The sequence below is a fragment of the Streptomyces coryli genome (genome assembly GCF_011044975.1).
GTDB classification, from domain to species: domain Bacteria; phylum Actinomycetota; class Actinomycetes; order Streptomycetales; family Streptomycetaceae; genus Streptomyces; species Streptomyces coryli.
The window spans coordinates 1-41,298 of record NZ_JAAKZV010000043.1 but is presented as its reverse complement, the minus strand read 5'-3'; the positions used below and the strand labels follow the sequence as shown (position 1 = coordinate 41,298).

The window sequence follows — 41,298 nt, the reverse complement described above, 5'->3', positions numbered from 1 at the left end:
GGCGGGCGACAGCAGCCGGCGCCGACGCGGCAAGCAGCGAACCGCAACGGCGAACAGCGAACAGCGAACAGCGAGCAGGCGAGGGGCGAACGGTGAGGGGGCGTAGAGGGCGGCGCTCCACGCCCGGGGTCGTGGCTTCCCCACCAGCCAAGTGTCCGATATGTATGGTTTGCGGCGGGTCGTTCGCGGGCCCGCCGTCCCGTCCTGCTGCGCAAGGGTCCGGACAAGGGGGGCGGGTCCGCGGCGGCTGCCATGATGGCCGCGTGAAGGATCATCCGGTGACCGTGGTCGGGCTGCTCAGCGGCACCTCCTACGACGCGGTGGACGCCTGCGCCGCCGAACTGTGGCGCGACGGCGCCGAACTGGTGCTGCGCCCGCTCGGGCTGCACAGCGCCGGCTTTCCTACCGCGCTGCGGCGGCGGATCGCCGCCTGCCTGCCGCCCGCGGCGACCACCATGGAAGAGGTGTGCCGGCTCGACACCGAACTGGGGCAGTTCTTCGGCCGCGTCGCCGCCCAGGCCTGCGCGACCGTGGCCGGAGGCGCGGCGGACCTGGTGGTCTCGCACGGACAGACCGTCTACCACTGGGTGGAAGGAAGCCGGGCCAAAGGAACCCTGCAGCTGGGCGCGGCCGCCTGGATCGCCGAGGCGACCGGACTGCCGGTCATCTCCGATCTGCGCACCCGGGACATCGCCAAAGGCGGGCAAGGCGCACCGCTGGCCTCGACCATGGACGCACTGCTGCTGCCGGCCGGACCACAACGGCGCGGGGCACTGAACCTGGGCGGGATCGCCAACATCACCGTACGGACCGGCCACAACGCCGGCGACGGCACCGCCGGTGACCGGGACCGCGACGGCAGCGGTGGTGGGGGTGGGGGTGTGGTTGCCTATGACCTGGGGCCGGCGAACGCGCTCATCGACGCCGCCGCGGTCGCCGCCAGCGGCGGGACCCAGACCATGGACGCCGGCGGAGCACGGGCCGCACGCGGGAAAGTCGACACCGGGCTGCTGCAGCGGCTGCTGGACGAGCCGTACTACCGGCTGCCGGCACCGAAATCGACCGGCAAGGAAATCTTCAACGCCCGGTACCTGCACCAGCATCTGGACGGACAGCAGACCGCGGCCGACGACGTCGTGGCCACGGTCACCGAGCTGACCGCCGCCCTGGTCGCCCAGGCATGCACCACCCACCAGCTCAGCGAACTGGTGGTCTCCGGCGGCGGCGTGCGCAACCCGGTACTGATGGCCCGCATCGCCGCCCGCTGCGGGCCGCACCTGCGCCTGGCCGACAGCGCGGAACTCGGGCTCGATGCGCAGGGCAAGGAAGCCTACCTGTTCGCACTGCTGGGCTACCTGTCCTACTGCCAGCTGGCCGGCAACATCCCCTCCGCCACCGGCGCCAGCGGACCCGCCGTACTCGGCTCCCTCACCCCCGGCAACGAGCCGCTACGCCTGCCGGAACCAGCCACCACCCCGCCCGAACGGCTCCGGGTGCAGAACTGAACCCGGACGGGCCGGGAGCAGCAACACTCCCAGGGGCACGGCGCCGCCGACGGGCGGCCACAACCTGGGAACCGGCAGCAACAGCCGGCCACACCGCGCCACGGACAGCGAGCGGGTCGCGGACTGCGGGCTACGGGCTACGGGCTATGGGCTACGGGCTACGGGCTACGGGCTACGGGCTACGGATTGGGGCCTACGGACTGGGGCTGCGGGACGCGGTCTGCGGACTTCCCGCACCGCACGGGTCTATGAGATGGCGGCGCACCTGGCAGGTGACAAGTGATCTCGGTGCAGCGGCCTGCGGGCCGCAGGTCGCGGACTGCGGACCGCAGGCTGAGGACTGGGGCCTACGAACTGGGCCTGCGGGGCTGCGGGGCGCAGGTCGCGGACTGCAGACTGCGGACTGCGGACTGCGGACTGCGGACTGCGGGGCTGCGGGGCTGCGGCTGCGGGGCTGCGGCTGCGGGGCTGCGGCTGCGGGGCTGCGGCGGATCTGAGCAGCCCTCTCCCCCCTTCTCCCCCACGGCGTGCCGCTGCTGTTGCCGGCGTCCGCGCGGCCGGCCTGCCCCATCTTCCCGATCGGCGTACCCCTGTTGGCAGGGCCGTACGGGAGGCGGGACCCGGAGGGCAGGCCGGGTCGGCGGCGCGGGTCAGGCCGGCAGGTCGATCAGGTCTGCCAGCCGGGCGCGGTGGCGGCCGGGGCTGCCGAGGGCGAGCTGGTCGCTCTTGGCCCGCTTGAGGTACAGGTGGGCGGGGTGTTCCCAGGTCATGCCGATGCCGCCGTGCAACTGCACCGCCTCCTCCGCCGCGTGCACCGCCACCTGGGCGCAGTAGGCCTGCGCGACCGCCACCGCGATCGCCGCGTCCTCGGCGCCATCGGCCAGCGCGCCGGCGGCATCGCGGGCGGCGGCGCGGGCCGCAACCAGTTCCAGCCACAGCGTGGCCATCCGGTGCTTGAGCGCCTGGAAGCCGCCGACCCGGCGGGCGAACTGCCGGCGCTCCTTGAGATAGCCGACCGTCTCGGCCAGGCACCACTCCGCGATGCCCAGCTGCTCCGAGGCCAGCAGCCCGGCGCCGGCCAGCAGCGCCCGCTCCACCGCCGCACGGGCCGTGGCCGCGTCGGCCAGGCGGGTGCCCGGCGTGCTGTCGCAGAACACATCGGCCAGAGGCCGGGTCAGGTCGAGGGGCGTGCGGGCTTCGATCCGGGCGGCCTCGACCGCGTACAGGCCGTCCTCGGCCGGGACGAGGAGGACGTCGGCCGCGGCGGCGTCGGCGACCGAGGTGATCCGGCCGGTGAGCCGGCCGCCGGCCGCCCCCACCGTCACCGCCGGTTCGTGCGCCGACCACGACAGCGCCAGGACGGCCACCCGGCTGCCGGCGGCGATGTCTTCGAGCAGATCCTCCGCCGGTCCGGTGCCGCAGCCCAGCAGCGCCTCGACCGCGATCACCGCACCGGTCAGATACGGCGCCGGCGTCACCGCCCGGCCCAGCTCCTCCAGGACCACCGCGGCCTCCCGGTGCGAGGCACCGGCACCGCCCAGGCTTTCCGGGACCAGCAGCCCCGCAGCCCCGATCTCCCGGGCCAGGGCCTTCCACAGCGCCGCATCGTAGGGGCCGCCGTCCGCCTCACTGCGGGCGATGACCTCCCCCGCCGCGCTGCGGTCGGCGAGCAGCCCGGCCACCGCCGCACGCAGATCGTCCTCGGTCTCGGAATACAGCAGCGAACGGACATCAGCCGCCCCAGCCGACACAGATACCGCAGATGTCGCGGAGGTTGCGGGGGTTGCAGATGTTGCGGGGGTGGTGGTCATCGCGGCAGGTCCTTCCAGGCGGTGTCCTTGTCGGTGCGGGGCTCGGCGGGCAGGCCCAGGACCCGCTCGGCGATGATGTTCAACAAAATCTCCGAGGTGCCGCCCTCGATCGAGTTGCCCTTGGCCCGCAGATAGCGGTAGCCGGCCCGGCGTCCCAGGAAATCCACGCTCTGCGGGCGCCGCTGGGTCCAGTCGTCGTAGGCCAGGCCCTCCTCGGCCATCAACTCCACCTCCAGACCGGACAGTTCCTGATGCATCCGGGCCATGCCGAGCTTCATCGCCGACCCCTCCGGGCCCGGCTGGCCGACCGCCAGCTGCTGACGCAGCCGCACCCCGGACAGCCGCAGCGCCTCGGCCTCGACCCACAGCGCCAGCAGCCGCTGGTGCAGATCCGGGGTGCGCTGGTCCGGATGGGCGCGCCAGGCGTTGGCGACGATGCCCAGCATGCCGCCCTCCCGCGGGATGCGGGCACCGCCGATCGCGACGCGCTCGTTGTTCAAGGTCGTCTGGGCCACCCTCCAGCCGTCCCCGATGGCGCCCAGCCGGTGGATGTCGGGGATCCGTACCCCGGTGAGGAAGACCTCGTTGAACTCGGCCTCACCGGTGATCTGCCGCAGCGGCCGCACCTCCACCCCCGGATCGTGCATGTCGCACAGGAAGTAGGTGATCCCCTGATGCTTGGGCACCTCCGGGTCGGTACGGGCGATCAGGATCGCGAAATCCGCCTGGTGCGCCGAGGACGTCCACACCTTCTGGCCGTCGACGATCCAGGTATCACCGTCACGTACCGCGCGGGTGGCAAGCCCGGCCAGATCCGAGCCCGCGCCGGGCTCGGAGAACAGCTGGCACCAGATCTCCTCCCCCGTCCACAACGGCTTCAAAAAACGCTTCTTCTGCTCCTCGGTGCCGTAAGCCAGGATCGTCGGCGCGGCCATCCCCAGCCCGATGCCGTTGACATTCGGACCATTACCTGCAGGGGCGTCCGCCGCCTCCAGCTCGGCATCGACGACGGCCTGCAAAGAGCGGGGCGCGCCCAGGCCGCCGAGGCCGGCGGGATAGTGCACCCAGGCCAGCCCGGCATCGAAACGGGCCCGCAGAAACGCCAGGCGTTCGGTGACGGCCGGCGGATACAACTCGAGGAAGGCGCGGGTGCGGCGGCGCAGCTCGGCCGCGTCGGGTGGAGTGGTGGCCATGGTGTTCTCCTCACGCTCCCGGACTAAAAGGGTTCGACGACGATGCGGCCGGTGGTGGTCCCGGCCGCCACCCGCTGGACGGCATCAGCAGCCTGGATAAGGGGGACCCGCTCGCTGACCAGCGGCCGGATGGCGCCCCGGGCGGCGAGTTCGCCCAGGTGCTCGTGACAGGCGGCCACCGCGCCCGGATCCTTCGTGTTGTACAGGCCCCAATGCAGGCCCAAAACCGTGTAATTCTTCACCAGCACATGACCGAGCGGCGGCGCCGGAATGTCGCCCGAGGCGAAACCCACCACAACGATGCGGCCCTCGAAAGCCACACACTTGGTGGAACGGTGAAAGGTGTCGCCGCCGACCGGGTCGTAGACGACATCGGCACCCCGGCCGCCGGTGACCTCCTTCACCGCCGCGGCGAAATCTTCCTTCCGGCGGTCGATGACCACCTCGCAGCCCAGAGCCCGGGCGACCGCTGCCTTGTCCGGGCCGCCGACCACACCGATGACCCGGGCGCCGGCCGCCTTGCCGAGCTGCACCGCAGCGGAGCCGACACCACCGGCCGCCGCATGCACCAGCAGGGTCTCCCCCGGCTGCAGACGGGCCCGGCGGTGCAGACCGAACCAGCCCGTCTGATAACCGACATGCAACGCCGCCGCCTCGGCATCATCCAAAGCCACAGGGGCAGGCCGCACCGACACCACATCAGCAACGCTGTACTCGGCAAACGCACCCGCCGGCAACACCGGACCCGCCAACACCCGCCCACCCACCACAGCCACACCCTCGACACCCTCGGCACCCTCGGTGCTCTCGGTGCTCTCGGTGCTCTCGGTGCTCTCGGTGCTCCCGGTGCCCTCCCCCGCGCCGACCACCTCGCCGCACATCTCCACACCCGGGGTGAACGGCAGCGGCGGGCGGACCTGGTACTGGCCGCGGCACAGCAGCGCATCCGGGAAATTCACACTCGCCGCACGAACCCGGACCAGCACCTGCCCAGGCCCCGGCTCGGGGACGGGAACCTCCTCCAGACGCATCACCGCATGTGGCTCACCGTTCACGTGCACCCGCCACGCCCTCACACCACCACACCTCCCTCCACACCAACCCCCGGCCGACACCGGACCCCAGACCAACACCAGGCCGACACCAGGCCGACACCAGGCCGGAACCAGGCCGACCACGGGCCGACACCAGGCCGGCTCCGGGCCGGCTCCGGGCCGGAACGGCCACCCCCGCGGCCACATACTAAGCGGTTGCTTTCCTCCTGGGGAAGAGCCGCGACACCGTTCCCGCCGCCGAGTGGTCCCACCGGACACGCCGCACAAAACCCACCAATACGGGCCTGCAGGTTCTAGCCTCGCCGGGGCATCACCCCACCGCCGCCACGCGCCACCCGGAGGCCGCCGCCATGCCGCTACGCACCAGGACCCGACTCCTCGCCGCCGGCCTGGCCGCCACCGCGCTCAGCGGGGGTGGCTTCGAGTGGGCCGCCGGCCAGGAAACAACCCGCGACACGAACGGCACCAACGTGCTGCTGCTCGGACGCGACACCCGCGCAGGCCTGACCCCAGCAGACAAGGAACGCCTGTATGCGGGCGGACAAGGCTGCGACTGCTCGGATGTGATCATGCTGATGCACCTGTCCGGCAACGGACAGTGGGCCAGCGTGATCAGCATCCCCCGCGACGTCTACGCCCCCAGCCTCGGCAGCAAAATCAACGCCGCCCACTCACGAGGCGGCACCAAGCTGGCCGAGCGGACCGTCGAACGCTTCACCGGCGTCGACATCGACAAAGTCATGACCGTGAAATTCACCGGCTTCGAAAAGGCCATCAACCAGCTCGGCGGCGTAAAAATCTGCACCCGCCAGCCGCTGCACGACACCCGCTACACCGGACTCAACCTCACCCCCGGCACCCACCACCTCAACGGCGCACACGCACTCGGCTACGCACGCTCCCGCCACAACACCACCAACGGAGACATCACCCGCATCCGCCGACAACAACGCATCCTCGCCAACACAGCAGGACAAGTACTCACCTCCGGCGACCTGCAACACCCCGAACGACTGCGGAAACTCGCCGCCACCATGGCACGATCACTGAAATCCGCCAACGGCAACAGCACACCAGACCTCGTCGAACTCGGCTGGAAAGCACGCCACCTACAGCTGGAAAACATCGAGTTCGCCACCCCGAAAATCGCCAACCTCGGACACAACATCCCCGGCACCGGCTCCACCGTCACCCTCAACCAACAAGCAGCACGACAACTCTTCACCACCATGCGCAACGACAAACCACTCCACACCACAGAAACCCGCGACACCACATCGGCGCTCGATCGGGATACGCGTACCGTGCCCGGAAACGCTCTCGGCTGCGATGGTGACCAGCGGCCCACCACCACACCCGCCACCCGAACACACACCAGAACACGCTAAAGAACCCGACACCCGGGGCGGAGCCAGAGTCGGATCGAGGCGAGGGTGACGGTGCCGTGGAAGACGTAGGCGCGTTTGTCGAACCTCGTGGCCACGGCACGGAAGTTATTGAGGGCGTTAATCGTCCGCTCAACTTCGTTCCTGCGCTTATAGATCGTCTTGTCGAAACCGGCGGGCCGACCGCCCTTGCTGCCGCGGGCCTGTCGGTTGGTCCGCTGGTTCTTCGCTTCGGGGATGGTGTGCTTGATCTCGCGTGGCCGCAGGTGGCGGCGGTTGCGACGGGACGAGTAGGCCTTGTCGCCGCCGAGATGATCGGGGCGGGTGCGGGGATGTCCGCCGCCGAGGCGGCCGACGCGGATGCGTTCCATGACCGGGATGAACTGCGGGGTATCGCCCCACTGGCCCGGCATGACCGGCAGAGCCAGAGGGCGGCGGTGGCCTCGCCGGCCGGTGGATCTTGCAGGTCAGACCGCCCCGGGAGCGTCCGAGTCCCTCGTCGGGGCGGTGCTGCCGGGACATGCGTCTTTTCCCGGCACCCGCGGTGGTCTTTTGCCGGCTCCGGCGGCGTGCTGGTGGGCCCGGCAGGAAGTCGAATCGACGCTCACCATCGACCAGTCGATGCGGACGTCCGTATCGGCGTCGGCCAGGACGGTCGCGAAGATCCTGTCCCACGTGCCGCCGGCCGACCAGCGTCTATGCCGCTCGTATACGGTCTTCCACGGACCGAAACGCGCAGGCAGATCCCGCCATGGAATACCGGTGCGCTGCCGGTACAGGATCCCGCTGACGATCACGCGACGGCTGGCCCAACGACCGCCGCGCTGCCCGGACTTCGGCAGATGCGGCGTCATCCGGACCCACTCCGCGCTCGTCAGATCTCCCCGCCCCATGCCCATGCCCATGCCCATGCCCATGCCAACGACCCAACGTCCCGGCAGCCACGAGATCCGCCGGACAGGCCCTGGACCACCGCCGACGTCGGCCCTCAGGCCCGGACGGCGGCGAACTCCCTGCCGGAGACGGCACCTGGATCGCTGATCATCATGCGGGCCTCGCGAGCGGCGAGCGTGACGCCGTTCGACGATTCGAACCCGGCCTCCCGGTGGGCGCGCTGATAGCGACCGATCGATGCCCGCATGATGACGCCCGTGCTGAGCCCGAGGAGAACGACGACCGCGAGCGACCCCAACGTCAAGAACCCGGTATCGATGCCGGCCCAGGTCGACACGATCCCGGCCACGAGCCCTGCGAGAGCCACGTAGGCCAGGCACAGGAGGACCCTGGACCGTCGCTCGCCGGAGGCGCTGGCACGCTGCAGCCCCGCCTCCATGGCATCGAGCTGCTCGATCCTCGGCGTCCGCGTCGTCGCAAACTGCTGGAACAGCTGTTCATGCTCCGCCCTGCCCCGGGACCGCTGCTTGATCACCGTTCCATCTACGGCAATATGCCACTGAATCGTCCAGGGCTTCTTCTGCTCCACGCTTCACACCGCCTTGTCAGCAAGCGACGGCCTTCACCTCGCCATGTCGGCGACGATGCTACTTCTTCCCGGCACGCCCCGATCCGCTCCCCGGTCAGGGCCTCCGGCCGCCCCCACCCAGCCGTTCCTGCACCTCCTCGATGATCCGCCGGGCGAGCTCGGTACCTTCACCCAATCAATCCTAGATCCGCCGGACAGGCCCTAAAGAACCTGACGCCTACGGCCCAATCAGGTCTGAGCGATGACGACAACAACCAGGAAGGCCCCGGAAACCACCTGCTGGTTCGTCGCCCGGCAAATCACGTAAGCGCCCGGATCGTCTCGCGGACCAGGTTGACGGTCGCCTCTGCGTCGGCGCTGTCGGGGTCTTGTTCCGGGTCATAGATCGCCACACTCAGCCCCGCGCAGCCGCCTGTACCCACCGCTTCGGTAGTGACGGCGGTGAGCTGGCCGAAGTCCAGACCGTCGGGCTCGTCCGGGTAGTCGGGCAGTCCTTGCGCACCGAAGACTTCGGGGTCCAGGACGTCCAGGTCGATGTGCAGCCACCACCGGTTCGTGTTCGCTTGCAGGTGGGTCGCCGCGGCACGCGCGGCCTCGCCAGGGTCATCACGCATCAGGTTCAGGGGGCGTGACCAGACACCGAGGTCGGACACCGAGCCGACGTTGAACCGGCGCCGCCATTCGTCATCACGCTGGCCGAGCATGGCAAGCCCGTTGATCTCCAAAGCGGGCAGTCGTTGCGCGAGAGGGCCGGTGAGCAGCCGGCCGGTCACGCCGAGCAGCAGTCCGATCTCGCAGTTCGCGGCCTCGCCGTCCTCGACGACGTCCAAGGGCATCGTGTCCTCGTGGCCATCGAGGAACAGCAGGCCGGGCCGCTCAATCACATCACGCAGCGCAGGGACCACCCCCAGCAACAGCGCGCAGTCCCCACCGACGACGACCGGGAACACCTCGTCGGTGATCGCGGTGGCGACACGCTCATTCAGCTGCTCGGCCATCGCCAACAGCGCGCGCTCGTTGAGGAGTCCCGTCTGCGGGCCGCGGCCGGTCTCGAAGACCGGCAGGCTCAGATCGCCGCTGTCCCGGACCGAGTGCGGTGCCAATGCGTCGACCAGCCCGGCTTCGCGCAGCGCCGAGGCAGCCCGGGCTTGGTGACCGTCACGGCCGTAGCCGTCGAAGGGCACACCGATCAACTCGATCGTCATCAGATGCACCCCAACCCGGTAGCTGCTGGACCCACTGGAGCTCGCGGGCCCGAGGCATCCGACGGTGACCGGTCGATCTCGAGGCTCGCTGATCCCATACACATCAGCCTCCCACGCTCACCGACGGCTCCCGCGACTCGGCACCACACCGGAAAGCACCCCCGAGCGGCAAGGTCACACGATCGGGGCAAGGGTTTTCGCAAGTCAGGTCCCCATGTCGCAATGCGCCGGCGCGCAGGCCTCGTGCGTACCCAAAAGCACGCTGGCAATCTGTCACCGACCTGCAGGTAGCCACAGACTTCGACCCGCGATCGGGCACGACGAAGCGGCGGGAGGTGTACGAGCGTCGCCTTCGCGCCCTGCACTCGCCCGGGCAACTCCTTCAACGCGCAGACATCGGAATCGGGCGAAGACTGAGCCGGATCGTCGACGGCGGCCGCGCCCCACACCCTCGACCGCGACCGCGAGTCACCCGCCCGGGGTCGGCACTCCCGCGGGCAGCAATCCGGCCGTCCGCGCGGCGGCCCAGAACTCTCCCGGTACGGGGTGGGCGAGCATTCGAGCGGTCTCGTCCACCTCATCCGGTGCCCGGGCTCCAACCACCACGCAGGCCACCGCGCGGTGACCGAACGGGAACTGAACGGCGGCAGCCGTCACAGGTACCTCGAACCTCCGGCAGAGCGCGTGCCATGCGGCGACCCGCCGGGCCAGTTCAGCCGGCACCGTGGGATAGCCGTGCGGGGCTCCGGGGCGGGGGTCGGCGAGCAGCCCTGACTGGTAGACACCTGCGGCCATGACGGCGATGCCCCGTGACGCGCACAGCGGCAGCAGTTCGTCGAGACCGGAGTGGTCGAGAAGGTTGTAGCGGCCCGCGAGCATCACGCAGTCGGGGCCTGGCGGGTCCACCTCCCTGAGGTAGCGAACCGCCACCGGGGCATGGTTGACGCCGATCGACACCGCGCCGATCGTGCCCCGGGCGCGCAGCTCGGCCAGCGCCCGGTAGGCCTCCGATACCGCCACGGGGAAGTCCTCATCCGGGTCGTGCACATGGAGGATGTCGATCCGGTCCAGGCCCAGACGTCCCAGGCTCTCCTCGACCGATTGCATGACCCCGGCGTACGAGTAGTCGCGCCGAGGTCCGACGCCCGGCGGCGGATCGGCCCAGATGGGCTGCGTGTCATCGCCCCCGGGCACGATCAGGCGGCCGACCTTGGTGCACAGGACGTACTGCTCACGGGGACGGCTGCCGAGGGCAGCCCCGGCGCGGCGCTCCGACCGTCCGTAGCCGTAGACGGGCGCCGTGTCGAAGAGCCGGACGCCCATGTCCCAGGCGCGGTCGACGGTGCGCACCGCGTCGTCTTCTGAGACGGGAGCGAACAGTCCTCCGAGGGAGGCGAGCCCGAGCCCGAGACGGGTGGCCTGCAAGGCGGTGCGCCCCAGCACCACCGGCTCGTCCGCTCTCATCCCCACTCAGGGCCTTACCACGCTCGAAGTACGTGCAGGCATCTATCTCCTTGATTAGCCTCGTCAGGATCACGTCGGCAATCTCAAGGTAGTTGCCGCGTCTCCGCTGCCTACCCGTTGCCGCATCCCAGGGCCGCGAGCGCGGTCATGAACATCCGGATGTCAGCCAGGGTCGCCGTGGTGTGGCCGACGATGGTCCCTACGACCTCCCGGTGGTCGACGTTGGTGCCGTTCTGGTCGGTAGCGGCGCCCCACAAGTAGAGGGCGAAGCAGATCAGTTCGCGAAGCGGCGGCCACCGTCCGCGCCCGCACTGTGGATGAGCCAGCCCGAGACTGCTACGCCACGCGCCACGGCTACTCGTGGAACGCCGGCTTCCCCAGCTCGCCATGAACAACGACTACACGGCGTTCCTCAACAAGCCGCTGATGTCTTGGGCCACTCCTCCAGCAACCGGCGGTTCTAGTCGTCGTTCTCGTCGATGAGGAAGCCCCGCATCAACGACGGCGCACCGAATTCGGCAGCGCCGCCCGCGACAGACCGCAGAGTTGGCGGCACCGCGGGTGCAAGGGCGCGGTAAGCGGCCAGATCGCGCACGATCGCCACATAGTGGGTGGCCACCGGCTGGGGGGCCGTCTTCGCGACAAGGCCGCGCATGTAGTCGGCGGCCTCGTCCATCGCCGCCTTGTCGGTGCCGTGCATCTCGGCCGCGACTGTGCCGGCCGCAGGCACTTGACCGCGCCCCCGGATCCTCACGCACGCGCTGAAGACACGCCGTCGATGCGGCGCGGTGAACATCGAGGCGTCCAACACCGTGGCGGCCAGCGCGCGCACGTCCGCGTGCCGGAGCATCGCGCCGAGCACCTGCATCTCGGCGTAGACGTCCTGCAGCCCGTCGGCGGGCGCCGGCCCGCGGCGGGACTCCTCGGGTTCCTCCGGATCGGGGGTAGCAACGAGGGTCTTCACCATCGCGGCAGACTACTCCGCGGCCGCCCTAGACCTCTTCGGGTTCCTCAACGTCCGGGAGATCCGGGCCGTCGGGGTCGTCGCCCTCAGGGAAGGTCAGCAGCGGCTCCGGCCGGCCGTGGTGCTCGGCGCGAGCGGAGTCGAGTTCGTCCATGGCAGGGCCGGGGCTCGTGTTGGGCGCAGGCATGGCTATCAGCTTGCCGGATAGGTCTGACACCGTCCGCTGATCGGTCGGCGTGTCACTCAGGGTGATCACGCGGAGGGTGTCGACGTCGTACGTCTCGACGCGGCTCCAGCCGGTCTGCAGCACGGCGAGGTCGTCGGCGGTCAGGCCGATGTCCTGGCGCTCGGCGGGGAGCCGTTCGGCAAGCGGGGTGGTGACGACCAGTTGCCCGGTGGGGGCGAGGAGCCGTCGGGCGGTGCCCAGGAAACGGGGTTGGTCGAGGAAGGCGAGCACGAGCCGCACGGTGATCACGTCGAAGGTGTCGTCCGGCAGCGTCGCCGGGTCGTCTTGTTCGATGTCGAAGACCTGGAAGCCGAGCTCGACGCCGGCGGAGGGGCGGGCGCGGGCGGCCTCGATGGCGGAGGCGGCGTAGTCGACGCCGAGCACGGTGAAGCCGAGCCCGGCGAGCGAGGCCGCGTAGCCGCCGTCGCCGCAGCCGACATCGAGCAGCCGCCGGCCGGCTCCGGGGCCGAGCCGGGCGGCGAGCGGGTCGAGCTCTTCGGGTCGTACCGGGCGCCAGCCGCCGCCCTCGGCGTAGTGCTCGTGCCACTGGTCTCGTGTTGTGTACGCCATCACCGCTCCTCGCTGTCGCCAGGAGGGAGCGTAGGCCCCAGCTCCGACAGCGCCGCATCAGTGGGACTTTCAGCGGTGGGTGGCCGACCCTCGTCGTGTCTGCCCTCGTGGGGGCGTCGCATCCGACGGGTAGGTAGCCATCCTGGTCCGTGTTGGATGGCCGATGCGGCTTCGGCCGCAGCGCGGAGGGGAGTATCGTCCCTCACTTCATGTCGTCACGGTCGTCCTCGTCCGAGAGGAACTGCCGGACCCCTTCCCGCATCTCATCGTCCATCTTTTCTTCCGGAACCTTCCGCAGCGGCCACAGCCCCAGCCGGTAGCCGCTCCATACGCCGAGACATACTGCGATCCCGCCCACGAGTACGCCGATCCAGGGCGACACGGCGTTACGTAGCACCGCACCGATGATGAAGCCGACTCCGGCAAGCGCCAGGACTGGCCCAAAGACGATCACGAGGACGCAGCCGCCACCTGGCATTGGCCCAGTTGGCCTTGGCGGTCCCATGCCGTCCACGATTCACCTCCGGTTCGGCGCTCCTCTCTGTGCTATATCTGCGCCTCTGCCTGGTGGTAGGGACGAAGGTCCCGACTGCTAACAACACCACCTTCGCGGTTAATGGTGGATGCGATCCGAGACGTGGTGCCAGCTCCGGTGAGGCGTGACAGCGGCCGCTCGGCGGAGCGACTCGACGGTCCGGCCGCGAGCCACCCGCAGCCCCACGACTGCGGTCCGATGCTAAGGAGCCGACGAAATGCGCTGGTCAGGGCATACGGGCCCCTGCCTGTTGTGGTGGGGGTCACGCCCTGCAGGCGGCCAGCTGCGCCACTTAGCGGTGCCTGAACATAGCGATGCCGACGCCGTAGCCGAAGAACTCGTCACCGGGCCGGCGGCGGCCGGGAGGGGAGGGGAATGATTTCGGCGGCGGTGTGGTTGTACGAAGCGGTCGCAGTTTTGTTTGTGTGTTTGTGCCAGTCGCATGCTCGCAGAGAACGATGTTGCGGGCGCGATGCTTGCCTTCCAGGTTGCTGGAGCAGCCGCGTCGTGAACCGGCCGGGAACTCGCAGAGTGCGAGTCCCACCCCAGCCCCTGTAAGGAGCTTCCAATGACTCAGGGAACCGTGAAGTGGTTCAACGCCGAGAAGGGCTTCGGCTTCATCGCCCAGGCGGAGGGCGGCCCGGACGTCTTCGTGCACTACTCGGAGATCGACAGCTCGGGCTTTCGCAGCCTGGAGGAGAACCAGGTCGTGGAGTTCGAGGTTGTGCAGGGCCCCAAGGGCCCGCAGGCCTCGCGCGTCCGCGCACTGTAAGCCCCCGGCAGGCCAAGCCTGCCGCGGCGTGACGTAACAGAAGAAGGGCCGACACCCTCCCGGTGTCGGCCCTTCTTCGCGTCCAGCGGGTCTGGGGCCCGAGCAGGTCACCTGACCGGGCGCGTGCCCACCCCGGGATGTTGACCGGCGGCAATGCCGCACCAGGGCACCACTCTGCCCCGGCATGACCGCCGCCATGGATCACATGCGCCACGGCGACACCCTCGTCGTACTCAACCTGGCCAAAGCTTGACCGCAGCGGACATCCGGCAACCGCCAACGGTGTCCGCCGCTAGCCGGACCTGGCCTTAAGCGGCCGCCCGAACGCGTCCCGGACCGTATCGGCCCGCCTCAGCCGGTGCCGTCCTGCACCGGATAGTGGATGATCACCACACCGCCGGTCGCGTAGTTGGCGACATCGGCGGCCAGCCGCCGGCCGTGCGGCGAGGCCTGCGCTGCGGCCATGGCGGCGGCGTCAGCGAAGTCGGCTTCGAAGACCGCGAAATACGGCGCTTCCCCTTCGAGCGCCGCCACGTCGAAGCTGTAGCGCCACGCGAGCGGGCCGGGCCAACTCGCCACCAGCGGAAGGTGCTTGGTCACGTAGTAATCGCGGAAGTGGTCAGGGTCGGCGGGCTCGCGATACAGGACCAGCAACCTATGCATGACGACCTCCGTCCAGAGGTGTCAGCCGGCTGCCCAACTCGTAGCGACCCCGCCCGTGCATGGGCATCGTGCGCGCTTGCAGTGTGCCGGCCTGGTCGGTGCACGGCGGTACCAGCAGGGCTATCCGTGACATCAGCTCTCCCGTCGAGTCCGTTTCGGAATCAGAAACACCGGGCGGATGCTAGTGTTTCGAATAACGAAACGCAAGGAGAAGGCCATGCCGACACCGCGCCCAGGAACACCGGTTCGCGGATCGACGACCGGCCGTCCCCTCATGGCCGCGCTGGATCTGTTCGGCCGTCGGTGGGCGCTGCGCATTCTCTGGGAACTGCGTGCGGGTCCGCTCGGTGCCCGCGCGCTGCTGGCACGGTGCGAAGGGCTGTCATCCAGCGTCCTCTACCAGCGGATCCGCGAACTCACATCCAGCGGGATCATCGCCCCCTCGGCCGATGGCTACGAGCTCACCCAGCTGGGGACAGCACTCCGTGATGCCCTCCGTCCGCTCGACGAATGGGCGTCCACCTGGGCGCAGGAGCAAGAACACAACGATCAGGAGCCCACGGAGACGTGAAGATCACGCCCGGCCAGGTGGAGCGGTGATCCGACGGACGCCGACTCGGGAGACGGGCTCACGCGGCCTACGAGAATGACCGACGGGCGGGATATGAACGCGGAAGGATGGCCAGCATGACATTGCCAGCCCTTCCCGAGGAGTCCTTCCAGCGCGTGCTCTGCGTTGTCGCGCACCCCGACGACATGGAGTACGGCACGTCCGCGGCCGTCGCGCGCTGGACCGTGCGCGGCATCGAAGTCGGTTATCTCCTGCTCACCCGGGGCGAGGCCGGCATGCCGAACCCTCCCGAGGAGACGGCGCGCCTGCGCGTCGCCGAGCAGCGGGCCGCCTGCGCCGTCGTCGGCGTCAAGCACCTGACCGTCCTCAAGCATCCGGACGGCGTGCTCGTTTACGGCCTCGACCTGCGCCGGGACATCTGCCGCGAGATCCGCCGGTTCAAGCCCGACGTCGTACTCGGCGCCGGCTACGAGATCGAGACGCCCTACGGCTTCGACCAGGCCGACCACCGGGCGGCCGGGCTCGCCACGCTCGACGCGGTGCGCGACGCGGGCAACCGGTGGGTCTTCCCGGAACAGGTCGACGACGAAGGTCTCCAACCGCACTCGGTGCGCTGGTACATCGTCCCCGGTCTCGCCGGCTCCGGCGCGACCCACGGTGTCGACGTCAGCGGTGAGCCGCTGCGCTGCGGCGTCGCCTCGCTCGAGGCGCACGCCGCGTACCTGGCAGCGCTCCCGGGTGGCTATGTTCGTCTGATGCGGAGGCGTTTGTCGCCGATTTCGGGAGGCGCCGGGGCGCGACGGGCGTGATCGATGTCGAAGAAATTGGACGTCGCTCAGGTGTGCGAGCGCGTGGTGTCTGGGTCGGCTTGCCAAGATCTGCCGCAACTCCGCCGGATGGCCAATTGGCATGTGCAGTGTGCCCGAGCTGCCACCGCGACGGGTTACGGGTTGACCTTGGGCTCGGGTGAGCTGACGCAAGGTCCTGCCATTAGACGGGCCACGCCTATTCGGATGTCATGGACGAGTGTCGCAGCGTCCGACCGTACTCGGATTCAGCTACGCTCAAAACAATATCTTCCCGCTACTAATCTTCTGCATTTTACCTGGATGGCGGATAGACGAATGCGCTTCGCGGTTACCTCGTTCATCTCTGCCTTCGCGGCACCGGTACTGCTGGCGTGCGGATGCCTCGGTGCCACCGAGGCATCCGCCCGGGACGGGCGTCCGCCCGGTAGCGAGCCGCGCAACTATGCGTTCAACACCCCGGCGTCCCAAAGCAGCACCGCCTTTGGCGGCGCTGCGACCCGGGCCACCGACGCCAACCGCAACGGGACCTGGAGCGAGGCATCGGTCACCCACACCGACCGCGAAGCTGAGCCCTACTGGCAGACCGACCTGGGGGCTTCGAAGAAGCTCAGCAGGGTGGTCATCCATAACCGTACGGACTCCAACGCCGAGCGGTTGTCGAACTTCTGGGTGCTCGCCTCCGATTCGCCGATCACGGCCCGCAGCCTGGCTCAAGCCCGTAACCGGCCGGGCGTCACCGCCACCCGCGTTGCCTCCCTCTCCGGCCCCTTCGTCGAGCTCCCACTCGACCGCTCGGCCCGCTATCTGCGAATCCAGTTGGAAGGCACCGACTACCTCTCGCTGGCGGAGGTGCAGACCTTCGGCGACGAGTCCATCAGCCCGTCCCCGGCCGCGCGACGCTGGGTGCAGGGCAACCCGTTCGGCATGTTCGTGCACTTCAATATGTCGACCTACCAGAACGAACAGTGGGCGGAACCGACTGCCTCTCCCGCCCATTTCAACCCGTCACACCGCGCCCCGCGGGAATGGGCACAGGCCATGAAGGACGCGGGGATGACCTTCGGTGTCCTCACTGTCAAGCACCACGACGGCTTCGCGCTATGGAACAGCAAGCACTCCGACTACGACATCGCGGCAAGCCCGTACCGAGACGGAAAGGGCGACATTGTCCGGGAGTATGTGGACGCCATGCACGAGGCCGGCCTCAAGGTGGGCTTCTACTTCTCCATCTGGGATCGGCACCATGGCGACTCCCAGAAACTCGTCCAAAGCCAGCTGCGCGAGCTGCTCACGCAGTACGGCCCCGTCGACTACCTGTGGTTCGACGGCTGGGGCTGGCGGGTCCCGTACGCGCAGATCCCCTACCGGCCGGTCCGCGACATGATCCGCAAGCTCTCGCCCCGCACCGTGGTGGCCAACAACGATCACCTCCGCACCCAGCAGACCACGGACGTCATCGTCTACGAGGTCCCGCACGAGGGCCGGCCCCCGGCGGATGAGGAGCGACCGGTCGACGTCGCTGACACGATGGACGTCAACGACACCTGGTTCAACACCACATCCACTGGCTCGCCGCGCTCGGTCGAGGACATCACCACCTCACTGGCCAAAGCCAAGGCGGGCAACGGCCTCTACCTTCTGAACGTGGGCCCGGACAAGACCGGCCGTCTCCCACAGAACTATCGCGACCGTCTCAAAGAGGTCGGCGCGACCCGCTGAGCATCACACCGGCTGCGGCGCCGCCATGGTCAGTACTCAGCCGGGCGCATTTGTCGAGGGCCTGCTGCCTTTGTCACCACCCGACCGAATCGAAGAGTGCGAGTCTTCGAGCGGAAAATTTCGCTCCAACGCCAGGGTTTGAGCTGGCACGCGTTCCATGCCTAGGCAACGGACAGTTGCGCGCCAGATGTTGGTGGGTGCCCGGCGCACAACGAGGAGCGGAGTGGGCGTACGTCCTTGAAGGTCGAAGAATGAGGGAATAGTAGGCGCCGAAGGTGCGAATGGTGGACGCGAACGTTTCACGAAGCGTGGATTGGCGGGGCGCGATGACCCAAGCAGCCAACATCCCCACCCCCAGTGGAGCCACCCAGGAAGACCCGTACGCGTGGCACGACCTCGAACTTGCGGAGGGCTGGGAAAGCCCAGACAACGCCGATAGGGCCCAGTACCGCATCTACGATTGGAACGACACTAAATACCTGGAAACAAGGGGCCAGGTAACAGCAACTCAGGAATTCCCCTACTGGTTCACCATCTCGACGCTTCCGGTGGAATGGGGGGCGAGCAGAAGGAAGCCTGCGGTGTACACCAACCAGGTACAGACCAACACGTGGCTTACCGACACCTGGTGCCTCTTCCTCAGAGGAGGACATTCAGAAATTCACGGGCAGTACAACATGGGCATCAGGGTTGGCGGGATGCTGAACCTGGACGGAGTATTGCTTGTCGTGAGCGGCGCACGCTAAGGAGCGCGGAGGCGTGCTAGCCGGACGCCGAGTACTCGCCATGGTAGAGCCAGGACGTGGTGAGCGCTGGACCTCACTCTGTTGCGCTGACAGCGCGGAACAGGCAAACAGAGCGGCCAGTATCGGCGTCCGGCGAGCCTCCGGCTCTGAGCACTCGGGTGGTGCGCTGAGGATCAGTCGGCCGTCGTGGCGGCGGTCTTAGATTTATTCTTGGTGTGGGCCAGCCGGTAGGACTGGGTGCCTGTCTGAATGATGGTTCCGTTGAACGTCAATCGGTCGACGATCGCGGCGCAAAGTCGGGGATCGGTGAACGTCTTGGTCCACGCCCCGAATGATTCGTTGGATGCGATTGCGACGCTGTTCTTTTCCTCGCGCTCGGTGAGAACTTGGAACAGTAACTCGGCTCCTCGACGATCGAGTTCCATGTACCCTAACTCGTCGATACATAGCAGATCGACACGACCGAAGCGCGCTATCGTCTTGGTGAGCTGCTTTTCGTCCGCGGCCTCGACTAGTTCGTTGACGAGTTTGGTCGCGAGTGTGTAGCGAACTCGAAATCCGAGCATGGCGGCTTCGGTTCCCAGGGCTATCAACAGGTGCGACTTTCCGGTCCCGGAATCGCCTATGAGGCACAGTGGTTCGCCCTTCTTTACCCATTCGCAGGTGGCGAGCGTGTGAATGACGGGGGCGTCGATGCTGTCGTTGGCGTCGAAGTCGAAGGCGCGGATAGACTTGTCTCGGGGGAATGCAGCTGCTTTGATCCGACGTTCGGAACGGCGTCGGGCTCGGTCGTCGCACTCGGCCATTAACAGTTCGGCGAGGAATCCCTTGTAGGACATTTGCTCGCGGGCGGCGCCAGCTGCGAGTTCGGGGAACTGGGCGCGAATTGTGGGTAGTCGCAGCAGGCGGCAGGACTGGTCGATGGCAGTGGTCGCGGCTTCTTCGGTGAGGCCGCGCTTGCGAGCATTCATGATTCTTCTTTCCGGTTGGGGGGACGTGTCGGTCTCTTCAGCAGTTGGTCATAGGCGGCCATCGAGGGCGGGGGGCGGGTGTCTGCCGGCAGGTGGGCCAGCCGCCAGTCGTCCAGGAAGGTGATGCTCGCGTGCTCCTCCGGCGGCCTAGTGCGGCCCGGCGGCTTGGGGGCGACGGTGCGCGGTCCTTGTCGGTCTCAGCGGCTTTGCGGGCCTCGAGTGCCACCGCGTCCGCGGTCAAGGCGCCCGAGCGGAAGGCGGCCGCGAGCCCGTTCACGACGTGGTCGTGGGGTAAGTGCCGGCTCAGTAGCAGGACCTCGATCAGCGCGCGGGTGCCCTCGGCTTCGCCGTGGGCAGCCCGCGCGGCTGCCCACCAGTTCTCGTGCATGGGGGTGAAGCGGCCGGCCGCTTTGGCCTGCTCCAGCGCGGTCGAGCCAGGGAAAGCGCCGGGCTTACGTAACAGCACTTCGAGATAGTGGTCCAACACCAGGCAGGATCCACCCTTGGTGCTCAGCCGCTCATGGCAGGCGACCTCACGGCGGCCCTCGTAGACGATCAGATCGTTGGCGTGCAGCAGGACTCGTACTTTGAGACCGATAAGGCGCACGGGAACTGAATAGTGGTTGGTGCGGACCGTGATCTGGCTGTAGCGGTCGACACGCGGTGTGAACCACCGACCCGTCTCGAACGGCTCGGTCGGCAACGGCCGCAGCCGCTCTTGCTCCATACGGAAGTATTCGCCCACGGAATGGGTGCGGGAGCCGATGCGCCGCAGCTCGTCGGTGGCATCCCATTCATCGACCAGAGTGTTCAGCTCAGCGAGCGATGCGACGCGCGGTATCGGCACGAAATGGTTACGGCGGAAGCGGCCGATATCGCCCTCCACCCCGCCCTTCTCGTGGGCGCCCTTGACGCCAGGCAAGCAATAGAAGGGTTCGAGACCCCAATGCGATCGGAATGCCGTCCAACGTTCCGCCTCCACCCGCATGCGGCCCAACCCCGTCACGCTGGCGACGGCGGCCTTTAGGTTGTCATAGCGAACCCGAGAGCGCGGAACACCGCCGATGGCGGTGAGGGCATGGACATGCCCCTCGAAGAACGCCTCCTGACCGCAGGAGGCGAACACACGGTGCACGGCCTTACCTGAATATGACAAGCGGAAAGAGAACAGATAGCAGCGTGCCGCCTTTCCGTCCAGCAATACCTGAACCTCGCCGAAGTCCACCTCTGCCTCGGCACCCGGAATATGGGCCTGCGGAATGAACGCTACCTCCGCCCCGCGGTCGTATAACAGGCGGATCTGCCGACGCCGTACCGCCACGTAGCCACGAACCATCTGATACGAGATCTCCGCAGCGTCGTGCTCGTCCACCAGCCGCTCGAAGATCCGCTTCACGGTGTGGCGCTGCTTGGGCGGGGCATCAAGATCTGCCTGCAGGATGACGTCGATCACCGGCTTGTACGGATCCAGCCGGGTCGTGCGAGGGCGATGTTCCTTCCGCGGCTCCGGCCACCGTGAATCAAGAGCCTTCCGGACAGTCCTCCAGGTCACCCCATACCTGTGCTCCAGGGCCCGCATTGAGACGTCACCGGTCTGGTAGTCCCGGCGGATCGCGGCATAGAGCTCGATCTTCGTCTTCGGTACCCGCATGGAGCCCCCCAGTGGCACGAGCACACACAGCGTCCCACCGCAAGCCCCCAGCCTCCGTCAAAACAAAGCGACACCACCACACTCGGTCAACCCCTGCCTCCCGTGGTCACCGACAGACGCCTCCCGAACTCGCAGACATAGTCACCCGGGCCACCCCGCACCCGCGGACTTCATCCCGAAGTTCACCGCGATGAGCGGCAAGGCCATGGGCGTCGAGCACGCCATCCTGTTCCGCGCCCACGACCTGCAGGCGCCACCCGAACTCTTCACCGAAGCGGCACAGGACTAACTCGGGGAAGCCGAGGCCCTCAAGAGCCCGGAGGCAAGAAGGGCGCTCACAACTTCCCTTCGAGCAGGACGATACGGTGATCACCCAGCCGATGGGCGACGTCCGTGACGAACCCGGGGCGGAGCGTGGGCCAGTTCCAAAACGTGAAGCCCAGATGACCGAAGACAAAGCAGTCGTCGGCCCACTGCCACACATGCACCGCAGCTGACCGGCCGCAGGACACGCACGCGACAGGCTCCTCCTCACCCTCGGGCCAGGAGTGCACAGCATCCCTGAAGTGGTCCCACTTCTCGTCGATCAGCTGCCAGCCCTCGTCGACGAGGCGCACTTCAGCCGCGCAGTGCGGGCACGTGACGGCCTCGGGCTCGCCCTGACCGGTATCGAAGACCGTACGCCCCACCGCGATGTCCAGGCCGTTGCTCCACAGCTTCACCAATTCGGGGTCCGCATCCTCAACGGCGGCGGCATAACGCGGCCCGGGCGGATGCCCGAGCTCAGAGCCCAGAACACAGTCCGTGCGCTCAGCCGAGACGATGCCATCCGCGATCAGCCAGCCGAGGACGTTATCCGCCAACTGCTGCGCCTCCCCCGGCGTTGCATCGGTGACGACGATCGTCTGGAACCAATCCCCCACGCTCTCCCCCCTCCAACTGCTCATCTTCTGACTGCCCTGGACGCCGCCGAAGCCGCGCCCGTACACGTCGCACGAGAATTCTCCAAGGAGAACTCGGCTGGCCCCACTTCGCCAACCACGGCGGAGAGCGGAGCAGCGATCAAGTCGTATCAGATCGCGGCCCTGGCGGCGGCGTCCCCCGGTTACGTCGTGAACGCGCGCAGCTGATCTGCCTGTGCACCGGCCCTCACACCGACCAGGACAGTCCTGCGAGCCCGGCGGTGCCGGTAGGCGGAGCACGGGGGTCAGGGGATGCCGAGGTAGGCCCGGGTAGTCGATGTCGACGGTCACCAACGCCGCCGGGCGCCGGAAGGACCACCCGGCGGAGATGTACAAGTTGGCGTAGGCGTGCCCTGCTGGCATTGGAGACCACGGCCTGCGACGCCCCCCCTCACTCATCGCTGCCGGAGTCAGCTACTTCCAGTTCCGCGTACAGATCTTCCAGTGCGGTGTGATCGTCGTCGGTGCCGGTATGTGGAGCGGCGAACCAGCGCGCGTACTCAGCGATTTCGGAGAGGCGCCAATCCAGTGCGAATAGCTCGATCATCGCCGGGTCGAGGGCCACGCTGTGGTCCGCGGCGGCCTCGAACAGGTCGACGTAGTCCCGCTCGCGTGGCGCGAGGGCCAGTGATTCCCAGTCGACCAACTTCAGTCCGCAAGCCCCCATCACCTGGTTGGCGCCGTGTGGCTCGCCATGAGTCGGCACCCATCGATCCCGGTGATCGAACGCGACGCCGGCCAGCTCCAGATACCGGCTGATCCAACTCTTGATCACGTCATGGCGTGCGGCGAGCACCGTCCTTGCGCTCTCCCCCAGCGGGCCGGACCTCCAGGGCCGGTTGGTGCGAGCGCGTAGGTCATCGGCGAACTCCGGGCCGATCCGTGGAGTCCAGCTCGGCAGCGTGTCCGGCGGTGCGGCGCGATGCAACGTGGTCAGCGCGTCGATGACCTCGCGGACGTGCCGGGGCTTACGTGCCTCTGCCTCCGTCGGAGACCGCCCGTCCAGCCACGGCGTCGTGCTGAGCACACCCGCCCCGGCATCAACGGTGAAACGCCCGTCCCGCGAGGGCAGCGGCGCACACACCATGTTCAGGCCATCGTCGGCCAGAGCGGCAGCTCCCGCATAAGCGGCCTCGAGCGAGGCGGCGGTGTGCCGGGGCGCCAGCTGATCAAGTGTGCCGAACAGCGTCGTGCCACCACCGGTCACTCGCCAGTGGTGCGCACCGAATCCCCAGGGCAGGTACTCGACTTCTACGACTTCGGGCAGCCAGTGAGCAGCGACCGTATCTGCGATCGCATCGTCGGTGATGAAAATGGGGCGGGTTTGCACAGGAACTGATCCTAGGAAGCACCTGGGCCTCGGTCACTCGGGTTTCGGGAGGCCCTGCTGGGTTTGCTGCAAGCCCCCGCGGGTGGACCGAGGTGCTTGCCATGACATCACCGCCCTCCGCCGGCCGCCAGCCCTCTGCTGGTCGGCCCTTCTCGACATAGTGTGTCGGGCCATGACCTTGCTCATCATCGGCGCCAGCGGCTTCCTCGGCGGGGAACTGGTTCGACAGGCGACAGCTTCCGGGCACACCGTTGCTGCGACTTTCGTGCGGAACCGCGGCCACCTCTCCGGGGTCAAGTGGCTGCCACTTGACCTCCGCAATCCGGAGGAGATCGCCCCGGTGCATAACGCAGTGAACCCACGTGTTGTGATCAATGCGGCGTCCCGGAAAGCCGATTGGGCGGCAACGGCGGAGGGCGCCATCCGGGTAGCGATGGCCGCAGCCGGACGGGGAGCACGGCTGGTACACGTGTCCAGCGATGCTGTCTTCTCCGGAGCCCAGGTCTACTACAGCGAAGCCGCTACGCCAGACCCGATCACGCCCTACGGTGCTGCAAAGGCCGCAGCAGAGACGGCGATCCGTCTGCTGGCCCCCGCAGCCGTCATCGCCCGAACGTCGCTGATCATCGGCAATGGGAATTCCGAGCACGAGACGTTGGTACATGAGTTGTCCGATGGGCGCCGTGATGGGGCCCTGTTCACCGACGATGTTCGTTGCCCTGTGCATGTGTCCGATCTCGCCGCAGCGATTCTGGAACTCGCGTCCTCAGATCACGCGGGAATCCGTCACATCGCAGGGCCGGACGCGGTCAGCCGCCACGAACTCGGCCTCCTGATCGCTCACCGCGATGGCCTCGACCCAGCCACTCTGCCTGCGGGGCGACGGGCAGACGCAGGCGTCCCTGGACCGCTGGACGTGCGTCTGGACAGCAGTCGGACCCAGCACAGTCTCCGCACCAGGGTGCGCGGGGCTCGCGAATTCCTGTCACGCGAAACCGCAGACGCGGCCAAGTGATCGTCCTCACGGAATGTGTGCCTGCGCTCGGAGCTCGCGAACAAAGCCAGGCAGTTTCAGGACGAATGACCAGCACACGGCAGGGTCCTCGCCGGAGGGTGCGGTTTATCAGCTGTAGCGAGTGCTGCTCGGTTCTGGTCAGTTGGCGTGAGCAGCAACCAGGTTCAGTGAGCGCGGCCTACGCTGCCCGGAGCATGCCGCGGTCGATCACGTCTTGGATGTAGGTCGGCCAGTGAGCGGCCAGGAGGCGGGCGAGGTGGGTGTGCGCCTGCCGGCGCTGTCGTGCGGTGGCGTTGTTCGCGGTGACACGCCTGGTGCGGCCGCCGGGGTGGCGCTGGCGCCGTCCGCCGCGACCGGCATCGCACATGAGCGCGTAGGTGGTGCGGGTCAGGGTGAGGCGCAGCAACGGGACGCGGGCCCGGGCGAGTTCGTGCGTAACTGCGTGGTGGTCGATTCCCAGGTCGCTCCAGGTCTTGCCTTCGCTGTTGAGCCAGAGCGTGATGTCGGAGAGGAACACGGCCCTGCTTGACCCCGGGGCGCGGGCGGCGGCTTGGGCCAGGTCCAGGGCGACGCCGGCACCGCGGCTGACGATCCGGCGCGGGACCACCGCGGGGACCAGGGCGACGGCCCACGTGCCGGTGGCGGCACGCGTGGCCTCCGGCCATGCGAGGGCGAAGAGCAGCCAGCATTCGGGTTGCAGCAGCGGGTCGTGGGCCATGCCGTCCCCTTCATCCGTGGCGTGGACATCCGTGGTGTGGCCGCGCAGGGCCAAGGCACCCGGCGCACAGGCGGCGATCGGTTGCCTTGGGACCTCGAAGTGGCAGGTCAGGTTCGTACGGCTGGTGTCGGCGAGGTGAAGCGACGGGGTCGTCTCGGCGTTTCGGCGGTGCCGTGGTGCTGTAGACAGCGAGGCGAATGGGCCGGAAGCTGGCGATCACAGGCGCCCGGGTTTGCGCTCAGCGGCTTCTCCGGGGGCGTCGGCTACCAGTACAGCCCTCCGGCCCCGGCCACACAAGGGCAAGATCAACCCTCGCGGCTGCGCAAGCAGCCTCTCGGCCATCCGACGCGACAGATCACGCAGTAGGGCCCGGGGCGGTTGGCGCACCTCAGGCTGTCGGGTCGTCCTCGACCGGCACTCGGATCACGCCCTCAAGGCGCCGTGGGGTTCGACGCCCCGCCGAAGGCCTGGTCGGCGCACCGCCCCCCTCCTACCTCACACGCGCTCCGCCCATCCGGACATGGCTTGTTCCGCTGTCTGCCGGCCGATGGACACCTAAGCCCCCTCCCCCGCATCGACGACCTCACGTCCCGGACTCGCCGGTGGGCCATCCGCGCCTACGCCGCCGCGGCGGTCAGGGCGAGAAGGACGGCGCCCCCAAGCGACCGCACCCAGGGGCGGCCACTGTGCGCTGCATGGCCCTCCGGCGGCGCGGCCGGTGCTTCAAGTGCCGGGCGAAGAACGGCGAGCCGTGCACCGGCAACTCGCTCGGCGGGTAGGCCACTTCGCGGTCCTGGCCCGGTCAGGGGCCAGCGCCAACCTTGAGGCGCCAGTCATTGCTGCGCATCAAGATGCCGCTGCCACGCGGGTACTCGAAATCGCAGGTGCCTACGAGGCTGAACCCGAGGCGGCGGCACAGGGCATTCGACGGCGCGTTGTCTACCGAGGGGAACGCGTGCAGGCCGCACGGGGCACCGGGCGTCCTTGCCTCTTCACGCACGATGTCGATCAGGGCGGTGCCGGCGGCTGCAGCGATGCCCTTGCCCTGGTGGGACGGCAGGACGTTCCAGCCCGTTTCGTAGATCCGATCGCCCTGCCAGTCGCGCTGGTGATAAGCGATGCTGCCGACCATCTCGTCGCCGAGCAGCACGGCAAACATGCAGCCGGCGCCATCCGCAGGCATGGCGAGGTAGCGGCGGTGACGGGCAAGCAGCTCGCCTTCGGATTCCGTTCCGCCGACGTGACGGCGCATCTCCGGGGTGTTGATCCTCCGGAGGAGGGCGAGCGCAGGCTCCGACCAGGGCTCGAGACGAACATCCATGCGGAGCAGTCTGGCAGGCCCCGCGGCGGCGATCCGCTCAAATCTCTCGGCTTCCGTCCGCTCGGGGTGGCCTCAAAACTCACTGACATTCCAGGCACCGAAGGCTCGCTACCGGCTCCCAAACCGGACCTTGGGTTCTAAGGCTTGTCGCAACACTCCTTGATCATGATGGGGTGTGTGATGGCGAGACGAGGTCGTAAGCGGCGGCTGGAGATCGAGGCGGAGTACATCGGCCGCAAGACCGGGTACCGGTGGCGGGCGGAGAACGGTGGACTGCCGCCGGAGCATCTGCCCACCCTGGCCTGGCGGATCGGCGAGCACACCGTCATGGGACGCGATCCCGAGGACGCGGAGATCGACCCCGAGCACGTGGCGACGGTGCTGCGGGGCCTGTACTACAAAACCGCGCTCGCCGGGAGCGACAACCTCACTTCCTTCGAGGACCTCACCAGCGAACAGCTCCGCGGCGTCGAACACGACAACGCCCTTATCCTCTTCCCCCGCTTCGTCTGATCGATCTGCCATCCACAGCGGCGAAGTGGTCAGCAGTTCGGCCTCCTCCTGGCCCGGCTGCGGCAGGACGCTGTGCTCTTCACGCCGCGTCTGGTGGTGCGCGAGACAGCCCGAGACGACATCTCAATTGGCAGGGCGGTGGTCGCCGTCGACATGGCGATTGGGAGATCCTGGCTTTGCAACCGCAGACTGGCCCCATGCGATGGCCCTGAAGCTGGAGCCCGTACTTGGCCAACGGATCATGCAGGCCCAAAAACTTTGCCGGGGTTGAGAATCCCGGCCGGATCGAGAGCACGCTTCACCTCGCGATGCATCTCCAGGACGGCCGGGGCGAGTTCACGGGTTAGGCCGGGCCGCTTGAGCAGTCCCACACCGTGCTCACCGGTCACCGTGCCACCCAGGTCAAGGGCGTCCGCGATGATGTCGTCGAACGCCGCACGGGCCCGGACCTGAGCCGCCGCGTCACCGTGTTCCGTCACCAGCAGCGGATGCAGGTTGCCGTCGCCGACGTGCGCGATGTTGGCGATGGTGATCCGGTGTTTCTCCGCGGTCCGGTCGATGCGGGCCAGCATCTCCGCCACCGCCCCGATGGGCACACAGACGTCCTCCGTAAGTACCGGCCCCAGCCGTTCGAGCGCGGGGAAGGCCAGCCGGCGGGCCGCGAAGAGCATCTCGGCCTCTTCCGCTGTCTCCGACCGGTCCGCCCACGTCGAGCCGGCCCCGCGGAAGCAGTCGACGATCCGGCGGGCGCCCTCCTCGGCGGCGCGGCCCTCATCGTCGAAACGGGCCAGGAGGACCACGTCCGCCTCGGCGGAGAGGCCCATGTTCTTCCAGGCGTCGACCGCGCGCAGACAGTGCCGGTCGACGAGTTCCAGCGCGGCCGGCCGTAGCCCGGCGGCAGCCGTCGCACGCACCGCGTCACCGGCCTGCCCGACGCTGTCGAAGTAGCCAACGGCGGTCACGCCGACCGGCGGCAGGGGTCGCAGCCGGACCGTGATCTCGGTGACGACACCAAGAGTGCCCTCGGCACCCACCATGAGGCCCACAAGGTCATAGCCGGCGACCCCCTTCGACGTACGGCGCCCGAGCCGGACCACCTCGCCCGTGCCGGTCACGACCTCCAAAGCGAGGACATAGTCGCGAGTGACGCCGTACTTGACGCAGCACACCCCGCCGGCGTTCGTCGCGACATTTCCTCCGATCGTCGACCAGGGCGAACTAGCGGGGTCAGGCGGGTACCACAGGTCGAGCGCCGCTACATGGGCGCGCAGGTCGTCGTTCACCACACCGGGCTGCACGACGGCGAGGCGCTCCAGCTCGTCGACCTCCAGCACCCGATCCATACCGTCCAGCGCGAGGATCACGCCTCCTTCGACGGCATTGGCGCCTCCCGACAGCCCAGTACCGGCGCCGCGTGCAACCAGCGGGACTCCTTGCTCCAGGCACGCACGAACAACGATCTGGACCTCGGCGGTGCTCTTGGCGCGCACGACGGCCACCGCTCGGCCAACCGGCGCCCACACCGCCTGGTCGTGGGAGAGACCGGCGACGATGTCCGGATCAGTTACCACCCGGCCGGCGGGCAGCCGTCGCCTGAGTACTTCGGCGATGCCCACGGCAGGGGGCGTCGTGCTGACGATGTCACGCTCGGCCACCCGAGCACCTCCAGAGAAGCCGACTCACATTGGGCGGAAGGAGAGCTACGGCGTCCAGGCTCACTGGGCACGGCAGGTCCTGAGGTAGCTGAGGAACGATGCCTGTAGGCCGGTCACATGCGTTTCGTGCATGAGTGCGCTGGTGACGGATCCGTTGCGCGAGGTGAGACGGTGAAGGAACGAGGCCGCGTTCTTCGCGAGATTCTGGTAGACCGCCAGGTCGCCGAGGATCTCTCGCTCGTTGAAGGTCACGTGGAGCTTGGCGTCAGGCAGGGTGTCGCCCAGTGCTTCAAGACGAGCGAAGACCTGACTGTCCGTATTGACGATGCCGGGGCTGCCCGCGCCGATGCTCTCGAAGAAGGTGCTGTTGGTGAGCCAGGCGTAGAGACTGAAGAGTCCGCCGTAGGAGTAGCCGAAGAGGCCGTGACCGGTCCGGGCCGTGCCGCAGTCGCGTTCGATCCGCGGATGCAGGTCGTCGGTAAGAAAGTTCAGGAACAAATCCGCGCGGCTGTCGCTCAATTCGGCGAGGTAGCCGTCGGCTTGCCCGCGCGTCATCTTGCCCGTTTCGATCGCCATCTCCACCGCATCGATGTACTCCTTCGCGATGGGTTCGCCGGGGGGTACGAGGTCGCGGTTGCGCAACCGCTCCCACTGCTCTGCTTCCTCGCCCGCGTAACCCACGCTGACTTGGATGTAGGGCTGAATCGACTGCATGGGGTCCAGTTGCGTGATGATGAGTGGGGCGGTCAAGCCCAGGGCCCAGTTGCCGTCGAGCACGTACACGACAGGCGCCGGCGCCGTGGCAGGGTCGTAGTTCGGTGGCGTGGTGACCCAGACGCCGTAGTCGTGCCCACCGCTGGAGCGCATCTCGAAATAGTCGGTGTGGGGGAGGCAGCCCTGCCACATGGTGCTCATCTGAGGTCCTTTACGATTTCGCCGGCCTGGATGACGAGGACGGCGTTGGTGGGGCCGGAGAACAGTTCTGGGTCTTCGAGCGGGTTGCCGTTCCACAGGACGAGGTCTGCCTGCGCGCCGGGAGTGATGACACCCACCTAGCCGGACAGGCCGAGGATCTCGGCGTTGGTCCGGGTCGCTGCCACGAGCGCTTCCATCGGCGTCTCGAGGGCTGCACGCAGGCTGAGTTCTCTGCCGCGCCGGTCCTGGTCCGGGCCGATGAGATCGGAACCCAGCCCGATCCGCACTCCGGCGTGCTTGGCGGCAGCGAGCGCCTTGGTCATCTGCTCGCGTACGCCCTTGGCCCGGTCGCGGATCGATTCGGCGAGACCGGCTCCGGCGGTGTCGTGCAGCAGTTGCTCGACGACAGCGAACGTGGGCACGAGGGCAACCTCGCGGGCGGCCATCAGGGTCGCGGTGGATTCGTCGAGGCTGGTGCCGTGCTCGACACAGCGGGCCCCGGCCTCGATCGCATTGCGTATGCCCTCGTTGTTGTGGGCGTGGACTGTCACATAGGTGTTCCGTGCCGCGGCTTCTTGAAACGCCACAGCAATCTCTTCGACGGTGAACTGGGTGTCGGTCAGTTGATCATGTGCGCCCACCACTCCGCCGGTCACGCAGAGCTTCAGAAAGGAGGCGCCGCGACGGAAGGCTTCGCGGACGTTGTGCCGCAGCTCGTCCGCGTTGCCCGCCATCATCGACAGGGCGCACAGGCCCGGAATGTGGTGGCTGCTCCACAGCTCGGTGGGTTCCCATGCGGCTCCGTAGTAGCCGTGCCCGCCGATCTGGCACTGAACAGGTCCGCACGACAACACGCGCGGCCCTCTGACCTTGCCCTTCGCGATCGCGGTGACGACACCGCCGTCGATCCCGCCGGTGTCGCGAACCGTGGTGAAACCGGCGTCGAGCGTCGCGCCGGCCGTGGCGAATATGTCCGCCGCGATCTCGGCGGCGCTGATCTGAAACGAGAAGTGCGGCTGGATCGGGCTGGACACGCCCAGGTGGACGTGGGCGTCGATCAAGCCCGGCGTCATCGTCAGTCCCTCCGCATCGAGACGCTCGCCGTACGCGCCGGCGGCACCGAGCCCGGTGATGCGGCCGTTCTCGATCGTGACGTCGAGGTTGCCGGGTTCGCGCCCCGATCCGTCGATGACCGTCGCGCCCACCACATGAGCAGGTCCCATCGTCGTTCCTCCGCCGTTGCGAACCATCTTTTCCAATGGATAAACTGCGGGAGTGATCCTGTCAACCTCGCAACGCAACGGCAGCGCGCGCGAACGACTCCTGGCACGACTCCTCGACGCCTTCGGCGAGGCCCTTCCCCCGCCGGAGATGTCGCTCCGTGAGATCGCCGCCCGAATCGAGAGCAGCCACGCCCTGCTGCGCTACCACTTCGGGTCGCTCCCGGGGGTCCTGGCCGCCATGCTCACGACCCAGCGATCCCGCGACAACGAGGCACTCTTGGAGGCCGCCCAGCAGGGCACCTTCGACGATTTCGTCGGGGCGATCTGGCGTACCTACACCCGGCCGGAGCAGCTGTCGCGCGCCCGCGGCTTCTTCTACGTCGCCGGACTGGCCGCGTACGCCCCCGAGGACTTCCGTGAGTTCGTGGAGTCGATCGACGACCTGACCGTGATGCTGTCCTCACTCGCGGAACGCGAAGGGCTCGACGCGAAGGAAGCGCGGGAGGTGGCCACCGTCACCGTTGCCGCGATTCGCGGCCTTCTCCTGCAGGAAGTCCTCACTCCGGGAACCCGCTCGGAGGACGCGGTCACCTTGATCTTGCGCATGAGCAAGGGCCGACCCGCTCCACGATCACGTCGGGAACGTTGAGCGGCCTTCGGTCCTCACCGCTGAGCATCGGCGCACATGCGCGACAACGGCGGAGTGGCGACCCGCCGCGCCGCCGCAGGAACCGTCTGATCCGGCGAGAAAGAACGTGGGTTGGAACATGGCTGAGAGCACAGATGTAGTCGTCGTCGGGGCCGGGGTCATCGGATGCTCCATCGCGCTCGAACTGGCGCGGAGCGGTCTGCGGGTGGTCGTGGTCGACAAGTTCGGCGGCGCGGGCAACGGCTCCACCAGCGCCTCGAGCGCCGTGGTCCGCTTTACGTATCCCACGATCGCGGGCGTCAATGCCGCGTGGGAGTCCCGTCACTGCTGGGAAGCATGGCGCCACCATCTTCAAGCACCCGCCGGTGAACCCCTCGCAGCGTTCAACCGCTGCGGCGTCACCCTGCTGGACGTGGACTTCGCACCCTGCAGCCTGTTCACGCGCCACTTCGACAAGGCCGGTGTCCCGTACGAGAAATGGAATGCGCAGGAGCTGTCGGAGCGATTGCCCGCTGTGGACGCCGGCCGGTATTTCCCGCCCCGTCCCGTGGATGACGACGAGTTCTTCGCCGACGCGTCCGCTCGGCTCGGTGCTCTCCACACACCCGACGGGGGCTTTGTCGACGACCCGCAACTCGCCGCGCGCAACCTTGCTGCGGCCGCCCAGCGGCACGGAGCCGCGTTCCGCTGGAAGACCGAGGTCACCGCGGTAATGCGGCGCGGTGGACGCGTGCGCGGGGTGCGCCTCGAGGAGGGAACCGAACTGTCCGCCGGGGTGGTCGTCAACGCGGCCGGCCCATGGTCGGGCCGGCTGAATCGGCTCGCCGAAGTGGGCGGCGACTTCACCGTCGGTCTGCGGCCGCTTCGCCAGGAGGTGCACCACGTAGCGGCGCCCGCCGGATACCACGATGCCGCAGGCGACGGGCACGCACCGGTGCTGGCCGATATGGACCTCGGCACATATATACGGCCGGAGGGCAGGGAGTTCCTGCTCGTCGGCGGCACGGAACCCGAGTGCGACCCGCTGGAATGGCTCGATGATCCGGACGACGGGAGCCCCCATCCGACCGTGTCGCAGTTCAGGACGCAGGTGACGCGGGCGGCTCGCCGACTGCCCGGCCTGCGCATTCCCAACAAGCCCCGGGGTGTGGCAGGCGTGTACGACGTGACCGACGACTGGACCCCCGTATACGACCGAACCGAACTTGCCGGCTTCTACGTGGCCATCGGCACCAGCGGCAATCAGTTCAAGAACGCCCCGCTGGTGGGCCGCCTCATGACCACCCTGATCCAGGGTGTCGAAGGCGGGCACGACCACGACCGCAGTGCGCTCGCGCACACCTGCGAGCACACCGGCCAGACCATCGACCTCGGTGCGTTCTCACGCCGCCGCCGGCCGGCCGCATCCACGGGCACCGTCCTCGGCTGACGCCGGGCCGCCGGGGACCGGTCCGGTGTGCGCTCAGGAGCACAGGCTCGTGCACGTCACCGGGTGACGGCACGGCGAACGCCGCAGGTCCTGCGGAACGATCTCGTCGCAACACCTGACCCTGAGAGATGTTGCGATGGCCAAGCCGCGGGGTGGGCTGGACGGGTGCTCCCAGTGTCCTCGTGAAAGCACGGCCTGCTGCCTGCCAGTCCAATGCAGATCCGACCACCATGGGAGGGGGGCCACCGGAGCCATGCGTTTACCCGTCCCCGGCCACGGGGGCGGGTTCTCCCATCCCGGGAGAGACGCTGTCCCCCGGCGGCCGCATCCCGAGATGCTCACTCAGCGGCCAGGCGATGATCTGCTTCGGCCGCGGTTCCGCGTAAGTGCGGATCTTGCTGGTGGTCAGGCCGAGGCCCGTCAGGGACTCCGCGAGCTTCACCGCGGCCGCCACCCCGTCCACGACCGGCACCCCGGCCCGTTCGCGTACGGCTTCCTCCAGTCCGGCCATGCCGCCGCAGCCGAGCACGATCACCTCGGCCCTATCGTCGCGGACCGCGCGGGCAGCTTGTTCCGCGATCTCTTTCACCGCGCGGTCGGGGTTCCGCTCGAGGTCCAGGACGGGCAGGCCGCTGGCGCGGACCGAGGCGCAGCGGGCGAGCAGGCCGGCCAGCGCGAGGCGGTCCTCGATCTGGGGGACGGCCCGGTCGAGGGTGGTGATCACGGAGTAAGTGCGGCCCAGCAGCATCGCCAGGTGGGCGGCGGCCTCGGTGATGTCGACCACGGGGACCGCGAGCAGCTCCTGCAGGCCCTCGCGGCCGTGTTCGCCGAAGCCGGCCTGGATGACGGCGTCGTACGGGCCGGGGTGGGCCAGCACCCGGTCCATGACGGCGACCGCGGAAAGGTGGCTCTCCATGTTGCCCTCCACCGAGGCGGGGCCGAAGTACGGTGTCAGCGCCTCGATCTCGGTGCCCGGCGCGGCTGCCTGCCGGGCGCGGGCGGCCATGGCGTCGGTCATGGAGGTGGTGGTGTTCACGTTGACGACGAGGACTTTCACGGTTCCTCCGCAGGGGGTTGGTGCTGCCCGCCGGCTCGATCCCGGCGAGCGGCGGGCAGCACGTTCGGGGGGCGGGGCTCAGGACAGCTGCAGCTCGGTTCCGAGGCCCTTGCGCCGGGCGATGTCGACCACCAGGCGGGCGGTGGCCATGTCCTGGATGCCGACGCCGACCGAGTTGTAGAGGGTGATGTCGCTCGCCTGCCGCCGGCCAGGAGCCGTGCCGGTGATCACATCGCCCAGCTCGGTGCGGAAGTGCTCGGCGGTGATGGCCCCTTCGGCCACCGGGATCAGCACGTCGCCCGACTCGGCGAGGGCCGTGTCGTAGCTGTCGACCACGACCCGGCTGCGCACGATCCCCTCGGTGTCGATCTCGCGGTGATCGGGCCGCGGCGGCGCCCCGACGGCGTTGATGTGCTGTCCCGGCCGGAACCATTCCCCGCGCACCAGCGGCGTGTGGGACGGCGTGAGCGTGCACACGATGTCCGCGCTGCGCACCACTTCTTCCGGCGAGTCGCCGACCACCACCTCCACACCCGCCGCATGCTCCCGCGCGTGCTCGCGGAACGCCTCGACCGTCTCCGGGCTGCGGCTCCACACCACGACCCGATCCACGTCCCGTACGCAGCGGATGGCCGCCAGGTGCGTACGCGCCTGATTACCGGCCCCTACGAGGCCCAGAGTCCGCGCCGGCGCCCAGGCGTTGGCCAGGTGCCGGGTGGCCACCGCCGAGGCGGCCGCGGTACGGAACTGGGTGATCGCCGCGCCGTGCAGCAGCGCCTCGGCGGTCCCGGTGACGGGGTCGACGAGGAGGATCAGCGACTGCTGGGTGGGCAGCGAACGCGCCTTGTTGTCCGGGGTGTCGGCCAGCAGCTTGAGACCGGCCGCGGACTGCGGGCCGATCGCCGCGAGCATCGGCACCAGCATCGTGGAGGTGCCGGGCACCTCGGCGACGGAACGCTCCGGCTGCACCGCGGCGCCGGACGACAGCGCCGCGTGCGCCTCCTCGACGACGGCTACGACCTGCGCCATGTCGAGGGTGTCGCGGACCTCGGACTGGTTCAGCACCAGCAGCCCGGTCATGAACCCACCGCCGCGGCTTCCGCGGCCGGCCGGGGGTCGACCAGTGCCGCGTACGGCATGGGCTCGTCGATCAGCCCGTCCTCGGCCAGGATCAGCATCCACTCGGCGAAGCCCTGCTCGTCGACCCGGATGTCGTCCCAGAGGCCACTGGCGCGCAGGCCGTCAACGACCGTGATGAGGAACTCCGTGTCGAGCTGCGGCCATTCACGCTTCAGCAGGTCCGTCAGCTGGGCGGCCTCGTGCTCCTTCAGCCAGTCGTACGCTCGCTGCAGCGCCCGGCAGAAGCGCCAGACGACCTTGTCGTCGCGGTCGAGCACCTCCCGCGAGGTGTAGTAGACGCTGTTCGGCATCGCGCCGCCCGCCTCGTCGTGGCGGAAGGCGATGTGCGCCGTGCCCGCGCGCTGCAGGAAGGCGCCGTTGACGGCGTCGGTGACCAGGGCGTCACCCGCCCCGTTCAGGAACATCTCGGTGAGCATGGCCCCGGAGAGGTCCCGGATCCAGCGCACCTGGGACATGTCGACGCCGGCGCGGCGCATCAGGCCCGCGGTGTGCACGTACGGCGCGGTGCCGCCCGCGCCGGGGGCCAGCACGACCTTCCCCTCGAGGTCCTTGAGGCCGAAGCCCGCGCTCGGCTCCCGGGTGACGAGCCCCTTGGGGTTGACCCCGTTGAGCTGCGCGAACGCGATGAGCTCACGCCCGCGCCCGTGGTACATCGCCGGCACCCACAGCCCGCCCAGGGCCGCGGTGGCCTCGCCGGTGTCGAGGTCGGTGAGCACCCGGGTCCAGTCGTCCGGGGCCGAGCGGGAGAAGTCGAGGCCCTCGTCCTCGTAGAAGCCGAACTCGCGGGCGACGTACTCCGGGAGGTAGACGGGCGCCGCGCAAGGCGGTCGTGATATCCGCGGCGGTGCTGGGCTGCGCGGCCGCCGTAGCGTTCGCGCTCTTCGCCCACGGCACCGTCCTGACCCTTCTCCTCGGCGCCACCTTCCAGTTCTTCGCCCTGCTGGTCAACACCACCCTGGCCGCCTGGTCCCCGGAGCTCTACCCAACGCGGGTACGGGCCCTGGGCACCTCGGTGGTCAACGGCATCGGCAACGTCTCCGGCGCGGTGATGCCCCTGCTCGCCGTCCCCGTCTTCGCCACCGGCGGCATCGCCGCCGTCTTCACCCTGCTCGCCGCGATGTACGTCGTACTCGCCGCCTCCGCGACCTTCGCCCCTGAGACCCGCGGGCGCTCGCTTGAGGAGATCACGGAGCCGGGCATGGCACCGGCCGGCTGATCGCCACGATGTCGACCCCGGGCAAACTCGGTCCCGTGGAGGGCGGTTGATGACCTCGCATTACCGCGGCCCGACGGCACCCTGAAGCGGACCGGCGCCCTCGCTCGTGCGCGGATCAGTCATGTGCGGATCAGTGAGGGAGCTCCCGTTGAGCGGACAGCCGTGCCTCGCTGGCCGCGGCCAGCGCCTCGTCATCCGGCCCCAGGCCGCACCGTAGCGCCAGCATGCGCACCGTCTGCGGCAGATCGCCCAGCGCAGCCACCGCCCGTTCCGGGAACGACGCGTCCCACGCCCGCCGCCACCGGGTGGCATCGATTCCCAGAGGCTTCGCGCTACGCGCCGCATGCTCGTCCCAGACGACGATCGGCGTGCGAATGCCGCCGGCAGCGGGGAGGCAGACATGGACCGTTAAGCGACCAGCCGGCGGTTCGAGCGGCTCCACGCGAGTCGTCGGCCGAGTTCCTCCAGTAGGCCTTCACGCACCCAGGTGGTCTGGGGCTCATGCCCCTGGGATGCCAGTCTGCGCACGAGGTCGATGGTTTCCTGTTGCCTGTCGATCACGGCATCCACGACACCCGCGGTTGTCGTGAGGCCGTAGGCCGTGCAGAACTGCTCCAGACGTCGGCGTCGGTCGGGGGGTGCTGGATAGCGCAACCAGCGCAGGCACTCGGCGTCATCCCGAAACGGGGTGACGTATTGCAGGGCGTAGGCCACATCGTGCATCCGCGCCCCCGGCCGGGCGAAGTCCCAGTCGATGATTCCTACGGGGCGGTTGCCCTGCCAGACCACGTTCCACGGACCGAAGTCGCCGTGGCAGATCACCTGGCCCTCGCCGGGTGCGATGGGGCCGTCGGCCCAGGCCGCGTCGTCCGGCGGCGTGAAGTCTGCGGTCGCATCGTGGAACTCGCGCAGCAGCCGGGCGTAGGCGGACAGTCCCTGATCGTCCACCACCTTGGCCCAGCTCTGCGGTCCGGACTCACCGTTGATGAAGGTGAGCACCTCCCGACCCTGATCATCAAACCCCAGCGGCCGGGGCGCGTAGGGAAAACCCACCGCTTCCAGATGCTTGAGCAAGGCGTGGACTGTCGGTGTCCAGGGCTGGGCAGGGCGCCGCACCGTGCCTCCGACGCGCGCCACCACCCGGTGGGGCTGATCCTGCAACGCGTCCTCGCTCGCCATGCGCGGGACGCTACCGCTATGCCACTGCGGTCTGCGCGTCGGCTGCCGCGAGCACGGTGTCAGCCAATTCTGCGGCGGACTGTCCGCCACCCGCGTCAATGCGCTCCAGGCCGAACCTGTCGATGGCATCGATCATGAGTGTCTGGTAGCGCTCGGTGCGGGCCAGGAACTTGTCCATCAGGATCTGTTCCTGGCCTGTGGCTGCTTCATAGCCGCCCGCGGCGTGTACGCGGGCACGTACTACGGCGTCGTCGGTGGTGAGCCACACGGCGGCCGTGTGCGGAACCTGCAACCTCGCGACGCGGACGGGCCAGAGTGCCGACCCCTCACGGACCAGGCCCGTCCTGCCGCGGTCCTCGGCCGCATGGGCCGTGATCAGCTCTTCGATGCGGGGCCACAGCCGATCGTAGTGGCCGAGAACAGACGTGATCAGTTCGTCGACCGTAAGTGATTTGTAGTGCTCGGCGACATGCGCCGGCACCTCCGACTCAGGGGTTCTCCAGGGGCGCCCCGGGTGCCGGGCCAACCGGTCAGTGCTCTGGCACTCGAACCCGAGCTTCTCCGCCAGCACTTGGGCAACTGTCGACTTCCCGACGTTCGACGTCCCACCGATCAGAACCACCCGCACATCACGCACGCCAACGACCCTACTCATCAAGCCGCACGGGTCGGGATGAGGTCCCGCCTGCTGGGTGTGTCTCCAGGCGCCCCGCCGGAACCGTGGTGGTAGTGGCCACGGTTACGCTGCCGCCCGTGACCGCGATCGTGTACGCGCCCGGACCGGTGGCCGCTCGGTGCGGGTACAGCTGGAGCAACGCATGCGCGGGGAGCGTTGACCGTGCTGAGGCGGCGTCTGTTCGCTTCGACCGTCCGACGGCAGAGGAGGTTCGCATGGAGGTCCGGCGCGGCATCGCGCTCGTCACCGGAGCGTCGCGTGGTTTGGGTGCGGCTATCGCGCGGAGGCTGGGGAGTGATGGCTGGCCGGTGGCGGTCTGCTATCGGTCCGACGCCGAGAGAGCGCGCCAGGTGGTGGAAGACATCCGTGCTGCGAGCGGGACAGCCGAGGCGTTCGCGGCCGATGTCACCGATGAAGACGCGACGAACAGCTTGGTCGCCGAAGTCACCCGCCGACTCGGCCCTGTCGAGGTGCTGGTCGTCAACGCGACGGGACCTCAACCGGCCACCGCCATCGAGGATCTCACCTGGCAAGCGCACCTGGACCAACTGCACTTCTTCGTCAAGAGCCCGACGCTGCTGCTCCAGGAGGTCCTTCCCGGGATGAAGGCGCGGCGCCGCGGCCGGGTCGTCCAGATCGGCTCCGACATCTTCGAACGCGCCCTACCGGGCATGTCCGCCTACGTCGCCGCCAAGGGTGCCCGGTTCGGGCTCACTCGGTGCTGGGCGCGCGAGCTCGGCCCGTTCGGCATCACGGTGAACCTCGTGGCTCCCGGCTGGATCCCGGTCGAGCGGCACGCCGACGTCTCGGCCGGCGACCTGGATGCCTACGTGACCGACGTGCCTCTGAGCCGGATAGGCAGTCCTGACGACGTCGCGAGCACCGTGGCGTTCCTTGCGTCAGAGGGGGCTGGCTTCATCACCGGGGAGCGGGTGACGGTCAATGGTGGCCACACGATTGACTGAATGACGTTTCACCAATGCCTTTGGACGCCGCACACCGCTCTGGACGGTCCGGCGACGGCGCCCGCTTAACCTCGCGCTCCAGCGCCTGGATCGACGTGGACAGCGCCTGCTGGCTCAGATGCAGTCTCGCGGCTGCTCGGGTGAAGCTCAGCTCCTCCACCACCGCCAGAAATGTCGCAGCTTGCGTAGATCGAGGATCACACCTGTGATTGAACCAGGCCCACCGACACGGAAAGGCGGCCGCCATGTCCTCCGCTCCCCACAATCCCGCCGTACGCGCGCTGGTCGAGGCCGTCAACCGCGGTGACCGCGACGCCTTCATGGCCCTCCTCTCCCCTGACGCCGAGCTCACCGACGACGGCACGCCGCGGCAGCTGGAGGAATGGATTGACCGCGAGATCTTCACCAGCAACGGACACATGGACGTCCACCGGCAGAACGGCGACGGCACGGACCTGACGGTCCGCTACCGCAACGACACCTGGGGCGAGATGAACACCCGCTGGCATTTCACGGTCACCGACGACGGCCGGATCAGCCGCATCGAGACCGGTCAGGCCTGACGCCTGCCCGTCGACACCCAGCGAGCCCACGGCGCAGGCGTCTTGCGGCTCGGAGGGGCTATCGCGATGTCACGAGGTGACCACCGCGGCGAGTACGGCGTCGATCTGCACCGCGGCCAGGTCGCGGAGCGGGTAGGGCTGTCGAACAGGCGGATGCCGTCGCCGAGCGGGACCCGGGTGATGTGCAGGTTGATTTCGTTGAAGTACCGGAAGTGAGTAGCCGGTTCCGCGCGTACGGAGCCGGCTGCTCGCATGTCCACGGCAGGGGATCACAACCATCCGGTGCTGTCAGGTGTCGAAGATCGCGACGACCGACCCGGGAGTGCTGATGCTCGTACCTGCACGCACCGCCGCCGCCCTGGCCTGCGGCTGTCTGCTGTTCGTCGCCGCCTGCGACTCCGGTGGTGCGGGCGGGTCCCCGGCGGGCGGCGCCCGGCCGGCCGCGGGGAAGGCTGCCGCGCAGCCCCGCCCCGGTGACTTCAACGGTGACGGCAAGGACGACCTGGCCCTCGCGACCGGGCGCGGCACGGTCGTCGTCTACGGCTCCGCCAAAGGGCTCGACCTGCGCACCCGCCGCCTCGTGCACCGCGGCTTCCACCATCTACTGCGGGCCGACTTGAACGCCGACGGCTTCACCGACCTGGTCGGCGACGGGCCGGAACCGGTGCGCGGGCAGCCGCGCGCCGAACGCTTCGTCGCCTGGGGAGGGCCGCGCGGGCTTGCGCCGGGCACACCGCTCGACGGCACCGGCAAGGAGCTCCGTACCGGCGACTTCAACGACGACGGGAAGACGGACCTCTTCGAGGTCGCCGGCGGCGCTGCGGACGGCGAACCCACCGTGCTCTACGGCCCGTTCAGCCGCGCCGGAAAACCCGCCCGCAGCACGCGGGTGCGCACCGGCCACTCCGAGGGTTCCTTCCCCGACCGGGTCACCGTCGGCGACTTCGACGGCGACAAGCGTGCCGACGCGATCCTGCGCTACGTGTCCGTGCACCCCGAGGGGGACGGGGACGCGACCTTCGAGGAGACCCAGGTCCTGCGCGGCGGCCCGGACGGGCCGCGGCTCGCCGAGCGGGTGCCGCGGGGCGGGCCGGAGCGCCACCTCGACGGCCTCCCGGCCGACGTGAACGGCGACGGCCGGGACGACTTGATCGGGGCGGGCTTCGACGCGTACCGCACAGCCGTCACCCTCACCGCCCGGCTCTCCACGCCGGCAGGCCCCGGTACCGGCCGGCAAGTGGTCGCGAGCACCAAGACCCCGCCCCGGCTCAGCTTGGGCGGACCCCATTACGGCGGCATCGACGGCGTGTGCGCCGGCGACACCGACGGCGACGGCAAGGCCGACCTAGTCGCCTCCGCGACCGGCGCCAACGACAGCAACGGCGTCATCTACCTGGCCCCGGGCATCGGCACCGCCGCCCCCGGCGACATCACCGGCATCGACCTGGACTCCCCCGGCGTCCCCGGCTCGAAC

At 68.7% G+C, this 41,298-nt stretch carries 40 protein-coding genes and 2 pseudogenes; 15 read left to right on the top strand and 27 right to left on the bottom strand.

What is annotated here, in order from left to right; translation table 11 throughout:
* Positions 1–278: 278 nt before the first annotated feature.
* Positions 279–1,505, top strand: a complete 1,227-nt coding sequence (locus tag G5C51_RS12960) for an anhydro-N-acetylmuramic acid kinase (RefSeq protein WP_338118116.1) — start codon at positions 279–281, stop codon at positions 1,503–1,505.
* Between the two features lie 650 nt (positions 1,506–2,155).
* Here G5C51_RS12960 and G5C51_RS12955 read toward each other — a convergent pair.
* The 3 genes from G5C51_RS12955 to G5C51_RS12945 are packed head-to-tail and all read right to left on the bottom strand — an operon-like array spanning position 2,156 to position 5,585.
* Positions 2,156–3,316, bottom strand: a complete 1,161-nt coding sequence (locus tag G5C51_RS12955; RefSeq protein WP_165236628.1) for an acyl-CoA dehydrogenase family protein — start codon at positions 3,314–3,316, stop codon at positions 2,156–2,158.
* Positions 3,313–4,509 carry an acyl-CoA dehydrogenase family protein gene (locus G5C51_RS12950; RefSeq protein ID WP_165236626.1) on the bottom strand — a complete coding sequence of 399 codons (1,197 nt, stop codon included), beginning with the start codon at positions 4,507–4,509 and terminating at the stop codon, positions 3,313–3,315. The genes G5C51_RS12955 and G5C51_RS12950 overlap by 4 nt, the downstream gene beginning before the upstream one ends.
* Before the next feature lie 23 nt (positions 4,510–4,532).
* On the bottom strand, positions 4,533–5,585 hold the full coding sequence (locus G5C51_RS12945) for a zinc-binding dehydrogenase (RefSeq protein ID WP_165236624.1): 1,053 nt from the start codon (positions 5,583–5,585) through the stop codon (positions 4,533–4,535).
* A gap of 329 nt (positions 5,586–5,914) precedes the next feature.
* Between G5C51_RS12945 and G5C51_RS12940 the strand changes: the two genes are divergently transcribed.
* A complete protein-coding gene (locus G5C51_RS12940; protein WP_165236622.1) occupies positions 5,915–6,952 on the top strand; it encodes an LCP family protein in 1,038 nt (345 codons plus the stop codon).
* Here G5C51_RS12940 and G5C51_RS12935 read toward each other — a convergent pair.
* The 8 genes and pseudogenes from G5C51_RS12935 to G5C51_RS12900 form a co-directional block, all read right to left on the bottom strand.
* Positions 6,949–7,842, bottom strand: a pseudogene (locus G5C51_RS12935) (IS5 family transposase). The gene G5C51_RS12940 and the pseudogene G5C51_RS12935 overlap by 4 nt on opposite strands.
* 95 nt (positions 7,843–7,937) lie before the next feature.
* Entirely contained in the window at positions 7,938–8,432 is a 495-nt protein-coding gene (locus tag G5C51_RS12930; protein ID WP_165236620.1) for a hypothetical protein, read from the bottom strand.
* A gap of 299 nt (positions 8,433–8,731) precedes the next feature.
* Positions 8,732–9,637 carry an arginase family protein gene (locus tag G5C51_RS12925; RefSeq protein ID WP_206313762.1) on the bottom strand — a complete coding sequence of 302 codons (906 nt, stop codon included), beginning with the start codon at positions 9,635–9,637 and terminating at the stop codon, positions 8,732–8,734.
* Positions 9,638–10,105: 468 nt separating this feature from the next.
* Positions 10,106–11,101: an aldo/keto reductase gene (locus G5C51_RS12920; protein WP_165236618.1), complete on the bottom strand. Its 996-nt coding sequence runs from the start codon at positions 11,099–11,101 to the stop codon at positions 10,106–10,108.
* 110 nt (positions 11,102–11,211) lie between these two features.
* Positions 11,212–11,358 carry a hypothetical protein gene (locus G5C51_RS12915; RefSeq protein ID WP_165236616.1) on the bottom strand — a complete coding sequence of 49 codons (147 nt, stop codon included), beginning with the start codon at positions 11,356–11,358 and terminating at the stop codon, positions 11,212–11,214.
* 203 nt (positions 11,359–11,561) lie between these two features.
* Positions 11,562–12,068, bottom strand: a complete 507-nt coding sequence (locus G5C51_RS12910; protein ID WP_165236614.1) for a DnaB-like helicase N-terminal domain-containing protein — start codon at positions 12,066–12,068, stop codon at positions 11,562–11,564.
* 25 nt (positions 12,069–12,093) lie between these two features.
* The gene (locus G5C51_RS12905; protein ID WP_165236612.1) at positions 12,094–12,861 is read right to left on the bottom strand and encodes a class I SAM-dependent methyltransferase; all 768 of its coding nucleotides are present in this window, start codon (positions 12,859–12,861) and stop codon (positions 12,094–12,096) included.
* A 202-nt stretch (positions 12,862–13,063) separates the two neighbouring features.
* A complete protein-coding gene (locus tag G5C51_RS12900; RefSeq protein WP_165236610.1) occupies positions 13,064–13,315 on the bottom strand; it encodes a hypothetical protein in 252 nt (83 codons plus the stop codon).
* 649 nt (positions 13,316–13,964) lie between these two features.
* On the opposite strand from G5C51_RS12900, the gene G5C51_RS12895 reads away from it, so the two are divergent.
* Positions 13,965–14,168 (top strand): cold-shock protein, encoded by a 204-nt coding sequence (locus G5C51_RS12895; protein ID WP_165236608.1) that lies wholly within the window; start codon positions 13,965–13,967, stop codon positions 14,166–14,168.
* 351 nt (positions 14,169–14,519) lie between these two features.
* Here the strand turns inward: G5C51_RS12895 and G5C51_RS12890 are convergent, their stop codons facing one another.
* Complete coding sequence (locus tag G5C51_RS12890; protein ID WP_165236606.1) at positions 14,520–14,831, bottom strand: EthD family reductase; 312 nt, start codon at positions 14,829–14,831, stop codon at positions 14,520–14,522.
* A gap of 274 nt (positions 14,832–15,105) precedes the next feature.
* Here G5C51_RS12890 and G5C51_RS12885 point away from each other — a divergent pair, with 274 nt between their 5' ends.
* The 4 genes from G5C51_RS12885 to G5C51_RS12870 all read left to right on the top strand — a co-directional run bounded on the left by G5C51_RS12885 (position 15,106) and on the right by G5C51_RS12870 (position 18,676).
* Positions 15,106–15,402, top strand: coding sequence for a winged helix-turn-helix transcriptional regulator (locus G5C51_RS12885; RefSeq protein ID WP_165236644.1), 297 nt, complete (start codon positions 15,106–15,108; stop codon positions 15,400–15,402).
* Between the two features lie 116 nt (positions 15,403–15,518).
* Positions 15,519–16,211: a PIG-L deacetylase family protein gene (locus G5C51_RS12880; RefSeq protein ID WP_240929601.1), complete on the top strand. Its 693-nt coding sequence runs from the start codon at positions 15,519–15,521 to the stop codon at positions 16,209–16,211.
* Between the two features lie 315 nt (positions 16,212–16,526).
* A complete protein-coding gene (locus tag G5C51_RS12875; RefSeq protein WP_165236602.1) occupies positions 16,527–17,930 on the top strand; it encodes an alpha-L-fucosidase in 1,404 nt (467 codons plus the stop codon).
* A 284-nt stretch (positions 17,931–18,214) separates the two neighbouring features.
* Positions 18,215–18,676, top strand: coding sequence for a hypothetical protein (locus G5C51_RS12870; protein WP_165236600.1), 462 nt, complete (start codon positions 18,215–18,217; stop codon positions 18,674–18,676).
* Between the two features lie 173 nt (positions 18,677–18,849).
* Here G5C51_RS12870 and istB read toward each other — a convergent pair whose 3' ends face one another.
* The 4 genes and pseudogenes from istB to G5C51_RS12845 all read right to left on the bottom strand — a co-directional run bounded on the left by istB (position 18,850) and on the right by G5C51_RS12845 (position 23,590).
* A complete protein-coding gene (gene istB, locus G5C51_RS12865; RefSeq protein ID WP_206313761.1) occupies positions 18,850–19,647 on the bottom strand; it encodes an IS21-like element helper ATPase IstB in 798 nt (265 codons plus the stop codon).
* A pseudogene (istA, locus tag G5C51_RS12860) lies at positions 19,644–21,298 on the bottom strand (IS21 family transposase). Before istA ends, istB begins: the two are co-directional and overlap by 4 nt.
* 335 nt (positions 21,299–21,633) lie before the next feature.
* Positions 21,634–22,221: a hypothetical protein gene (locus G5C51_RS12850; protein ID WP_165236598.1), complete on the bottom strand. Its 588-nt coding sequence runs from the start codon at positions 22,219–22,221 to the stop codon at positions 21,634–21,636.
* Between the two features lie 430 nt (positions 22,222–22,651).
* Positions 22,652–23,590 carry a phosphotransferase gene (locus G5C51_RS12845; RefSeq protein ID WP_165236596.1) on the bottom strand — a complete coding sequence of 313 codons (939 nt, stop codon included), beginning with the start codon at positions 23,588–23,590 and terminating at the stop codon, positions 22,652–22,654.
* A gap of 172 nt (positions 23,591–23,762) precedes the next feature.
* Here G5C51_RS12845 and G5C51_RS12840 point away from each other — a divergent pair, with 172 nt between their 5' ends.
* A complete protein-coding gene (locus G5C51_RS12840; protein ID WP_165236594.1) occupies positions 23,763–24,605 on the top strand; it encodes an SDR family oxidoreductase in 843 nt (280 codons plus the stop codon).
* Between the two features lie 178 nt (positions 24,606–24,783).
* Here G5C51_RS12840 and G5C51_RS12835 read toward each other — a convergent pair whose 3' ends face one another.
* Together G5C51_RS12835 and G5C51_RS12830 are read right to left on the bottom strand one after the other, a co-directional pair.
* Positions 24,784–25,323, bottom strand: a complete 540-nt coding sequence (locus tag G5C51_RS12835; protein WP_165236592.1) for a hypothetical protein — start codon at positions 25,321–25,323, stop codon at positions 24,784–24,786.
* Between the two features lie 802 nt (positions 25,324–26,125).
* Positions 26,126–26,644, bottom strand: a complete 519-nt coding sequence (locus G5C51_RS12830) for a GNAT family N-acetyltransferase (protein ID WP_165236590.1) — start codon at positions 26,642–26,644, stop codon at positions 26,126–26,128.
* Positions 26,645–26,824: 180 nt separating this feature from the next.
* Between G5C51_RS12830 and G5C51_RS12825 the strand changes: the two genes are divergently transcribed.
* On the top strand, positions 26,825–27,157 hold the full coding sequence (locus G5C51_RS12825; RefSeq protein ID WP_165236572.1) for a hypothetical protein: 333 nt from the start codon (positions 26,825–26,827) through the stop codon (positions 27,155–27,157).
* A 239-nt stretch (positions 27,158–27,396) separates the two neighbouring features.
* Here the strand turns inward: G5C51_RS12825 and G5C51_RS12820 are convergent, their stop codons facing one another.
* The 3 genes from G5C51_RS12820 to G5C51_RS12810 form a co-directional block, all read right to left on the bottom strand.
* Complete coding sequence (locus tag G5C51_RS12820; RefSeq protein WP_165236640.1) at positions 27,397–28,767, bottom strand: FAD-linked oxidase C-terminal domain-containing protein; 1,371 nt, start codon at positions 28,765–28,767, stop codon at positions 27,397–27,399.
* Between the two features lie 105 nt (positions 28,768–28,872).
* On the bottom strand, positions 28,873–29,727 hold the full coding sequence (locus tag G5C51_RS12815; RefSeq protein WP_165236588.1) for an alpha/beta hydrolase: 855 nt from the start codon (positions 29,725–29,727) through the stop codon (positions 28,873–28,875).
* A gap of 137 nt (positions 29,728–29,864) precedes the next feature.
* The gene (locus tag G5C51_RS12810) at positions 29,865–30,977 is read right to left on the bottom strand and encodes a metal-dependent hydrolase family protein (protein ID WP_240929599.1); all 1,113 of its coding nucleotides are present in this window, start codon (positions 30,975–30,977) and stop codon (positions 29,865–29,867) included.
* Between the two features lie 25 nt (positions 30,978–31,002).
* Here G5C51_RS12810 and G5C51_RS12805 point away from each other — a divergent pair, with 25 nt between their 5' ends.
* Both G5C51_RS12805 and G5C51_RS12800 read left to right on the top strand, forming a co-directional pair.
* A complete protein-coding gene (locus tag G5C51_RS12805; protein WP_165236586.1) occupies positions 31,003–31,599 on the top strand; it encodes a TetR/AcrR family transcriptional regulator in 597 nt (198 codons plus the stop codon).
* A 118-nt stretch (positions 31,600–31,717) separates the two neighbouring features.
* Positions 31,718–33,028 carry an NAD(P)/FAD-dependent oxidoreductase gene (locus G5C51_RS12800; RefSeq protein ID WP_165236638.1) on the top strand — a complete coding sequence of 437 codons (1,311 nt, stop codon included), beginning with the start codon at positions 31,718–31,720 and terminating at the stop codon, positions 33,026–33,028.
* Positions 33,029–33,287: 259 nt separating this feature from the next.
* Here the strand turns inward: G5C51_RS12800 and G5C51_RS12795 are convergent, their stop codons facing one another.
* From G5C51_RS12795 to G5C51_RS12785, 3 genes are all read right to left on the bottom strand, one after another.
* Positions 33,288–34,085 carry an aspartate/glutamate racemase family protein gene (locus G5C51_RS12795; RefSeq protein WP_338118113.1) on the bottom strand — a complete coding sequence of 266 codons (798 nt, stop codon included), beginning with the start codon at positions 34,083–34,085 and terminating at the stop codon, positions 33,288–33,290.
* Positions 34,086–34,163: 78 nt separating this feature from the next.
* Positions 34,164–35,165, bottom strand: coding sequence for an ornithine cyclodeaminase family protein (locus G5C51_RS12790; RefSeq protein ID WP_165236584.1), 1,002 nt, complete (start codon positions 35,163–35,165; stop codon positions 34,164–34,166).
* Positions 35,162–36,061: an ABC transporter substrate-binding protein gene (locus G5C51_RS12785; protein ID WP_165236636.1), complete on the bottom strand. Its 900-nt coding sequence runs from the start codon at positions 36,059–36,061 to the stop codon at positions 35,162–35,164. Before G5C51_RS12785 ends, G5C51_RS12790 begins: the two co-directional genes overlap by 4 nt.
* On the opposite strand from G5C51_RS12785, the gene G5C51_RS12780 reads away from it, so the two are divergent.
* The gene (locus tag G5C51_RS12780; RefSeq protein WP_165236582.1) at positions 36,055–36,441 is read left to right on the top strand and encodes an MFS transporter; all 387 of its coding nucleotides are present in this window, start codon (positions 36,055–36,057) and stop codon (positions 36,439–36,441) included. The genes G5C51_RS12785 and G5C51_RS12780 overlap by 7 nt on opposite strands.
* A gap of 408 nt (positions 36,442–36,849) precedes the next feature.
* Here the strand turns inward: G5C51_RS12780 and G5C51_RS12775 are convergent, their stop codons facing one another.
* On the bottom strand, positions 36,850–37,620 hold the full coding sequence (locus tag G5C51_RS12775) for a phosphotransferase enzyme family protein (protein WP_165236580.1): 771 nt from the start codon (positions 37,618–37,620) through the stop codon (positions 36,850–36,852).
* A gap of 16 nt (positions 37,621–37,636) precedes the next feature.
* Positions 37,637–38,242, bottom strand: coding sequence for a hypothetical protein (locus G5C51_RS12770; protein WP_165236634.1), 606 nt, complete (start codon positions 38,240–38,242; stop codon positions 37,637–37,639).
* 131 nt (positions 38,243–38,373) lie between these two features.
* Between G5C51_RS12770 and G5C51_RS12765 the strand changes: the two genes are divergently transcribed.
* Entirely contained in the window at positions 38,374–39,261 is an 888-nt protein-coding gene (locus G5C51_RS12765; RefSeq protein ID WP_206313759.1) for an SDR family oxidoreductase, read from the top strand.
* Here G5C51_RS12765 and G5C51_RS42995 read toward each other — a convergent pair.
* Positions 39,236–39,508: a LysR family transcriptional regulator gene (locus G5C51_RS42995; RefSeq protein ID WP_165236578.1), complete on the bottom strand. Its 273-nt coding sequence runs from the start codon at positions 39,506–39,508 to the stop codon at positions 39,236–39,238. The genes G5C51_RS12765 and G5C51_RS42995 overlap by 26 nt on opposite strands.
* On the opposite strand from G5C51_RS42995, the gene G5C51_RS12755 reads away from it, so the two are divergent.
* Together G5C51_RS12755 and G5C51_RS12750 are read left to right on the top strand one after the other, a co-directional pair.
* Positions 39,507–39,824 carry a nuclear transport factor 2 family protein gene (locus tag G5C51_RS12755; protein ID WP_165236576.1) on the top strand — a complete coding sequence of 106 codons (318 nt, stop codon included), beginning with the start codon at positions 39,507–39,509 and terminating at the stop codon, positions 39,822–39,824. The two genes, G5C51_RS42995 and G5C51_RS12755, sit on opposite strands and share 2 nt — an antisense overlap.
* Before the next feature lie 328 nt (positions 39,825–40,152).
* A partial coding sequence (locus tag G5C51_RS12750) for an FG-GAP repeat domain-containing protein (RefSeq protein WP_165236574.1) occupies positions 40,153–41,298 on the top strand: 1,146 nt, incomplete at its 3' end.

Coding starts and splice junctions, on each gene's coding strand:
- G5C51_RS12905 (WP_165236612.1), bottom strand. CDS start 12,861: ATGGCGTACACAACACGAGACCAGTGGCACGAGCACTACGCCGAGGGC.
- G5C51_RS12940 (WP_165236622.1), top strand. CDS start 5,915: ATGCCGCTACGCACCAGGACCCGACTCCTCGCCGCCGGCCTGGCCGCC.
- G5C51_RS12890 (WP_165236606.1), bottom strand. CDS start 14,831: ATGCATAGGTTGCTGGTCCTGTATCGCGAGCCCGCCGACCCTGACCAC.
- G5C51_RS12775 (WP_165236580.1), bottom strand. CDS start 37,620: ATGGCGAGCGAGGACGCGTTGCAGGATCAGCCCCACCGGGTGGTGGCG.
- G5C51_RS12755 (WP_165236576.1), top strand. CDS start 39,507: ATGTCCTCCGCTCCCCACAATCCCGCCGTACGCGCGCTGGTCGAGGCC.
- G5C51_RS12920 (WP_165236618.1), bottom strand. CDS start 11,101: ATGAGAGCGGACGAGCCGGTGGTGCTGGGGCGCACCGCCTTGCAGGCC.
- G5C51_RS12840 (WP_165236594.1), top strand. CDS start 23,763: ATGACCTTGCTCATCATCGGCGCCAGCGGCTTCCTCGGCGGGGAACTG.
- G5C51_RS12790 (WP_165236584.1), bottom strand. CDS start 35,165: ATGACCGGGCTGCTGGTGCTGAACCAGTCCGAGGTCCGCGACACCCTC.
- G5C51_RS12830 (WP_165236590.1), bottom strand. CDS start 26,644: ATGGATGTTCGTCTCGAGCCCTGGTCGGAGCCTGCGCTCGCCCTCCTC.
- G5C51_RS12950 (WP_165236626.1), bottom strand. CDS start 4,509: ATGGCCACCACTCCACCCGACGCGGCCGAGCTGCGCCGCCGCACCCGC.
- G5C51_RS12825 (WP_165236572.1), top strand. CDS start 26,825: ATGGCGAGACGAGGTCGTAAGCGGCGGCTGGAGATCGAGGCGGAGTAC.
- G5C51_RS12895 (WP_165236608.1), top strand. CDS start 13,965: ATGACTCAGGGAACCGTGAAGTGGTTCAACGCCGAGAAGGGCTTCGGC.
- G5C51_RS12875 (WP_165236602.1), top strand. CDS start 16,527: ATGCGCTTCGCGGTTACCTCGTTCATCTCTGCCTTCGCGGCACCGGTA.
- G5C51_RS12800 (WP_165236638.1), top strand. CDS start 31,718: ATGGCTGAGAGCACAGATGTAGTCGTCGTCGGGGCCGGGGTCATCGGA.
- G5C51_RS12810 (WP_240929599.1), bottom strand. CDS start 30,977: ATGGTTCGCAACGGCGGAGGAACGACGATGGGACCTGCTCATGTGGTG.
- istB (WP_206313761.1), bottom strand. CDS start 19,647: ATGAATGCTCGCAAGCGCGGCCTCACCGAAGAAGCCGCGACCACTGCC.
- G5C51_RS12925 (WP_206313762.1), bottom strand. CDS start 9,637: ATGACGATCGAGTTGATCGGTGTGCCCTTCGACGGCTACGGCCGTGAC.
- G5C51_RS12955 (WP_165236628.1), bottom strand. CDS start 3,316: ATGACCACCACCCCCGCAACATCTGCAACCCCCGCAACCTCCGCGACA.
- G5C51_RS12815 (WP_165236588.1), bottom strand. CDS start 29,727: ATGAGCACCATGTGGCAGGGCTGCCTCCCCCACACCGACTATTTCGAG.
- G5C51_RS12880 (WP_240929601.1), top strand. CDS start 15,519: ATGACATTGCCAGCCCTTCCCGAGGAGTCCTTCCAGCGCGTGCTCTGC.
- G5C51_RS42995 (WP_165236578.1), bottom strand. CDS start 39,508: ATGGCGGCCGCCTTTCCGTGTCGGTGGGCCTGGTTCAATCACAGGTGT.
- G5C51_RS12910 (WP_165236614.1), bottom strand. CDS start 12,068: ATGGTGAAGACCCTCGTTGCTACCCCCGATCCGGAGGAACCCGAGGAG.
- G5C51_RS12885 (WP_165236644.1), top strand. CDS start 15,106: ATGGCCGCGCTGGATCTGTTCGGCCGTCGGTGGGCGCTGCGCATTCTC.
- G5C51_RS12835 (WP_165236592.1), bottom strand. CDS start 25,323: ATGGCCCACGACCCGCTGCTGCAACCCGAATGCTGGCTGCTCTTCGCC.